The organism is Streptomyces sp. NPDC028907, assembly GCF_055564995.1.
On the sequence record NZ_JBVHVE010000004.1, the window covers coordinates 573899 to 628929 of the forward strand.

The window sequence follows — 55031 nt, forward strand, 5'->3', positions numbered from 1 at the left end:
ACACATAGGTGACGGCCTGCGCCTGGTCGTAGCCGCCGAGATGCGGCTTCTCGTCCCACAGCGCCAGGTAGGTGTAGACGAGGATCACGCCGAAGACCGTGTTGGTGAACACCCCGGCCGCCGTGGCCGCCCGATAGGTCGCGTATCTTCTGAATCCGCCCACAGCGACGGCTAAGTACAACCGCCCCGATCCCACATCCACAGCCCTCCTCGCCCGCGCCGGCACCGAAGCGCAGGAGCCTAGTGCGCGCGAGGCGCGGGCTGCCACGCGATTTCCGGGCGGCGCGGCACGAGAGTCTGCTCACTTTCCGCAGACACGCTCCGGTTTCCGGGAACGGAACGCCCGGTGCGAGAGTCTTCAGCAATGGGGGCGCAGTAGGCGTACGAGGCGTACGGGAACGTACGACGCGAAACAGGAGTCCGTGCACGAGATGAGCGACGAGCCGCAGCCGCAGGCGCAGCAGCCGACCGTGAAGCCCAAGCGGCCGAAGAGGACGGGCTGGCGGCGGATCATCCCGACCTGGCGGATGGTGCTGGGCACCTTCGTCATCGGCATGCTGTTGCTCGCCGGCCTCTTCTTCCTCGGCTACTCCATGGTCAAGATCCCGCCGGCCAACGCCCTCGCCACCAAGCAGGCCAACGTCTATCTGTACGCGGACGGCTCCGTGATCGCCCGTGACGGCGAGGTCAACCGGGAGAACGTGACCCTCGGGCAGATGTCCAAGGACGCCCAGCACGCGATCCTGGCCGCCGAGGACCGCGACTTCTACACCGAGTCCGCGATCGACCCGAAGGCGATGCTGCGCGCCGGCTGGAACACCGTCACCGGCAAGGGCAAGCAGTCGGGCTCGACGATCACCCAGCAGTACGTGAAGAACTACTACCTGCGTCAGGAGCAGACCGTCACCCGCAAGGTGAAGGAGTTCTTCATCGCGATCAAGCTGGACCGGGAGAAGAGCAAGGACGAGATCCTCGAGGGCTACCTCAACACCAGCTTCTTCGGCCGTAACGCCTACGGCATCCAGGCCGCCGCCCAGGCGTACTACGGCATCGACGCGGGGGACCTCGACCCGGCCCGCGCCGCGTATCTGGCCGCGCTGGTCAACGCGCCCAGCGAGTACGACGTCATCGCCCACCCGGAGAACAAGTCCGCGGCGGTGGCCCGCTGGAACTACGTACTGGACGGCATGGTCACCAAGGGCTGGCTCAGCGAGTCCGAGCGGGCGGGCATGAAGTTCCCGATGCCGAAGGAGGCCTCGACCTCCACCAACCTCTCCGGTCAGCGCGGTTACATCGTGCAGATCGTGAAGGACTATCTGACCCAGAACAAGATCGTCGACAAGGACTCGCTGGAGGCCGGCGGCTACCGCATCACCACCACGCTCCAGAAGGACAAGCAGAACGCCTTCGTCGACGCCGTCAACGACCAGCTGATGTCGAAGCTGGACAAGAAGAACAACAAGGTCGACAACTACGTCCGCGCGGGCGGCGCCTCCGTCGACCCGAAGACCGGCAAGGTCGTCGCGATGTACAACGGCATCGACTACGTGAAGCAGTACACCCCGAACGCGACCCGCCGGGACTTCCAGGTCGGCTCCACCTTCAAGCCGTTCGTGTTCACCTCGGCCGTGGAGAACGAGTCGACCACGCAGGACGGCCGTCAGATCACCCCGAACACGATCTACGACGGCACCAACAAGCGCCCCGTGCAGGGCTGGAGCGGCGGGACCTACGACCCCGAGAACGAGGACCAGCACTCCTACGGCGACATCACCGTCCGCTCGGCCACCAACAGCTCCGTCAACGCGGTGTACGCGCAGATGGCCGTGGACGTGGGCCCGGAGAAGGTGAAGGACACCGCGGTCGAGCTCGGCCTGCCCAGCAGCACACCGGAGCTGTACCCGTCCCCGTCCATCGCGCTGGGCGTGGCCACGGCCAGCGTCCTCGACATGGCGGAGGCGTACGCGACGCTCGCCAACCACGGCAAGCGCGACACGTACACCATGATCGAGCGGGTCACCAAGGACGGCGCCGACGTCATCGAGCTGCCGGAGCACAAGGCCCACCAGGTCATCAGCCGCGAGGCCGCCGACACCACGACGTCCGTGCTGCGGAGCGTCGTCGACAGCGGCACCGCCACCGCCGCCCTCGCCGCCGGCCGTCCGGCCGCGGGCAAGACCGGCACGGCGGAGGAGGACACCGCCGCCTGGTTCGCCGGCTACACCCCCGACCTGGCCACCGTCGTCTCCGTCATGGGCCAGGACCCGGTCACGGCGAAGCACAAGTCGCTGTACGGCGCGATGGGCCTCGACCGCATCAACGGCGGTGGCGCGCCCACCGACATCTGGGCGCAGTACACGAAGACGGCGCTGAAGGGTGAGCCGGTCCGCGAGTTCGACCTGGAGCTCCAGGAGGGCGCCGACCAGCCCCAGTACCCGACGACGGACCCGACGCGGGGCGACCAGAGCACCGGCGGTCAGAACGACGGCGGCACCACCGGGGACCCGACGACCGGCGGCCAGGACACCGAGGGCCAGACCGGTGGCGGTGAGACGCCGGGCCAGACGGACGGCGGCACCACCGGCGACACGACGACCGGCGGCACCGACAACGGCGGTACGACCACCGACGGCGGCACCACCGGCGACACGACGACCGGGGGGACCGACACCGGCGGCACGGACACCGGCGGCAGTACGGGCGGCGACACCTCCACCGGAGGCACGGACACCGGCGGCAGTACGGGCGGCGACACCTCCACCGGAGGCACCGACACCGGCGGCGGAGGGACGACGGGAACGACGGCCGGGACGCTGAGCACGGCCCGCAGACAGTGAGCGCGCGCCGGCCGGCTCAGTGACCGCTGGTCGCCTTCAGCCCCACCACGGCGACCAGCAGCAGACAGACGAAGAAGATCCGCGCGGCGGTGACCGGCTCCCCCAGCACCACCATGCCGACCACGGCCGCACCGGCCGCTCCGATGCCCACCCACACGCCGTAGGCGGTACCGATGGGCAGGGACTTCGCGGCGTACGACAGCAGCACCATGCTGGCGACGATGCCGGCGCCGGTGAAGAGGCTGGGGACGAGGCGGGTGAAACCGTCGGTGTACTTCATGCCGACCGACCAGCCGACCTCCAGCAGACCGGCGACGACGAGCAGGACCCAGGCCATGACGAGCACCTCTCACAAAGACGGAAACCTGGCGGTGCGTCGTCTTTGCCTTCACCCGGTACGGCGCGTCTCGTCGGGGTCCTTCAAAGCTAGCAAAGAAACGAAGAAGAGGCTGGTGACGAGAGTCACCAGCCCCTTCCGACCGTCGATTCAGAGGTAGAGCTCAGAGATAGAGCCCCGTCGAGTCCTCGGACCCCTCGAACCGGTCCGCGGCCACGGCGTGCAGGTCGCGCTCGCGCATGAGCACGTACGCGACGCCGCGCACCTCGACCTCGGCGCGGTCCTCCGGGTCGAACAGGACCCGGTCCCCGGTCTCCACGGTCCGTACGTTCTGCCCCACCGCGACGACCTCGGCCCAGGCCAGGCGACGCCCGACGGCCGCGGTGGCGGGAATCAGGATGCCGCCACCGGAACGCCGCTCGCCCTCGCTGGTGTCCTGCCGCACGAGTACACGGTCGTGCAGCATCCGGATGGGCAGCTTGTCGTGGTGGCTGCTGTGCTCGTTTCTGTTGGCGCTCACGCCTTTGAACCTACCTGCCTTTGCCGCCTGTGTACGCCGCCGGGTCCGCCGTCGCTCAGCCCTTGCGGCGCCGGGTGCCGAGGGCCAGCAGGCCCACGAGACCGACGGCGACGAGGGCGACGGGCACGATCCGCTCCATGCGGGGCGCACCCTCCTCGTCGGTGAACTTGGCCCGCACATCGCTCACGGCCCGGTTGACCCCGACGTAGGCCCGTCCGAGAGTGTGGTCGATGTTCGAGACGACCTTGGCCTTGGCGTCGCCGACGATCGTCTTCGGGTGCACACGCACCCCGATCTCGTCGAGCGTCTCGGCCAGGGCTGCGCGACGGGCCTTGATGTCCGCCTCGATCTGCGCCGGGGTTCTGGTGTCCGACGTGTCCGCCACGGTTCGGCCTCCGAAGTGAAGCTGATGCTGTTTCCGGACAGTCTGTCAGCTCCACGCCGGACCGCACTGTCAGGCTCCCCGGTTACGCTGGTTCGATGAGCGAGCGACTCCAGCCGGGGGACGTGGCCCCCGCCTTCACCCTGCCCGACGCCGACGGCAACGAGGTGTCCCTGTCGGACCACAAGGGCCGCAAGGTCATCGTGTACTTCTACCCGGCGGCCCTGACGCCCGGCTGCACCAAGCAGGCCTGCGACTTCACGGACAACCTGGAGCTGCTGGCCGGCGCGGGCTACGACGTCATCGGCGTCTCCCCCGACAAGCCGGAGAAGCTCGCCAAGTTCCGCGACAAGGAGTCGCTGAAGGTCACGCTGCTCGCCGACCCGGAGAAGTCCGTCACCGAGGCCTACGGGGCGTACGGCGAGAAGAAGAACTACGGCAAGACCTACATGGGCGTCATCCGCTCCACGATCGTCGTGGACGAGGAGGGCAAGGTCGAGCGGGCGCTGTACAACGTGCGGGCGACCGGCCACGTGGCGAAGATCATCAAGGATCTGGGCATCTGACCACCCGGCCCGGCCAGTAGCATGGCCGGGCAAGGTCACGCGGCCGTGGTGGAATTGGCAGTCACGCTGGGTTTAGGTCCCAGTGGGGTAACACCCGTGAGGGTTCGAGTCCCTCCGGCCGCACCACTTTCTGTTCACTCGGCGAGCAACTCACGTACGACCGGCACGAGCGCCCTGAACGCCTTGCCCCGGTGACTGATGGCGTTCTTCTCCTCGGCGCTCAGCTCGGCGCAGGTCCGGCTCTCGCCCTCCGGCTGGAGGATCGGGTCGTACCCGAACCCGTTGGTGCCGACGGGCGCGTGCCGCAGGGTGCCCCTGAGCTGTCCCTCGACCACCCTTTCCGTGCCGTCCGGCAAAGCCAGCGCCGCCGCACACGCGAAGTGGGCGCCCCGGTGCGCGTCGTCGATGTCGCCCAGCTGGGCGAGCAGCAGCTCCAGGTTGGCCCGGTCGTCCCCGTGCCGGCCCGCCCAGCGGGCCGAGAAGATACCGGGGGCACCGTTGAGCACGTCGACACACAGCCCCGAGTCATCGGCCACCGCCGGCAGCCCGGTCGCCTGCGCCAGGGCGTGCGCCTTGAGCAGCGCGTTCTCGGCGAAGGTGACGCCGGTTTCCTTGACATCGGGAATCTCCGGATAGGCGTCCGCCCCGACGAGGTCGTGATCGAGACCTGCGTCGGCGAGGATCGCACGGAGTTCGGTGATCTTTCCGGCGTTACGGGTGGCGAGGATGAGACGGGTCATGGCGCCACAGTAGCCAGGCGGCTCAGGTCGCCCCGAATCGGGCGCGGAGCGCGCGAAGAGGGGCACGGGGCTGTATCGATATGCGGCTCCGCCGCGGGGCGCGACCAGCCACACTCAACCCGGACCCACCCACTCGCGGAACCCGGCACCCGAGACGCCCCGGCCCAGCCAGCGCAGCTACGGCGTGCAGACCTTGGTGAGCTCCCCCGCCGCATCCGTCACCGGACTGATGTCCGGCGTCTCGTCACCGTTCTTCACCGCGTCCCGGACATTGGTGACCGCCGTCTGCAGATCGTCCACCGCCTTGTTGACGTCGGTGTCGTCCGTCTTGTCACCGATCTTGTCGAGGTTCTTGTCGATGGAGGTCAACGACTCCTCGAGCTGCGTCGGATCGTTCGCGGCGCTCTCCACGGCCTGCTGGAGTTCGGTGACGCTGTCGGCGATGGCGTCGGCGGTCTGGACGCAGTCCATCGCCTTGCTGACGGCGTCACAGCCGGTGGTCAGCCCGGCCGTCAGTCCGACCGCCGCTATGGCTGCGACGGCTGTGGCGATACGGCTCCGGCGGCGTCGGCTCGTGGCCATGGTTGACGTTCCCTCCCTGCTCCCAGGCCTCGCAGGGCCCCCGTCGGTCATTGGCCGGGCGTACAGCGGTGTGCCGTACGCCCGTACCTCTAGTGACGCCAGGAAGGGCGGCGCGGTTGCCCGGATCTGTGGCTCTTCTTGGTGAGTCCTTTACTTTTCGAGGACGGTATCAAGAGCCTTGCCCTGGAGTTCCGCCAGCTCCCCGCATCCGGAAACGGCAAGGTCCAGAAGGGCGTTGAGCTCCTCGCGGGCGAAGGGCTCGGCCTCGGCGGTGCCCTGGACCTCGACGAAACGGCCGTCGCCGGTGCAGACGACGTTCATGTCGGTGTCGGCCTTCACGTCCTCCTCGTAGCAGAGGTCGAGGAGCGGGACGCCGCCGACGATGCCGACCGAGACGGCGCTGACGGTGCCGGTGAGCGGCTTGCGGCCGGCCTTGATCAGCTTCTTGCCCTGGGCCCAGGAGACGGCGTCCGCGAGCGCGACGTAGGCGCCGGTGATGGCCGCCGTACGCGTGCCGCCGTCGGCCTGGAGGACGTCGCAGTCGAGGACGATCGTGTTCTCGCCGAGCGCCTTGTAGTCGATGACCGCGCGCAGGGAGCGGCCGATGAGGCGGCTGATCTCGTGGGTGCGGCCGCCGATCTTGCCCCGGACGGACTCGCGGTCGCCGCGGGTGTTGGTGGCGCGGGGCAGCATGGCGTACTCCGCGGTGACCCAGCCCTCGCCGCTGCCCTTGCGCCAGCGCGGGACGCCCTCGGTGAAGGAGGCGGTGCACAGGACCTTCGTGTCGCCGAAGGAGACGAGGACGGAGCCCTCCGCGTGCTTGCTCCAGGCGCGTTCGATGGTGACCGGGCGGAGCTGTCCGGGGGTGCGGCCGTCGATTCGGGTGACTGAGGAGGTAGCTGCCATGGCGCTGAGCCTAGCCCCCCACGGGGAAGGGCCCCTCCCATGGTCGGAAGGGGCCCTCAGGGGCTGAAGCCCGGGACGATGCCCGCGCTTCACATCATGTCTTCGATCTCCGCCGCGATCGGGTCGGCGTCGGTGCCGATGACGACCTGGATGGCGGTGCCCATCTTCACGACACCGTGGGCGCCTGCGGCCTTCAGGGCGGTCTCGTCGACCAGCGAGGCGTCGCTCACCTCGGTGCGGAGCCGGGTGATGCAGCCCTCGATCTCCTCGATGTTGTCGATGCCGCCGAGCCCGGCGACGATCTTCTCAGCCTTGCTGGCCATTTCGGTCTCCTCACGCACTGTTGGCCCAACTGTACGAGCGGTTGCGTGGTGCGTACCGAAGGATGACGTCACAGCAACCCAATCGTCGGTAACTGGTCTACACCACCTGACAGGCGGTCGCCAACCCATGAGTGCCGAGACCGAGACCTCCCCCGCCCGGCAGCGGTGGCAGGCCGCGTTCCAGGGGCTGCAGAAGATGGGCCGCAGCCTCCAGCTCCCGATCGCCGTACTGCCGGCCGCGGGCATCCTGAACCGCCTCGGCCAGCCGGATGTGTTCGGGGAGGACGGCCTCGGCTGGGACAACCTCTCGAAGGTGATGGACGGCGCGGGCGGCGGACTGCTCAACAGCTCGCTCGGACTGCCGTTGCTGTTCTGCGTCGGTGTGGCCATCGGCATGGCGAAGAAGGCGGACGGCTCGACGGCACTGGCGGCGGTGACGGGGTTCCTCGTCTACTACAGCGTGCTGCTGGAGTTCCCCGAGGACTGCCCGGACGGGACGAAGGAGGTCACCAACGTCGGCTGTGCCGCGTCAGACGGGACGGTGATCGCGTACGAGTACCAGAACCCGGGCGTCTTCGGTGGCATCGTCATCGGTCTGCTGGCGGCCTTCTTCTGGCAGCGCTACCACCGGACGAAGCTGGTGGACTGGCTCGGCTTCTTCAACGGGCGGCGGCTCGTGCCGATCATCATGGCGTTCGTGGCGATCGTGTTCGCGGTGCTGTGTCTGTGGGTCTGGCCGCCGATCGGTGACGCGCTGGAGAACTTCAGCGACTGGATGCGGGACCTGGGCGCCTGGGGTGCGGGTGTGTTCGGCGTCGCGAACCGCGCGCTGCTGGTGATCGGGCTGCACCAGTTCCTGAACGTGCCCATCTGGTTCCAGTTCGGCAGCTACACCACGCCCGACGGCGAGGTGGTGCACGGCGACATCAACATGTTCCTCCAGGGCGACCCGAACGCCGGCCTGTTCACCTCGGGCTTCTTCCCGATCATGATGTTCGCGCTGCCGGCCGCCGCCCTCGCCATCACCCACTGCGCCAAGCCGCACCGCCGCAAGGAGATCGCCGGCCTGATGACGTCGGTGGCCCTGACGTCGTTCGTCACGGGCATCACGGAGCCGATCGAGTACTCGTTCATGTTCATCGCCCCGCTGCTGTACGCGGTGCACGCCCTGCTGACGGGCGTCTCCATGGCCGTGACCTGGGGGCTGGGGGTCCACGACGGGTTCAGCTTCTCGGCCGGCCTGATCGACTACATCATCAACTGGCAACTGGCCACGAAACCCTGGGCGATCATCCCGATCGGCCTCTGCTTCGCCGTCGTCTATTACGCGATCTTCCGGTTCGCGATCACGAAGTTCGATCTCAAGACTCCGGGCAGAGAGCCGGAGGAAGAGGTCGAGGACGTCACGAAGGGCTGACCAGAGGTCCACGGAATTCAGGCACTGCGCGTAGCACTCCGGTTGCGGATTTCACGGGTTCCTTATATCGCCCCCACCGTGCTACAACAGGTCTACACCACTGAGTGGTGTAGACCAGACGCCGCCGTCTCCTTCCTGTCCCCGGGCGGCGCCATGCCTTCTTCCCCAGCCTATGGCCGGGGGGACCCCCTGGAGGAAGTTGTGACCACGGCCAGCGCCGCTCCGGCGGCCGACAAGAAAAAGGGCGCCGCCGCGATGGCTGTGATGCAGCGCATCGGCCGCAGCCTGATGCTGCCGGTGGCGGTCCTGCCCGCCGCCGCCCTTCTGGTCCGCTTCGGCAACGAGGACATGCTCGGCGACCCCGACTACCCCGCGTTCCTCACGAAGATCGCGGGCTTCATGGCGGCCGGCGGCAACGCGATCCTCGACAACATGGCGCTGCTGTTCGCCGTCGGCATCGCGATCGGCTTCGCGAAGAAGTCGGACGGCTCGACGGCGCTGGCGGCCGTGGTCGGTTACCTGGTCTTCAAGAACGTGCTCGCCACGTTCACCGACCCGAACCTGCCGCAGGTGGCCAAGGCCGTCGACGGCAAGGTCGTGATGGTCGACGCACCGGTGGACGCCAAGGTCCTCGGCGGTGTGGTGATGGGCATCGTCGTGGCCCTCCTCTACCAGCGCCTGTACCGCACCAAGCTCCCGGACTGGGCGGGCTTCTTCGGCGGTCGCCGTCTGGTCCCGATCGCCTCCGCCCTCGCGGGCCTGGTCATCGGCATCGTCTTCGGCTACATCTGGCCGGTCCTCGGCACGGGCCTGCACAACCTCGGTGAGTGGCTGGTCGGTTCGGGCGCCGTCGGCGCCGGCATATTCGGTGTGGCCAACCGCGCCCTGATCCCGATCGGCATGCACCACCTGCTGAACTCGTTCCCGTGGTTCCAGGCGGGCGAGTACGAGGGCAAGAGCGGTGACATCGCCCGCTTCCTGGCCGGTGACCCGAGCGCCGGACAGTTCATGACCGGCTTCTTCCCGATCATGATGTTCGCGCTGCCGGCCGCCTGTCTGGCGATCGTCCACTGCGCCCGCCCGGAGCGCCGCAAGGTCGTCGGCGGCATGATGTTCTCCCTCGCGCTGACGTCCTTCGTCACCGGCGTGACCGAGCCCATCGAGTTCACGTTCATGTTCATCGCGCCGGTCCTGTACGCCATCCACGCGGTCCTCACCGGCGTCTCGATGGCTCTCACCTGGGCGCTGGGCATGAAGGACGGCTTCGGCTTCTCGGCCGGCGTGGTCGACTTCGGCCTGAACCTGGGCATCGCGACCAACCCGTGGGGCCTGGCCCTGGTGGGCTTGTGCTTCGCCGCGCTCTACTACGTGATCTTCCGGTTCGCGATCACCAAGTTCAACCTGCCGACGCCGGGCCGCGAGTCCGACGAGGAGCTCGCCGAGCTCCAGAAGGCGGAGGCGAAGTAGGCCGCCCGGCCCACGACCAGCGGCGAACGACGAAGGCCCCGGAACCGGGAAGGTTCCGGGGCCTTCACGCGCATACGGGCCTGAACCCCGTACGGGCTGGTGCTCCACCGGCCGGCTCCCGGCCGGCTAGATCTCGTACGTCTGCCTGGGCGCCGCCAGCGCCACCGGACCGTCGTACACCTCACGCGCGTCGGCCAGGTTGACCTGGGGGTCGGTCCACGGCGGGATGTGGGTGAGGACCAGGCGGCGGGCATCCGCGCGGGCCGCGGTCTGACCTGCCTCGCGGCCGTTGAGGTGCAGGTCGGGGATGTTCTCCTTGCCGTGCGTGAAAGCCGCCTCGCACAGGAACAGGTCGGCGTCACGGGCGAGTTCGTCCAGGGCCGTGCTGATGCCCGTGTCACCCGAGTAGGTCAGGACCTTCCCGGCGTGCTCGATCCGGATGCCGTACGCCTCCACCGGGTGGGCCACCCGTTCCGTGTGCACCGTGAACGGGCCGATCTCGAAGGTGGACGGCTTGACCGTGTGGAAGTCGAAGACCTCGCTCATGGACGAGGCGGTGGGGGTGTCGGCGTAGGCGGTGGTCAGGCGGTGTTCGGTGCCCTCGGGTCCGTAGACCGGGATCGGGGCGCAGCGGCCGCCGTCGTGCCGGTAGTAGCGCGCGACGAAGTACGCGCACATGTCGATGCAGTGGTCGGCGTGCAGATGGCTGAGGAAGATCGCGTCGAGGTCGTAGAGACCGCAGTGGCGCTGCAGCTCGCCCAGGGCACCGTTGCCCATGTCGAGAAGCAGCCGGAAGCCGTCGGCCTCGACGAGGTAGCTCGAACAGGCCGATTCCGCGGACGGGAACGACCCCGAGCAGCCGACGACGGTGAGCTTCATGAAACAGAAACCTCCGCTGGCTGGAAATCCAGAGAATCCAGAAGATCGGGAATGGGGCGTCGGGGGTCGTGCGGTTTGTCGAGCGTAAGGCGCAAAACCTTGGGTCGCTCCTCCGCCAAGGGCTGTTGTGGGCGAACTCACCTGTGGTGTCACCGGTTCGGCTGCCGACGCTGTCCAGTTGTTCGAGCGCGGTCCTCGGGCGGCGCAGAGACGGTCATCTCCGGTCGCTGTCCCGTATATGCGGACGTAGCGTCGGAAAGACATGTTGCCGAAGTGGACCGAGGGATCCGGACATGACTGTTTTGGTTGTCAACCAGGGTGCTGAGTGGACCCAGGAGCTCTACCAGGCCGCTTTCGACCGAGCGATCCCGGATCGCGCGAATCCACCGGACGGGCTGATCGCGCACTTCGGGGCGCCTGCCGAGGGAGGCGGGTGGCAGGTCATCGACGTGTGGGAGTCGGAGGAACAGTTCCGGCGCTTCCTGGAGGAGTCGGTGATTCCGGCCGCGCAGGCTCTCGGAGCGCCACCGTTCGACAGCCAGGTGGCCGAGCTGTACAACTCGCTGATCCCGTAGGGCGGTACCGTCGTCTTCATGGACACGTCCTGGTGGCTGGCGCTCGCGGCGGTGGTGCTGCTCGCACTCGTCGCCGCGCTCGTGGACGGGCGGGGACGCGGACGGCGTCCCCAGGGGCGGCGGACGCGTCCGCGGGGGCGGTCGGACCGGCGTACGCCGGCTCGTCCGGACGGGCGTGGTCGCACGCGTCCGGAGCCTGCCGAGATCTGGTGGGCGAACGTGCCCTACGAGGACGGGCCGGGCGCCAAGGACCGGCCGTGTCTGGTGCTGGCGGTGCGGGGGCAGCGAGTCACCGTCGCCAAGATCACCAGTAAGTACCGGGATGAGCGCTGCGGTGTGATCCCGTTGCCGCCGGGGTCCGTCGGGGACACCCGGGGACGGGCCAGTTTCCTGGAGACGGGCGAGCTGCGGGACGTGCCGGTGTCGGACTTCCGGCGGCGGGTCGGGGTGATGGACCCGGTCGTGTGGGACCAGGTCCGTCACCTCGCCTAGGCGCTCCGCCGCGGGCAGGACTTCGTCCGCCGGCCCGTCGCGGCTGGTCGTGCCCATGCCTGCGGAGCCGCGTTCGACACAGCCCCGCGCCCCTTTACGGGGCGCTTCTCACGCCCAGAGCTGACCCTGGAGGGTCTCGATGGCCGCCTCCGTCGTGGCGGCCGTGTAGACGCCGGTCGAGAGGTACTTCCAGCCGCCGTCGGCCACGACGAACACGATGTCGGCGGACTCCCCCGCCTTCAGCGCCTTCTTTCCGACACCGATCGCCGCGTGCAGCGCGGCCCCGGTGGAGATGCCCGCGAAGATGCCCTCCTGCTGGAGGAGTTCGCGGGTGCGGGTGACCGCGTCGGCCGAGCCGACCGAGAAGCGGGTGGTCAGGACGGAGGCGTCGTACAGCTCGGGTACGAAGCCCTCGTCGAGGTTGCGCAGGCCGTAGACCAGGTCGTCGTAGCGCGGTTCGGCGGCGACGATCTTGACGTCCGGCTTGTGCTCTCGCAGGTAGCGGCCGACGCCCATCAGGGTGCCGGTGGTGCCGAGGCCGGCGACGAAGTGGGTGACCGAGGGGAGGTCGGCGAGGATCTCCGGGCCGGTGGTGGCGTAGTGGGCGCCGGCGTTGTCCGGGTTGCCGTACTGGTAGAGCATCACCCAGTCGGGGTGCTCGGCCGAGAGCTCCTTGGCGACCCGTACGGCGGTGTTGGAGCCGCCCGCGGCCGGGCTGGAGATGATCTCCGCGCCCCACATGGCGAGCAGGTCCCGGCGCTCCTGCGAGGTGTTCTCGGGCATCACGCACACGATCCGGTAGCCCTTGAGCTTCGCCGCCATCGCCAGGGAGATGCCGGTGTTGCCGGAGGTGGGCTCCAGGATGGTGCAGCCCGGCGTCAGACGGCCGTCCTTCTCCGCCTGCTCGATCATGTGCAGGGCAGGGCGGTCCTTGACCGAGCCGGTGGGGTTGCGGTCCTCCAGCTTGGCCCAGATGCGGACGTCGGCGGACGGCGAGAGCCGCGGCAGGCGCACCAGAGGGGTGTTGCCCACCGCGGCCAGCGGGGAGTCGTAACGCATCCGGATCAGGCCATGCCGCCGGCCACGGCCGGCAGGATCGTGACGTTGTCGCCGTCGGCGAGCTTGGTGTTGATGCCGTCGAGGAAGCGGACGTCCTCGTCGTTCAGGTAGACGTTGACGAAGCGGCGCAGCTGCTCGCCCTCCACGATGCGGGCCCGGATGCCCGCGTGCCGGGTCTCGAGGTCGGTGAACAGCTCGGCGAGGGTGTCCCCGTTGCCCTCCACCGCCTTCTGACCGTCGGTGTAGGTGCGGAGGATGGTGGGGATGCGGACCTCGATGGCCATGGCTCAGGGCTCCTGTCGGGAGTAGTCAGTCGGGGGCGCGCGGCAGCGCAAGTGCAGCAGAGGTGGTGCGTGGTGCAGCGCCGCGGCTCACGGCCGTACGGCGGCAGGGTGTCGCGTCAACAGATGGCGCTGGCGAGCCTGCACAGGTCGACGTGCAGCCGCGCCACGAGCAGCATGCCCGGCGTCTTTTCGCTCACGTCGTGGAAAACCATGGGGTCATCGTATCGATTCCCGGTCCGGCTTTTGGAATGTGATCCCACATCGCGGACGGATGAGGGCCGGAGAGTGAGACCGCGCTGTTCAGGTCGGCCGTCGGGGGCTCAGTACGCCTCGACGATCTTGACCTCCTCCTCCGTCACCTCGCCGTCGACGATCCGGAAGGAGCGGAACTGGAACTCGCCGAGGCCGTCGGTGTCGGCCGTGGAGACGAGGACGTAGTGCGCGCCGGGCTCGTTGGCGTAGGAGATGTCGGTGCGCGAGGGGTGGGCCTCGGTGGCCGTGTGGGAGTGGTAGATGACCACGGGCTCCTCGTCGCGGTCGTCCATCTCGCGGTAGAGCTTGAGCAGGTCGCCGGAGTCGAACTCGTAGAACGTGGGCGACATCGCGGCGTTCAGCATCGGGATGAAGCGCTCGGGACGGTCCGAGCCGGCCGGGCCCGCGACGACGCCGCACGCCTCGTCGGGGTGGTCCTTGCGCGCATGGGCGACGATCTGGTCGACGAGGGCCTGGGTGATGGTCAGCATGCTCGTCAGGATAAGCAACGGGCCGCCCCGTACCGAAGAGTGGTACGAGACGGCCCATATACCGGACGCCTGAGCGGCAGCCACCGGGAGCGCCACGAGTGCTCCCAGAGGCGGGACGTCCTAGGAAAGGCTGCTCGGCAACGCCCTGAAGGGGCGCGGGGCTGTGTCGATTTGCGGCTCCGCCGCGGGGCGCGACCAGCCACGACGAAGCCGCAGACGACCAACGACCTTCCGCGGCACTCACCTCACGGCCTGCTCAGCGAACGTTCAGCCGACCTTCTCAAGCTCCGGCTCCTCGCCGCCGCGAGCGGCAATCTGCGGGTTCCGGCTCTTGAGCACCGCCCAGCCGACACCCAGGGCGACAGCCCACCCGGCCGCGACATACAGACAGACCCGCGCATCCTTGTCGTACGCGATCATGCAGGTCACGCCGATGAGGAAGAGCAGCGCGACCCAGCTGAAGAGCGCACCACCGGGGGCAGGGAAGGACGAGGCCCGCAGCCGACCCGCGTCGACGGCGGCGCGGTAGCGGATGTGGCTGACGAGGATCATCATCCAGGTCCAGATACCGGCAGCCGTGGCGACAGAGGTGACGTAGAGGAACGCCTTCTCCGGCACGACGTAGTTCAGCACCACACCGATACCCATGAGCGCCACCGAGACCGTGATACCGACGGCAGGCGTCTTGCGGGCGTTGAGCTTGCCGAACGCGCTCGGCGCCTCGCTGTTGGCGGCGAGGTCGCGCAGCATGCGGCCGGTCGAGTACATGCCCGAGTTGCAGGACGACAGGGCTGCGGTGAGCACCACGAAGTTCACGATGCCGGCGGCCAGCGGGATGCCGATCTTGCCGAAGGCGTGCACGAAGGGGCTCTCACCGGCGGAGAACTCGGTCCACTTGACGACGGAGAGGATCACCAGCAGCGCGCCGACGTAGAAGACGATGATGCGCCAGGGCAGCGTGTTGATGGCCTTGGGCAGGGTCTTCTCGGGGTTCTCGGACTCGCCCGCGGTGACGCCGACGAGCTCGACGGCGAGGTAGGCGAACATGACGCCCTGGAGCGTCATCAGGCTGGAGCCGATGCCGTTCGGGAAGAAGCCGTCGTGCGACCAGAGGTTGGAGACGGTGGCGGTGTCACCGGCGTCGGAGAAGCCGAGGGTGAGCACGCCGAGGCCGATGACGATCATGCCGATGATGGCCGTGACCTTGATCATCGAGAACCAGAACTCGACCTCGCCGAAGATCTTGACGGAGATCAGGTTGACGCCGAACAGCACCACCAGGAACACCAGGGCGCTGACCCACTGCGGGATCTCGGGGAACCAGAAGTGGATGTAGATCGCGGCGGCCGTGAGCTCGGCCATGCCGGTGACCACCCACATGAGCCAGTACGTCCAGCCGGTGACGAAGCCGAAGAACGGGCCGAGGAACTCGCGGGCGTACTCGGCGAAGGAGCCGGAGACGGGCCGGTACAGGAGCAGTTCGCCCAGGGCCCGCATGATGAAGAAGATGACGACGCCCGCGAGGGCGTACATGAGGATGATGCTGGGGCCGGCCTTCGCGATGTTCGCTCCGGCACCCATGAAGAGTCCGACGCCGATGGCGCCGCCGATCGCGATCATCTGGACCTGACGGCTGCCGAGGCCGCGCTCGTACCCCTCTTCCGGGGCACCCGTGGCCTTCGCGTCCGTGACCTTCGCAGAGGTCATGTGTTGTGCGCCTTTCTCCATGCCGACCCGGGCCCTTCGTCGGCCTCGGATCGGGTCTCGATCCCCCCGGATTGCTGGAGCTGTGCCCGGCCGACGATCCGTCGGCCATGTGGCGCACCCGGCCGAACATTCGGGTGGTGCTCGGCGGGCGTCGTGAAGATTTATCACGGCCGTAACAGTGATCGGCTACAGGACATGTGGCGCATCCCACAGGAAGAACCGGACAAACAAAACCGCCGCCCCCCATAGCGGGTGGCGGCGGTGACGCGATCGTTATCCGGATTTGAGTGTCCTCTGAGCGAACACAGAACGGTCACATATCGCTACAAAAAAGTCGCGACGCTCCGGATTTCCGGACCGGGCCTACGGCATCAGCGTCGCGACCAGCGTCTCCTGGAGTCCGCCCAGCCACAGATACGCCATCACCATCGGCTTGCGCGGGTCCTCGTCCGGCAGCCGGTAGAGCAGGTCGGTGTCGTCCTCGTCGGTGATGTCCAGCCGGGAGCCGATGGCGAGGCGCAGGTCGTTGAGGGCGCCGAGCCACCGCTGGGACTCCTCCGGGGAGAGCTTGAGCACCGCGCCGCCCTCGCCGGCGGAGGCGGAGCTGAGCTCGTCCAGGGAGCGGACCACCGCGAGCGCGTTGTCGCGCTTGCCGGCCCGCAGGTCGTTCTCGGTGTAGCGGCGGAACTCCGCGGAGTACGCCCGCTGCTCCTCGGCCTCCTTGGCCTGCGGTGCGCCCTCCGGGTCGCTGTACGCGTCCGGGAACAGGCGCCTGAGGACCGGGTCGGCGGGCGGCTCGCTCGGGCCCTCGGCGAACAGCTCGGCGAGCGGGTCGTCGGGGGCGTCCCCCGCGGGGCCGGGGCCGATGAGTTCCAGGAGCTGGACGGCCAGCGACCGGATGATGGAGATCTCGACGTCGTCGAGGGCGACGGCCGCGCCGCCGCCGGGGAGCGGTTCGAAGGTTCCTGGCATAGGGACGATTCGCTACTTCCGGTCCTGCGCGGGCGTACGGGTCACTTGCGGTCGTGCTGAAGGGTGGCCCACAGACCGTAGCCGTGCATGGCCTGCACGTCGCGCTCCATCTCCTCGCGGGTACCGCTGGAGACGACCGCCCGGCCCTTGTGGTGGACGTCGAGCATGAGCTTGGTCGCCTTGTCCTTGGTGTAGCCGAAGTAGGACTGGAAGACGTAGGTCACATAGCTCATGAGGTTGACCGGGTCGTTGTGGACGATCGTGACCCAGGGGACGTCCGGCTCGGGGACGGCGAAGACCTCCTCCGCCGACTCGGTGCGTTCGATCTCCAGGGGTGCGGGTGACGTCACAGAGCCCATGCTGCCACCCGAGGGGGGTGGTCGCACAAACGGGCTGCGCAAGGGCGCCTGTTGTGACCTCGACCGTGAGCTCGAACCCACAAATCGTCAGAGTGACGAAATGGGGGTACCATCTGTCGTCATGAACACAGCGGACCTTGGGCTGCCGGTGGACGTTCCCTCGACGGCGCTCTTCACGGATCAGTACGAGCTCACGATGCTTCAGGCCGCCCTGAAGGCCGGCACGGCCGAGCGGCGCAGCGTCTTCGAGGTCTTCACCCGACGGCTGCCCGAGGGGCGGCGCTACGGCGTCGTGGCCGGCACCGGCCGGGTCCTGGACGCCGTCGAGAACTTCCGCTTCGACGCCGGCGTCCTCGGCTTCCTGCGCGAACGGAACATCCTCGACGAGCAGACCCTGCGGTGGCTCGCGGACTACCGCTTCTCCGGCGACGTCTGGGGCTACCCCGAGGGCGAGGTCTACTTCCCGGGCTCGCCGATCATGCGGGTCGAGGGCACCTTCGCCGAGTGCGTGCTGCTGGAGACGGTGATCCTCTCCATCCTCAACCACGACTCCGCCATCGCCGCGGCCGCCTCCCGGATGGCGTCGGCCGCCGGGGAGCGCCCGCTCATCGAGATGGGCGCCCGCCGCACCCACGAGCTGGCCGCGGTGGCGGCGTCCAGGGCCGCCTACCTCGGCGGCTTCACCTCGACCTCCGACCTCGCCGCCGGCTTCCGGTACGACATCCCCACCGTCGGCACCAGCGCCCACGCCTTCACCCTGCTGCACGACCGCGAGCGGGATGCCTTCCGGGCCCAGGTGGACTCCATGGGCCGCGGCACCACGCTGCTGGTGGACACCTACGACGTCGCCGAGGCGGTCCGTACCGCCGTGGAGATCGCCGGGCCCGAGCTGGGCGCCGTGCGGATCGACTCGGGCGACCTGCTGCTGGTCGCGCACCGGGTCCGGCAGCAGCTGGACGAGCTGGGCGCCACCGGCACGAAGATCATCGTGACCTCCGACCTGGACGAGTACGCCATCGCATCGCTGGCGGCGGCCCCGGTGGACGCGTACGGCGTCGGCACCCAGCTGGTGACCGGGTCGGGGCATCCGACCTGCTCGATGGTCTACAAGCTGGTCGCCCGCGCCGATTCCGGCGACGCCACGGCGCCGCTGGTGCCGGTGGCGAAGAAGTCGAGCGGCGGGAAGACGTCCATCGGCGGCCGCAAGTGGGCCGCGCGGCGCCTCGACGAGTACGGCGTCGCGGAGGCCGAGGTCGTCGGCACCGGGCCGGTTCCGGACGGACTCGCCGACCGGCAGCTGCTCGTGCAGCTGATCAAGGGCGGTGACGTGGTGGCCCGTGAACCGCTGGACGTCGTACGGGACCGGCACACGGCCGCTCGCGGCAATCTGCCGCTGTCCGCCACACAGCTCTCGCGCGGGGAACCTGTCATCCCGACCGAGTATGTCAACGGGCGCTCGGGTAGCCGGACGGGGGCGTGAAGCGAGCGCGCCCGGCGTGCGCGCGCCATGCCCCCTCCCGCAGCGCACCCGAAGTCTCTAGGCTCGGAAGTTCACGGCCGGGCCAGCACGCTTTTCCACCGTCCCGACCTCAGCGTCCATAACCGAAGGACACCGACCATGCGCCGCGCCTTGATCGTCGTAGATGTGCAGAACGACTTCTGCGAGGGGGGCAGCCTCGCGGTGGCCGGCGGTGCCGATGTGGCCGCCGCCGTCACCGAGCTGATCGGGCAGGCGGCCGGGTCCGGCTACCAGCACGTCGTCGCCACCCGCGACCACCACATCGCCCCCGGCGGTCACTTCTCCACCAACCCCGACTTCGCCCACTCCTGGCCGGCGCACTGTGTCGCCGGTACCGAGGGTGTCGGCTTCCACCCGAACTTCGCCCCCGCGGTCGCGTCCGGTGCGATCGACGCCGTGTTCGACAAGGGGGCGTACGCGGCGGCGTACAGCGGGTTCGAGGGAGCCGACGAGAACGGGGTGCGGCTGGCGGACTGGCTGCGGGCGCGGGACGTGTCGGAGGTGGACGTGGTGGGGATCGCCACGGACCACTGTGTGCGGGCCACTGCCGTGGATGCGGTGCGGGAAGGGTTCCGTACGCAGGTGCTGCTGGATCTGACCGCCGGGGTGGCCGCCGAGACCACGGAGCGGGCGCTGGAGGACATGCGGGAGGCGGGCGTGGAGCTGTCCGGGAAACCTGTGGTCGCGTAGCGCTCGACGGGGTGCCGCGCTTGGTCGTCTGGCGGGTGCGGCACCATCGTGGCTGGTCGCGCAGTTCCCCGCGCCCCTTGGGTGTTGCAGGCGCCGGACGTGACGCAGCCCCGCGCCTCTTACGGCAGTGGCACAGCCCCGCGCCCCCTTAGGGCGTCGCAGCGGGGCGTCTCAGCAGTGCCCTGATCGGGTGCCACAGCTCCTGCATCAGTTCCGGGCCGGGTACGACACCGTTGTCAGGTGCCGTTCGCCATATCAGGCCGTCGGGGTGGTGCAGGACGGCCGTGATCTCGTCGGGTGACGGCGGGGCGGCGTTGCCGCGCAGGTAGACCGCGCGCATGCCGAGGTTGCGGAGCCTGGTCAGGGCTCGGGCGCGGTTCTGGGCGTGGACGAGGACACGGACGCTGCCCGTGCCGTCGGCGGTGGGTCTGGGCAGGTTCAGGGCCACCACCACGCTGCCGGTCGGCAGCTTGCAGAAACCTCCTGCGGCCATGCTGGTCACACCCCCGTGCCAGTCGGTGTCAATAACGGAAACACAGGGTGCACCTAAACACGATCGGCGGCAACCCGCCAAGAGGGTTGCCGCCGATCATGCTCTGACCTGCGAATATGCCGTTTACTTCACTGCGGGGCCAACCTCGACCGTGATCGTCGAGCCATTGCGCGGCTCCTTGATGATCTTGATCTTGGTGTTGGTGTCAGTGATCTTGACGCCCGCGGTCGGGTTCTCGGCGCTGTAGTACGTGCTGGTGTGGTCGTTGAAGACCGGCACCCCGGCACGCGACGGGATCCGGGTCGCGACGTCCGCGTTGTGCAGCGTCATGCCGTCCGTGCGGTACGTGCTGAACGGCGAGTCGTAGGACTGGATGCGGTTGCGCATCAGCGTGCCGTCGGACCACTTCAGCGGCGTCGGGTGGGAGTCGACCGGGAGGATCAGACCGACACCCTGGTGCTGGCTGGTGTTGTTGTCAGCCTGGGAGGTGTCCCACTTCCAGATCAACAGGCCGTTCTGGTACGCGTAGTGCTCCACCCAGTCCGGACTGGTCGACGAGAAGCCGAAGTTGTACGGGCCCGTCTTCAGGGTCTTGTCGTACGACACGTACTGACGGTTCTCGGCGATGTAGTACTGCTCGTAGTCCTTGGTGAACGAAGCGCCCATGCGCGTGAAGCCGGTCGCCGTCCAGGCGTTGTCCACGCTCTCCACGTCGTCCGAGAAGACCGCGGAGCCGTCGGCGGTGACCGTGATGCGGTCGGCCGTGAAGCCCTTCATCGCCAGTCCGCCGTCGGTCGCGTAGCGGAAGCGGAGGTCGATCTTCTTGCCGGCGTAGGCGTCCAGCGGGTAGACGAGCTTCTGGTGCGCGTCCACCGTGCCGTCGAGCGCGGGCTTGTCGCTGCCGTCACGGCTGATCGGGTTGCCGTTCGCGGTGCCGTCGATCGCAGTCCAGTTGGCGCCGCCGTCGGTCGACACCTCGGTGTAGAGGTAGTCGTAGCCCTTCTCGATGTCCCACCAGCCGTCGAGGGTGAGGCTCGCGGAGGTCTTGCCGGTGAGGTCGACGCCGCGGCTCAGCGTGTTCTTCAGGTTGTTGCCGCTGCCGCTCCACCACTGGGTCGCGCCCTGTGCGGGAGTCACGATCTCGGTGGTGACGGCCTTCTTCGGCAGCCCGACCACGAGGGCCTGACGGTGCCGGGTGTTGTACTCGGCCAGGCCCAGCTTGTGCTCGGACGTCGTCGCGGCCTTGGCCGTGTCGTAGTTGAGCCAGCCCAGCTGGAGCTTGTCCCAGGCGGTCATGTCGCCGGGCAGGTCACCGATCTCCTTCTTGCCGGTGCCCAGCCAGGAACCGGAGGACATCAGCGTCCAGAACCCGGTGGAGTTCTCGCCGCCGGCGGTGTCGTAGTGGTCCGGCAGACCGAGGTCGTGACCGTACTCGTGGGCGAAGACGCCGAGGCCGCCGTTCTCCGGCTGGACGGTGTAGTCGCCGACCCAGATGCCGGTGGAGCCGATCTGCGCGCCGCCCAGCTTGTTGTTCGCGGGGCCGGTGGCACCGGCGTCGGTGCCGAACGCGTACCAGCGGTGGGCCCAGATCGCGTCGGTGCCCTGGGCGCCGCCGCCCGCGGACTCGTCCTCACCGGCGTGCACGATCTGGAAGTGGTCGATGTAGCCGTCGGCCTCGTTGAAGTCGCCGTCGCCGTCGAAGTCGTAGCGGTCCCACTGGTCGAACTGCGTGACGGCCGTCTTGATCTCGGCGTCGGTCTTCCCAGCTGCCTTCTGCTGGGCGACCCACGCGTTCAGACCGTCGCTGACGACGTTCCACACGCTGGCGCAGTTGGTCTCGCCGCAGGCGTTGTTGCCGTAGCGGGCTTCGTTGTAGGGGACCTTCACCCAGTCGGTGACCTCGCCCTCGACCGAGTAGCGGCCCGAGGACTGCCTCTCGTAGTACTTCTTCAGCGACTCGGTCTTCTTGCCGGTGCCGAAGTAGAGGTCCTGGTAGTGCTTCTGGTTGTAGTCCGCCTGCCAGGCCGTCGAGTTGTCCTTCTCGCGGTCGGGCTCGGCTATCTGGTTGTGGGCCGGGCCGGGCGTGCCGCCGAACTCGCTGATCTGGTCGCCGAACTCGACCAGGATCGTGAAGATCTTGTCGGTCTTCTCGCGGCCCAGCTCGACGTACTTGCTGTCGCCCTTCTTGCTCTTGAGCTCGACGACCTGCGAGCCGTCGCGCTTCTTGACCTTGCTCCGGCCGGATATGACCTGGTTCAGGGCCTCCTCGCGCTGGGCCGCCTGCGTCCTGCTCATGGGGCCGTCGAGGTTGTGGTCGGCGTGAGTGTGCTCCGCCGGGTCGTGCCGCTCCACGGACGCCGGCGCGCCTTCGTCGGCCTGAGCCACCGCGAAGGTCGAGAACGTCGCCGCTGCCGTCGTGAGCGCGACGGCGGTTGCCGCCGTTCTGAACGTCCAGGGTCTACTGGTCACTTGCTTCCTCCCCCGCGTCCGGGCGCGCGGAAGGAAGGGTTCCTGGTCCTGGAGGTTCCGCGGGCACCTGATCAACGCGTGTAGTCAAGTGACGACATTTGACTAGAGGTTAAGCAGAAAAAACAGACCTTGACTTGGACAGGTCAATTGCACTATGCGGAGCTGATGTTCATTTAGCGGACAACTACCTTTCGGTGACGGGCGCGTTGCGCTGTCCACCTGTTGGACGAGATGACTCCGTGCGCCCCCCGTGCACCGGCACTGTTGGTTAGGTCACGCTTACGGTTTGTTCCTCTCGGGCATGCACGCGGTTAGAGTCGGATGGCGGAACGCCCGGACGTCGGCGGAAAGCCAGGCCGAGACCCCCGTGCACCCCTGATTCCGAGGACACGATGATCATGCCTCGTCCGACTGCCGCACAGCTCGCTTACGGCTCGTGCACCGTGATCTTCTCGACGCTCGCCATGCTGCTGCTGTCACAGACGAGTTCGGGTGTGGGGATCGCGGTCATCGCCGTCGCGGCGCTTCTGCTCGGGCTGCTGGTCGCCATGACGGTGCCCATGCCGAGGAAGCCCCGCGTGGTGGCGGTCCGCAAGCCCGCTCCCACCGAACGCGAACAGGCGGAGGAACCCGTACTGACGCAGTCCTGACGCTCAGTTGCCGGTGCTGACGACAACCGTCTTCGCCGCCTTGTCGTGCAGGCCCTGTTTGTAGGGCTTGTCGAAGAAGCTCCAGCCGCCGCAGATCACGGTCCAGATGCAGGCGCAGCAGAACGCGAACGGGATCCACAGCACCGCCGCCCGGATCAGCGAGGCCTGCACGGACGGAGTGGCGCCGTTGTCGAGGTTGGCCGTGCGCATGTTGAGCAGCTTCTTGCCGAGCGTCTGCCCGGTCCTGGCGGTCATGACGGTGTCGTAGCCGATGAACAGCACGGCGGCGACCAGCGACTGTACGAAGGACTTGCCGTACTCCACCTGATCGGTGTCCACGTCGTACTCGGTGACGCCGAATCCCCAGGTGAGCAGCCAGACGACGACGCCCACCAGGATCATGTCGATGATGCGGGCCAGCGTGCGCTTGCCGCTGTCGGCGAGCGGCGGCATACCGGCGAGGGGGTCGGCGGGCCCGCCTCCGCCGCCGTACGGGTCACCGCCGTAGGGCCCGCCGCCGTAGGGACCGCCACCATAGGGCGGGGGTTGGCCGCCGTACGGTGGCTGGTCACCGTACGGCGAACCCGAGCCCTCGGACGGCGGGGGCTGCTTCCTGAACGGATCGTCTTCCGGGGGTTGCTGACCGGAGCCGGGAGGCGGTTCGCTGCTCATGGCCCGAGTCGACCGCGAACCGTCCGGCTTCGCATCCGGCACGGGGCCGTCCGGGGTACGGAATCTTCCGGGCCGTTCGCGGTACGCGGTCAGCCCGCGACGAACGTACGCGCCGCCTTGTCGTGCCAGCACTGGTGCCAGGGCCGGTCGAACACGCACCACAGCACGCCGACGACGCCTACGACGAGCAGGCCGGGGATGCTGTAGACGAGCCAGCGCTTCAGGGCCGCGCCGAACTCCGGCGGTTCGTGGGCCTCGATGTCCCGCACCTCCAGGCCGAGCACCTTCTTGCCCAGCGTGCGGCCCCACTTGACGGTGGGCAGGACCTCGTAGGCCACGCCGAACAGGAGCAGGACGGCCAGGATGATGCCGAGGTAGACCGACGTGGTGCCGTCGAGCAGCCACACGGTGACCGTCTCACCGGACAGCTTGGCCGAGTCGATCTTGCCGTTGACGTGGTCGAGCGCCTTGGTGCCGAGCGGTACGGCGGCCACCGCGGTGACGGCGGCCAGGACGACGGTGTCCAGCAGCCGTGCGGCCAGCCGCTTGCCCAGACCCGCGGGGCGGGCCGCGGCCTGACGCATCGCGGCCGCCTGGAACGGGTCCAGGGTCGGGGGCTTCCACGGGGCGACCGGCTGGTCGTCGCCGGGGCCCGCGAGCCGGTGGACCTGCTGTGCCCAGGAGGACTGGCCGCCGCCGACACCCGACGTCATGGGCGCGCCGGAGGCGGCTGCCGCGGGCTGCGGGCCGCCCGACTGCTGGGGGATGCTCGGGGCGGCCGCCTGCTGGGCCTGCTGCGGGCCGGAGAGGGCCGCGGGAGAGGTGCCGGCCGCCTGGGCTGCGGCCGCGGCTCCGGCGGCCGTCTGCGCCTGTCCCTGGGCCACGGCGGCCCGTTCGGCGGCCGCCTTCCCGGCGCCGAAGCCCGGGCCCTGCGGGGCGCCGGCCGCGGAGTCCGTACGTGCGGCGCCCGATCCGGCGGACGCGCCCGTGCTTCCGCCCTGCGCCCCCGTGCGCGGGGACACCGCGCGGATGGCCATGGTGCCGTCGGCGGGGGCGGGGCCCCCGGGGCTGGGGATGCCGGCGCCGGAGGACTGCGCCGCGCCCGGTACGGGCCGACGGATCATGAACGTGTCCCCGGAGGCGACGCCCCCGGAGTCCGCGTCCGGCTCGGCGGGCGGGACGGTGGCCGTTTGGTCGGTGCCGGCGGCCGGCCCGTCCGGCTGGGCCGCCGCGCGCGGGTCCCGCGGTTCCGTCTCCTGCTGGGCGCCCCAGGACACGCGGTGGTCCTGGTCGCCGCCGAAGCCGGCCTGGTGGGCGGGGTCGGCGCCCCACGCGGACGCCGGCTCCGGGCGGCTGCCGTGCTGGGCCTGGCCCGAAGCGGGTTCCCGCGCCGGGTCCTCGTCGAAGAAGTGCGGGCCGGTCTCCTCGACCGAGGCGGCCGGGGCAGCGGCGGGCCCGTCCGGGTTGGCGCCCGGCGGCGGGGCGAGCGGTTCGCCGTCCGTCGGCGCCGGACGGCTGGTGCCCGGCACCCAGGAGGCACCGTTCCAGTACCGGACATATCCAGGAATGGACGGGTCCGGGTAATACCCTTCGCGGGGCCTGTCGTCACCGGGGGCCGGGGTTGGGGCGCTCATGTCCGTCGTCCGGTATCTGCTCGTGGGTCAAATTGGGGCCTCCACATCTATCAGACCGACGCAACAAGCACTGCCCGTCCCGTAGGACCCACTCCTTTCCGGGCAACCTCGTACACGTACTTCACACGAGCGGAACCCGGCCGCCGGACGGCTCGGAGCAGGGCCTGGGCCGGGGCTGGGCCAGGGCTGGGGGGCAGGTGGGGAAAAAGTTCCGGGAACTCGCGTAATGATCCGTGGCCCTGCTCCCTCTCCACTCGTACGGGCCCACTCCCAGGGCTCGAACGAGTCACGAGAGAGGACACGGACGCCATGCATCACACCGTCGTGGAACGCGAGCTGGAGCTGCGGCTCGTTCTGTCGCCCGAGCGGAGCATTCCCGTGCCGGCGCGGCTGAGCTATCACAGTGACGATCCGTACGCCGTGCACGTCGCCTTTCACATCAACTCCGACCACCCGGTCCACTGGACCTTCTCCCGCGATCTGCTCGTGGAGGGGGTGTTCCGGCCGAGTGGGCACGGGGACGTACGCGTGTGGCCGACGAAGGTGGACGGGCGCAGCCTGGTGCTCATGGGGCTGAGCTCGCCCGACGGGGACGCGCTGCTGGAGGCGCCGGCGGCACCGGTGTCGGCCTGGCTGGAGCGGACGTTGCGGCTGGTGCCGCCGGGGGCCGAGGGCGACCAGCTGGGGATCGACGACGCGCTCGACCAGCTGCTCGCCCAGTGAGCCCCGCCGGTCAGAACAGCTTGCCCGGGTTCAGGATGCCCAGCGGGTCGAAGACCTGCTTGATGCCGCGCTGCAACTCGATCCCGACCGGGCCGATCTCCCGCGCCAGCCACTCCTTCTTCAGGACGCCCACGCCGTGCTCGCCGGTGATCGTGCCGCCGAGTTCCAGGCCGAGCGCCATGATCTCGTCGAAGGACTCGCGGGCGCGCCGGGACTCGTCGGCGTCGGTCGCGTCGAAGCAGACGGTGGGGTGCGTGTTGCCGTCGCCGGCGTGGGCGACCACGCCGATGGTGAGCTGGTGCTTCTCGGCGATCCGCTCGACGCCCTCGATCAGGTCGGCGAGCCGCGACCGGGGCACGCACACGTCGTCGATCATCGTCACGCCCCGCACGGCTTCGAGCGCGGTGAGGGACAACCGCCTTGCCTGGAGCAGCAGTTCGGACTCGGCCGCGTCGTCCGCCGGGACCACCTGGGTGGCGCCGGCCGCCTCGCACAGCGCGCCGACGGCCGCGAGGTCGGTGGCGGGGTCCGGGGTGTCGAAGGCGGCCAGGAGGAGGGCCTCGGTCGTCTCCGGCAGTCCCATGTTCGCGATGTCGTTGACCGCCTTGACCGTCGTACGGTCCATCAGTTCCAGCAGCGACGGGACGTGCCCGCCCTCCATGATCCGGCACACCGCGTCACAGGCGGCCGCCGCGGTCGCGAACTCGGCGGCCAGCACCAGCTGCTGCGGCGGCTGCGGCTTCAGCGCCAGGACGGCCCGTACGACGATGCCGAGCGAGCCCTCGGAGCCGACGAACAGACGGGTCATGTCGTATCCGGCGACGCCCTTGGCCGTGCGGCGGCCGGTGGTCATCAGGCGGCCGTCGGCCAACACCACCTCCAGCCCCAGGACGTACTCCGCCGTCACCCCGTACTTCACACAGCACAGGCCGCCGGAGGCCGTGCCGATGTTGCCGCCGATGGTGCACATCTCCCAGCTGGAGGGGTCCGGCGGGTAGTACAGGCCGTGTTCGCCCACCGCGCGGGAGAGCGTGGCGTTGATGACGCCGGGCTCGACGACGGCGATGCGGTCGACCGGGTTGATCTCCAGGATGCGGTCCATCCTGGTCAGGGACAGCACGATGCAGCCGTCGGAGGCGTTGGCGCCGCCCGACAGGCCCGTGCGGGCGCCCTGCGGGACGACCGGGACGCGCAGCTCGGTGGCGGTGCGCATGACGTGCTGGACCTCTTCGACGGTGCGCGGCAGCACGACCACGGCGGGGGCGCCGGCCGGGCAGAAGCTGGCCATGTCGTTGGCGTAGGAGGCCGTGATGTCGGGGTCGGTGAGGACGGCCTCGGCGGGCAGGCCCACGAGCAGCCGCTCGGTGAGGTCACCCCGGGCCTGGTCGGGTGCGGCTTCGATACGGCTCATGATCACAGCGTGACACCCGGGGCCATCGGTGTGAACCCCATGTAGGGCAGCCGGGGTCGGACGGGTGTGGTCGTCGTATTGACTCAAGGTTTCACGCACAGTGATCGCCATGGAGAACAGCGCCCCGAAGAACGCCGGGTCTGTGAACACCGGGTCCGCGAACAGCGGCTTGGAGAACGCCGGGACCGAGAACGACGGGTCCGAGAACGACGCGTCGAAGGAGCGGCAGGGCACGCCGGACCGCCGCCCGCGCAAACGGCTGCGCGTGCTGATCGCCTCCGTCGCGGGGTGTGCCGTGCTCGGCGGGGTGCTGACGCTGCTGCCGTGGGAGCCGGGCGGGACGCGGGCGGCGCCGCCGGCACCGGGGGCGCAGGCACTGGCCGCCGTGACCACGGGGGTGACCGCGGCGCTGCCCGATCTGGCGGTGCTGATCGACGAGCGCGAGACCCACCTGCGGACCCATCCCAAGGACGCCCGGGCGTGGGCGGTGCTGGGGGCGGCGTACGTGGAACAGGGGCGGCGGACCGCGAACCCGGCGAACTACCCGAAGGCCGAGAAGGCGCTGCGGGCGTCGCTGCGGGTGCGGGAGCGCAACGCCGAGGCGATGGACGGCATGGCGGCGCTGGCGAACGCGCGGCGTGACTTCCATGCGGCGCGGACGTGGAGCGAGGCGGCGCTGAAGGTCGACCGGAAGCGGTGGACGACGTATCCGCTGCTGATCGAGGCGCAGACCGGGATGGGTGACTACAAGGCCGCCAAGCGGAGCCTGGACCGGCTGCTGAAGCTGCGCTCGGGACCGGCGGTGCAGGCCCGGGCGGCGGCCCTCTACCGCGACCGGGGCTGGCGGGAGGACGCGGCGGCGGCCCTCTCCGACGCGGCGGCGGCCGCCGAGGTCCCGGCCGAGCGGGCGGCGTATCTCGAACGGGCCGGGCAACTCGCCTGGGAACGCGGTGACCTGGCGGCGGCGCTGCGCCACTTCCAGGAGGCGGTACGCCTCGACCCCGACCAGCGGGCCGCGCTCGCCGGGCAGGGGCGGACGCTGGCGGCACTGGGCCGCTCGACGGAGGCGCTGAACGCGTACCGGGTGGCCCTCGCCAAGCAGCCGTTGCCCGAGTACGCCCTGGAACTGGGCGAGTTGTACGAGTCACTGGGGCTGGGGCAGGCGGCGCGCGTGCAGTACGACCTGCTGCGCGAGCGGGCGGCGCGGGCCGCGGCCGGCGGGGTGGACGAGGAGCTGGTGCTGGGCCTCTTCGAGGCGGACCACGGCGACACGGAGATGGCCGTGCGGCGGCTCAGGGTCGAGTGGCGCCGGCAGCCGGGGATCGCGGTGGCCGACGCGCTGGGGTGGGCGCTGCACCGGGCCGGGGAGGACAAGGAGGCGCTGAAGTTCGCCCGGCGGGCGACCGACCGGCAGAAGGGGGGCGGGGTGCGCAGCGCGCTGTACGCCTATCACCGGGGGATGATCGAGCGGTCGCTGGAGATGGCGGGGCCCGCGCGACGGCACCTGGAGGAGGCGCTGCGGATCAATCCGCACTTCTCGCCGACGCGGGTGCCGCTGGCAGAGGCGGCGTTGGAGGAGCTCGGGGAGCCGTCGGTCCAGGACGTACCGGACATGGACGCCAAGCCGCGGCGGAAGTGACCCGGGGCTTTCGGCCCGGCCATGGGGTCGTGCGGGCGCCCCGTGACGCCCGCACGACTGGAGAGGCCCGAGCGGGCCGACATGGGTTGCGATTTCTACGAACTCACGGGCCGCGCCCAGGCCGCAGATGTTGCCGCGCAGGCCTCAGAGGTTGCCGCGCTTGGCCTGCTCCCGCTCGATCGCCTCGAACAGGGCCTTGAAGTTGCCCTTGCCGAAGCCCATGGAGCCGTGGCGTTCGATGATCTCGAAGAAGACGGTCGGACGGTCCTGGACCGGCTTGGTGAAGATCTGCAGCAGATAGCCGTCCTCGTCGCGGTCGGCGAGGATCTTCAGCTCGCGCAGGGTCTCGACGGGCACGCGGGTGTCGCCGACCCACTCGCCGAGGGTGTCGTAGTACGAGTCCGGGGTGTCGAGGAACTGCACACCGGCCGCGCGCATCGTCCGGACCGTCGCCACGATGTCGTTCGTGTTGAGCGCGATGTGCTGGACGCCCGCGCCGCCGTAGAACTCCAGGTACTCGTCGATCTGGGACTTCTTCTTGGCGATGGCGGGCTCGTTGATCGGGAACTTGACCTTGAGCGTGCCGTCGGCCACGACCTTCGACATCAGCGCGCTGTACTCGGTCGCGATGTCGTCGCCGACGAACTCCTTCATGTTCGTGAAGCCCATGACCTTGTTGTAGAAGCCGACCCATTCGTTCATCCGGCCGAGTTCGACGTTGCCGACGCAGTGGTCGATGGCCTGGAAGGTGCGCTGGGCGGGCGGTTCGACCATCGGCTGCGCGGCGACGTAGCCGGGCAGGTACGGGCCGTCGTAGCCGTTGCGCTCGACGAGCGTGTGACGGGTCTCGCCGTAGGTCGCGATGGCGGCCAGGACGACGGTGCCGTGCTCGTCCTTCAGCTCGTACGGCTCGGTGACGGACGTGGCGCCGTGCTCCAGCGCGTACGCGTACGCCCGGCGCGCGTCCGGGACCTCGATGGCGAGGTCGACGACGCCGTCGCCGTGCTCGGCCACGTGCTGGGCGAGGAAGTGGCCCCAGGTGGTGGCGGGCTTGATGACGGAGGTGAGGACGAAACGGGCGGAGCCGTTCTCCAGCACGTAGCTCGCGGTCTCGCGGCTGCCGTTCTCCGGTCCGGAGTAGGCCACGAGGCGCATGCCGAAGGCGGTCGAGTAGTAGTGCGCCGCCTGCTTGGCGTTGCCCACGGCGAAGACGACCGCGTCCATTCCCTTGACCGGGAAGGGGTCGGCCTGCCGGGCGGTGTCGGGAGTGTGGTGTGTGGTCTGCGTCATAGGCGCAGCCTCACCCCGGTACGGCAAGGTGCGCAATAGATTGGATTCCAGCTGGACAATCTGCTCAGCACCTGACCCGCTTCGGCGGGCTTTCTGTACAGGATGACCAACCCCATCGGGAGGCTGCCGTGGCGATCGATCATCTGGACGGACGGATCATCGTGCTGCTGGCGCGGGAGCCGCGGATCGGGGTGCTGGAGATGTCCCGGCGGCTGGGCGTGGCCCGCGGGACCGTGCAGGCACGACTCGACCGGCTTCAGTCGAACGGAGTCATCCGCGGGTTCGGTCCCGAAGTCGATCCCGCGGCACTCGGGTATCCGGTCACCGCCTTCGCCACGCTGCAGATCCGGCAGGGGCAAGGGGCCGACGTACGGGCGCACTTGGCGACCGTGCCGGAGGTGCTGGAGCTGCACACCACCACCGGGACCGGGGACATGATGTGCCGTCTCGTGGCGCGTTCCAACGCCGATCTCCAGCGGGTGATCGACCGGGTTGTCGGTTTCGATGGGATCGTCCGGGCCTCTACCGCGATCGTGATGGAGAACCCCGTTCCGCTGCGGATCATCCCGCTGGTGGAGCAGGCGGCGGAGGACCGGGAGAACAGCTAGGTCGTGTGGCCCGTGACCCGGTGGGGTGAGTCCGAGTGAGCTTCTGGGAGTACCTGGGCAACCGCCACCAGCAGCTGTTCGCCGACGCCCTGCAGCACGCCAGTGCCGTCTTCCAGTGCATGGTGGTGGCGACCCTGCTCGGGGTGCTGATCGGTGTGGTCACTTATCGCAGCGAGTGGGCCGGCAACTTCGCCACCCTGTCCACCTCGGGCATTCTGACCATCCCGTCGCTCGCCATGATCGGTCTGCTCATTCCGATCGTGGGGCTGGGCGTAGCGCCCACGGTGATCACTCTGACCCTGTACGGCCTGCTGCCGATCGTGCGCAACGCGATCGTCGGGCTGCGCGGTGTCGACCCGAACCTGGTGGACGCGGCCCGGGGAATCGGGATGTCCCGGCTCGCGCGGTTGCTGAGGGTGGAGCTGCCACTGGCGTGGCCGCCGATCCTGACCGGTATCCGGGTCTCGACGCAGATGCTGATGGGCATCGCGGCCATCGCGGCGTACGCGTCGGGCCCCGGGCTCGGCAATGTGATCTTCCGCGGTCTGGCCTCGCTGGGCAGCGCGAACGCGCTCAACCAGGTACTCGCCGGCACGCTGGGGATCATCGTCCTGGCGCTGCTGTTCGACGCCGCGTACGTCCTTGTCGGGCGGCTGACCATTCCCAGGGGGATCCGTGTCTGAGTACGGCAGCACCGCCGACGCCCCCGCCGGTGAGCATCACGGCGCCTCCATCGAGCTGGAGAACCTGACGAAGCGGTATCCGGGCAGCCCGCAGCCGGCCGTGGACAACGTGAACATGGAGATCAAGGCGGGCGAGGTGGTCATCTTCGTCGGCCCTTCCGGGTGCGGAAAGTCGACGACGCTCAAGATGATCAACCGGCTGATCGAACCGACCGGTGGCCGGATCCGCATCGGCGGCGAGGACGTCACCGACATCGACCCGGTGAAGCTGCGCCGCAAGGTCGGCTACGCGATCCAGTCCGCCGGCCTCTTCCCGCACATGACGGTCGCCCAGAACATCGCGCTGGTGCCGAAGATGATCGGCTGGTCCAAGGCACGGATCCGGGACCGGGTCGAGGAGTTGCTCGACCTGGTCGGCCTCGACCCCGGGGAGTTCCACGGCCGCTATCCGCGTCAGCTCTCCGGTGGCCAGCAGCAACGCGTGGGGGTGGCGAGGGCGCTGGCCGCCGATCCGCCCGTGCTGCTGATGGACGAGCCGTTCGGGGCCGTCGACCCGATCACCCGCGATCACCTCCAGGACGAGTTGATCAGGTTGCAGCACGAGCTGCACAAGACGATCGTCTTCGTCACCCACGACTTCGACGAGGCGATCAAGCTCGGTGACCGGATCGCCGTGCTGCGCGAACGGTCCCACATCGCCCAGTTCGACACCCCCGAGGCGATCCTCACCAACCCGACGGACGACTTCGTGTCCGGGTTCGTGGGCGCCGGGGCGGCGCTGAAGCGGCTGAACCTGACCCGGGTGCGGGATGTGGAGATCACCGACTACCCGACGGTGACCGTCGACGACCCGCTCCAGGAGATCTTCAACCGGCTCCGGTCCAGCGGCACCAACGAGATCCTGCTGCTGGACAAGCGCCGGCGGCCGTACAAGTGGCTGCGGCGCGGTGACCTGATGCGGGCCAGGGGCTCGCTGGCGCGGGCCGGGACGCTGGTGCACGACACGGTGACCCGGGACGCCACGCTGCGGGACGCCCTGGAGGCGGTCCTCATCGACAACGCGGGACGGGTCGCGGTGACCGGGCGGCGCGGTGAGTACACGGGCGTCGTCGACATGGAGACGCTGATCAACTCGGTGCACGAACTGCTGGAGGCGGACCGTCTTGAGGCGCTGGAGGCCCAGCACGACCTGGAGGAGACACGGGCCGACCTGACGCACGCCGAGCAGGAGGGCGACGGAGGGGAGAGGAAGGCGTGAGCAGCCCCGAGGCTCCGAGGACGGGGGCAGCGGCGCCGGAGGAGACCGACGCGGCCGACGTGACCGGCGTGACCAACACGCCCTCCTCCGCCTCCGCCTCCTCCCCCACCGCCGGGAAGCCCCCGCGCCGGAAGCTGAGCTGGCAGAAGCTCACCTTCGTGCCGACCCTGCTGGTGGCGATGCTGCTGGCGACCTGGCTGTGGTTCCAGCAGGCCGACCTGGACGCGGTGTCCGAGAACGCGCTGTCGAACGGCCAGGTCTCCAAGGCGCTGTGGCAGCACGTCGAGCTCACGGTGATCTCCACGTTCTTCGTGCTGATCATCGCGATCCCGCTGGGGATCCTGCTCACCCGGCGCGCGTTCCGGAAGGCGACCCCGGTGGCACTGGCGTTCGCCAACATGGGCCAGGCGACCCCGGCGATCGGTCTTCTCGCCCTGCTGGTGATCTGGCTCGGCATCGGCCGGAAGGCCGCCCTGATCGCCCTGATCGGCATGATCGCCTACGCCGTCCTGCCGGTGCTGTCCAACACGATCGCCGGCCTCAAGGCCAACGACCCGACGCTGCTGGAGGCGGCGCGCGGCATCGGCATGTCCCCCACGGGGGTGCTGACCCGGGTGGAACTGCCGCTCGCGGTCCCGCTGATCCTGGCAGGCGTCCGCACGGCCCTGGTCCTGAACGTCGGTACGGCCACCCTGGCCGTCTTCGGCGGGGGCGGCGGCCTGGGCGTGCTGATCACGGCCGGCATCACCAACCAGCGCATGCCGGTGCTGGTGCTGGGCTCCGTCCTCACGGTCGCCCTCGCCCTGCTGGTGGACTGGCTGGCGTCACTGGCGGAAGTGCTGCTGCGGCCACGGGGGTTGGAGACATGAGGCGCGGGACGAGCGTGCTACTGACCGCGGCGCTGCTGGCGGCCTCGGGGTGCGGCCTGACCAGCGGCTCCCCCATGGCCGACGACGTGCGGCCCGGCACGATCGGGCGGGGCGAGCCGCTCAAGGGGGCCGAGCTGACGGTGACGTCCAAGTCGTTCACCGAGCAGCTGATCCTCGGCGCGATCATGGGCATCGCCTTCCAGGCGGCCGGCGCGGAGGTGGTCGACCGCACCGGCATCCAGGGGTCCATCGGCAGCCGGGAGGCGGTGCGGAAGGGGGAGGCCGACGCCGGCTACGAGTACACGGGCACGGCCTGGATCACATACCTGGGCCGCAGCGAGCCGATCCCCGACCCGCACGCGCAGTGGGAGGCGGTACGCAAGGAGGACGCGAGGAACGGGGTGACCTGGCTGGCGCCCTCCGCTCTGAACAACACCTACGCCCTGGCGATGAACCAGGCCAACCACCGCAAGTACCGCACGAACACCCTGTCCGAGGTCGCCGCGCTGTCGAAGTCCGACCCCGGCGCGGTGACCCTGTGCGTCGAGGTCGAGTTCGCCAACCGCGCGGACGGGCTGCCGGGCATGGAGAAGGCGTACGGCATGGACCTGCCGGCGAAGAGCGTCACCCAGATGGACACCGGGATCATCTACACCCAGGTCGCGAAGGGCAGTTGCGTCTACGGCGAGGTCTTCACGACGGACGGCCGCATCAAGTCGATGAACCTCGTGGTCATGGACGACGACAAGAAGTTCTTCCCCAACTACAACGCCGCCCCCATGATCAACACCAAGACCCTCAAGAAATGGCCGGCCATCCCGGCGGTCCTCGACCCGATCAGCAAGAAGCTGAACAACTCCGTGGCTCAGGACCTGAACGCCAAGGTGGACGTGGACGGGGAGGATCCGCATCAGGTGGCGTTGGACTGGATGAAGGAGGAGGGGTTCGTGAAGTAGAGCGGTTCCATCACCTGCGGATGCGGTTGCAGTCCACCCTGCGGCGCGACGGACGCCCCGGAGCACGGCAAGGGCCGCTGCGGCTCGCCACCACGAGGCCGGCGTTGAACCCCTAGCAGCTGGGGACGGATCCCTTCCCCGACTCCAAGGCCCCCAGGGCGTTCACCGCCCCCTTCAACGTGGTCACCGGGATGAGGCGCAGGCCCTTCGGGAGTTCCGCCTTCGCGTCGGAGCACTCCGCCTTCGGGACGAGGAAGACCGTGGCGCCGTCGCGCCTGGCCGCCTGGGTCTTCAGGGAGACTCCGCCGACCGCGCCTACCTTGCCGGCGGCGTCGATCGTGCCGGTGCCGGCGATGGTGCGGCCGCCGGTGAGGTCGCCGCCGGCGCCGTCGCCGTTCAGCTTGTCGATGATGCCGAGGGAGAAGAGGAGGCCGGCGCTGGGGCCGCCCACGTCCGCGAGGGTGAGGGTGACCTTGACGTTCTTGTCGTTCAGGTCCAGGTGGTTCAGCGCGGCCTCGGTCGCGGCGTCCTGGGACTTCTTCATCTGCTCGGTGTTGTACTGCTCGATCTCCCGGGTGCTCCGCCCGCTCGGATAGACCGAGTCACGCGGCATGACCGCCTGCTCCGTGCTGAACCAGGCGTCGAGCACGTCGCCGAACCGCACGTCCGTGTCGGGGGACGTCGCCTCGATGGTCGTCATACGCAGCTCACCGCTCGTGTCCCGGACCGGCGCACCGGAGATCGTGATCACCGGCTCGCCCTTGTTCTCGCCCAGGACGTCCGCCGTCAGGCCGGGCTGCGTCAGCGAGAACGGCAGTGGCGCGAAGGCCGCCGTGGCGAGCAGGGCCGCGACCGGCAGAGCGCAGACGGCGACGGCCCGGGGGCGCGTGAGACGAGAGAACACGGGATCAATCTAACGTGGCGACGGAATCCGGCCGGGTGCAGGTCGGAGCTGCCCAGCATGCCCCGTTCAGATCACATACAGGTCTCGGCGTTCCTCGGTGCAGCGCCGCAGCACCTCCGGCAGCGGCTCCACCCCGATCCCCGGCGACCGCGGGACCGGAAGGTGCCCGTCCACCAGTACGAACGGCTCCGTGACGTCCTCGGCGAAGTAGCGGCTGGACGCCGAGGTGTCGCCGGGGAGCGTGAAGCCGGGCAGGGCCGCCAGAGCCAGGTTGGGGGCGCGGCCGATGCCGGTCTCCAGCATGCCCCCGCACCACACCGGCACCCCGTGCGCCGACGCCACGTCATGGACCCGCCGCGCCTCCAGGTGTCCCCCGACCCGCGCCGGCTTCACGTTCACCACCCGGCACGCGTCCATCGCGATGGCGGACGCGGTGTCACGGGCGTTGTGCAGGGACTCGTCCAGGCAGACGGGGGTCGCGATGCGCTGCTGGAGGCGGGCGTGGGCGTACAGGTCGTTCTCCCCCAGCGGCTCCTCGATCAGCAGCAGCCCGAACTCGTCGAGGCGCCGCAGATGCTCGGCGTCCGCGAGCGTGTACGCCGTGTTCGCGTCGACCTGGAGCGGCAGGTCCGCCCCGAAGCGCGCCCGTACGGCCCGTACGGGTTCGAGGTCCCACCCCGGCTCGATCTTCAGTTTGATCCGCACATAGCCCTCGGCGAGATAGCCCTCGACGGCGTCCAGCAACTCGCCGACCGTCCGGTGGATCCCGACCGACACCCCCGCCGGCACCCGCTCCCGCACCGCCCCGAGGTACGTGGCCAGCGGCATCCCGTACGACCGCAGTTCCGCGTCGAGGACGGCCGTCTCCAGCGCCGCCTTCGCCAGCTCGTGCCCCTTGATCCCGGCCGTCGCGGGCGCGAGGTGGGCCGCGGTGAGCACGGGGAGCGCTGCGACGCGCGGCAGCAGGAAGTCACGCAGCACGATCTCCGCGCCGGCCACGAACTCGGAGCAGTACAGCGGCTCGGGGTCGCCCGCGAACTCCGACCAGCCCTCGGCGGAGTCCGTGACGACGTGCAGCAGGAAGGTGTCCTTCGTCGTCATGGTGCCGAAGGACGTACGGAAGGGGCTGACCAGCGGAATCGCGACGTGGACCAGCTCGACGCGTTCGAGTTTCACGAGGCTGCCTCCCGACGGGTGAGCGTGTACCAGCCGTCCCGGGACATACCCGTCGCGAGGAAGCCGTCGGCGAAGGCCTTCGTGAACACCTCCCGCACGGCCCGCCGCCAGCGCAGCGCCAGTTCGGGATCGGCGGCCCGCAGCGCCACTATGTCGTCCGGCACCCGGCACCAGACGTACCGGTCGGAGAGGTCGCGGCGGGCGAGAGGGCCGCCGTCGGGGGCGGCGTGGGTGGTGGGCGCGGCCTCGCGGTCACCGGGTCCGCCGGCGCCCTCGTCCCGCGCCGGCTCGATCAGGTCCCAGGTCACCGCCAGCCGGTCGGTTTCGTCGCCGTCGTTCACACCGTCGGCCATCGGGCCGTAGAAGTCGACGAGGTACTCGGTGCCCGCGGCGCCCAGCTTGACGAAGTTGAACCGCGCGTTGCGCCCGGCCAACGGATCGAAGGTCCAGCGCATGCTCCGGGCACCCTGCTCCAGGGCCCACTCCCGCTGAGCGAACTTGAGATGGCTCCCGAGCCCCCGGTCGGCGGCCGTGAGCATGGAGTACGTCTCTTTGGACGCGGGCGGCCCGAACACCGCGACGGACGCCCCGACCAGCTTCGTCCCGTCGTACGCGGCATGAACCGCCCCACCCGCGTGGGCGATGCTGTGCAGCGTCTCGGGCAGCAGGGGCGGTGCGCTGCGGGGCGTCCGCCATACGTCACTGAAGTAGTCGGCAACAGCGGCGAACCCGGCGGGCTCGTGGACGGTGCGGATGCTCAGCGAGGTCATGACACGAGTGTCGGAGGTGGTTCAGGGCCCTGCCTAGTGCACGTACGCGTCAGCGCAACGCCTCCGCCACCTCCCGTGCCGCGTCCACGACCCGCGGCCCCACCCGCTCCGGCACCGCGTCGGTCAGCATCACCACTCCCACGCTGCCCTCGACGCCCGTGACCCCGATCAGCGGCGCGGCCGCCCCGCTCGCTCCCGCCTCCAACTCCCCGTGGGTCAGGGTGTATCCGGGGTCGTCCAGCGGCTGCTGCCGGGCGGCGAGGATGGCCCGGCCCGCGGCACCGCGGTCCAGGGGGTGCCGGAAACCGGCCCGATAGGCCACGTGATAGTCCGTCCACGTCGGTTCGACCACGGCGACGGCCAGCGCCTCCGTGCCGTCCACCAGCGTCAGATGGGCCGTCGCCCCTATGTCCTCGGCGAGCGAGCGCAGCGCGGGCAGCGCGGCCTCCCGTACGAGCGGGTGCACCTGGCGGCCCAGGCGCAGCACGCCGAGCCCGACCCGGGCGCGGCCGCCCAGATCACGGCGTACGAGTGCGTGCTGTTCCAGCGTGGCGAGCAGCCGGTACACAACGGTCCGGTTCACGCCCAGTTTGTTGGATAGCTCGGTGACGGTCAGCCCGTGGTCCGTGTCGGCCAGCAGCTTGAGGACGCGCAGTCCCCGGTCGAGCGTCTGAGAGGTCTCCGCGGTCACGACGCCCACTCCTTAGTGGTGAGGTCGGCAGCCCCCTCGCGGCGGATGCGTCACCGAGTCCCGTCAGTGACGCGCTTCAGAGGCCGCCGATCGGCCGGCGGCTCGGAGTGTCCGAACCGCGTCGCTTCACGGCTGCGCTCCGCGGCGGCGCTGCCACGGGGCGTGTGCGTAGCGGGACATTAGCGAAGCCGGTTCGCTGAGCGGAAGGCTCCGTCCAGAATCCGGTCAGCGGCCGGTACGGACCACGCCGGGTTTGCCCTGATGCGCACGGTGCGTGCAGCGCTTTTCAGGGGCGCGGGGCTGTATCCACTTTGCTGCCGCGCCGCGTGGGCGCGAGCAGCCCCCACCGGCCCGCAGTCGGCATACGACCTGCCGAACCGCTCACTTCATCCGCGTAGCCCACTCCTGCACCTTGGCAATGCGCTGCCGCAACTGCCCCGCCGTCGCCTCCGCGCTCGGCGGCCCGCCGCACACACGCCGCAGCTCGGTGTGGATCACCCCGTGCGGCTTCCCGCTCTGATGGACGTACGCGCTGACCATCGTGTTGAGCTGCTTGCGGAGCTCCATCATCTCCTTGTGGGAGACGACGGGCCGCCGCTCGGCGGGCAGCTCCAGCAGGTCGGCCTCGGCGTCCGGCTTCTTGCGGCTGTGGGCGATCTGCCGGGCCTGCCGCTTCTGGAGGAGCAGCTGGACCTGATCGGGCTCCAGCAGCCCGGGGATCCCGAGGTAGTCCTGCTCCTCCTCGCTCCCCGGGTGGGCCTGCATGCCGAACTCGGCACCGTCGTAGAGGACCCGGTCGAAGACGGCCTCGGACTCCAGCGCCTCGAACGAGAACTGCTCCTGCTCGCCGGTGTCCTCGTCCTGCTCCTTGTTCGCCTCCTCCATCTCCTTCTCGGATTCGGCGTACGGGTCCTCCTCGCCCTCCTTCTTCGGCTTGTCGAGGGCGTGGTCGCGCTCGACCTCCATCTCGTTGGCGAAGGTGAGGAGGTCGGGGACGGTCGGGAGGAAGACGGAGGCGGTCTCACCGCGCCGGCGTGAACGCACGAAACGTCCGACGGCCTGCGCGAAGAAGAGCGGCGTGGAGATGGTGGTGGCGTAGACGCCGACGGCGAGCCGCGGGACGTCGACGCCCTCCGACACCATCCGCACCGCGACCATCCACCGGTCGTTGTTGCCGCTGAAGTCGTCGATCCGCTTGGACGCGCCGGCGTCGTCGGAGAGGACGAGGGTCGCCTTGCTGCCGGTGATCTCGCGGATCAGCTTGGCGTAGGCGCGCGCGGAGTCCTGGTCGGAGGCGATGACGAGGGCACCGGCGTCCGGGATGCCCTTCCTGACCTCGGTCAGCCGCTGGTCGGCGGCGCGCAGCACGCTCGGCATCCACTCACCGCGCGGATCGAGGGCGGTACGCCAGGCCTGGCTGATCGCGTCCTTGGTCATCGGCTCGCCGAGCCGGGCGGCGATCTCGTCGCCCGCCTTCGTCCGCCAGCGCATGTTGCCGCTGTAGGAGAGGAAGATGACGGGCCGCACGACGTGGTCGGCGAGCGCGTTGCCGTAGCCGTAGGTGTAGTCGGCGGCGGACCGCCGGATCCCGTCGTTCCCCTCCTCGTACGTGACGAAGGGGATGGGGTTGGTGTCGGACCGGAACGGCGTACCGGTGAGCGCGAGCCGGCGCGTGGCGGGCTCGAAGGCCTCCAGGCAGGCCTCGCCCCACGACTTGCTGTCGCCCGCGTGATGGATCTCGTCGAGGATCACGAGCGTCTTGCGCTGCTCGACCCGGTTGCGGTGCAGCATGGGCCGCACACCGACACCGGCGTATGTCACGGCGACGCCCTGGTAGTCCTTGCCGAGCGGCCCCGCGCTGTACTCGGGGTCGAGCTTGATGCCTATCCGCGCGGCCGCCTCGGCCCACTGCTTCTTCAGATGCTCGGTCGGCGCGACCACGGTCACCTGCTGCACGACATGGTGGTGCAGCAGCCAGGACGCCAGCGTCAGGGCGAAGGTCGTCTTCCCGGCGCCGGGCGTGGCGACCGCGAGGAAGTCACGCGGCTGCTCCTGGATGTACTTCTCCATCGCCCCCTGCTGCCAGGCACGCAGCTTGCTGGCGGTGCCCCAGGGGGCGCGGCCGGGGAAGGCGGGGGACAGGTGGTGCGAGGAGGAGGCGGCGGTGGTAGTCACGGTCTCCGAAAGGGGTAGGGCGGCTCGGCTGGGTATGACAACCGGGCCACCCTACCGGCGGGGTGGTGGGGGCACGGCGCCGACTGGGCAGGGTCGCCCCTGGGTGGGATCGAGGTCACACTCAGCGCGCGAAGCGCGGCAACTGGGCTGCGGTCTTGGGCACGTCCAGCGCGCCCTGACAGACGTCCAGCACGAACCGTTCGGCGTCGTCCACGTCGAAGTTCGAGTCCAGAGGGTGTCCGTTCATGTGCAGGAGGACCCAGGTCGCGTACCAGGCGATGCGCTTGTTCCCGTCGACGAGTGCACGGTTGCGGGCGAGGGACTCCATCAGCGCGGCCGCTTTCTGCCATACGTCCGGGTAGGCGTCCTGCCCGAACACGCTCGACTGTGGACGCGCCAGTGCGGAATCCAGCAGTCCGTAGTCGCGCACCTCGTCCGCCCCGAGTCGCTGCGCCAGATTCAGCAGCTCGGGCAGAGTGAGGTGGTGCATCAGGCGAGCCTCCGGTTCAGTTCGGCGCTGGCCTTCAGCACGTGCTCGGCAGCCTCGTCGAACAGCCGTGAGTGCTCGTTCACGGCCGCGATCACGGCGTCGTGCGCGAAGGCCTGCATGCTTCGCCCTTCCGCCGCCGCGCGCTCACGCAGCGCGTCGAGCTCTTCGTCCGAAAAACGCAGGTTCAGTCCAGCCATGCCTCGACGGTACTATGCGGTACCACTCGGTGTCACCGGATCTCCTCACGCAGCCGCGTAGTCACCCAAGCTCCCACCAACGCCACCCCCGCCATCGGCAGGAACACCGCGGCGAACGCCCCCGGATGCGCACCGGACGCCCCCGTGACCGCATGGCTCACCGTGCCGCCCCCCAGCGCCGCGAACGCGGCGCCGCCCGCGGCCAGCAGGATCACGTTGGAGAGCGCGTCGGAGATCTGCAGCGCCGCCGAGTTCGTGCCCGCCTCCTCGGGCGCGGAGAGCTGAAGCAGCAGCACGCTGGTCGAGGAGATCACCAGCCCCATCCCGAAGCACCCGAACGCCCACGCCACGGCGAGTGTCCAGGCCGGCACGGAGTCGATCAGCACGCTCGGCGCGGCGGCGACGGACGCCGCGACCAGCACCATTCCCAGCGTCATCAGACGTTCCCGGTACGGCTCCGCCCGCGGCCGCGACTGCACCCACGACCCCAGCGCCCACGTCCCGCCGCCCGCCGCGAGCGAGAATCCGGCCAGCGTCGGCGACAGCCCCCGCTGGGTGACCAGCATCAACGGCACGAAGGACTCGGCCGCGATGAACGACCCCGCGGCGACCCCGCGCAGCAGCACCACCGACGGCAGCCCGCGCGCCGCCCGGTACGTGCCGCGCGGGAGCAGCCCGAGTACGGCCGGCACCAGGAGCGCGACGCCTGCGACGGCGGGGACGAGGGAGAGCCACCGCAGGTCCTGGGCGGCGTACTGCAACAGCCCGGCGCCGAGGGAGATACCGAGGGCGAGCCGGATCCGCCGCCGGTCGAAGGAGGCGCTGCCCGCCGAACCGTCGACCGGCCCCGCCGCCCGCCGCCGTATCTGCGGCAGCGCGAGCGCGAGCGGGAACACCACGAGCACGGGGATCCCGACGAACACCCAGCGCCAGCCCAGATGCTCGGTCACGGCCCCGGACGCCAGCGGTCCCACGATCGACGGCACGACCCAGCTCGCCGCGAACGCCGCCATGATCGCCGGCCGCAGCCGCTCGGGGTAGGCCCGCCCGACGACGACATACAGGGCGACGATCACCAGCCCGCCGCCCAGCCCCTGTACGGCCCGACCGAGGATGAACAGCCACATGGCCCCCGCCGTCCCGGACAGCAGCAGCCCGGCCCCGAAGGAAGCGATCCCGGCCGTCAGCGCCCCGAGCGGCCCCCGCCGGTCCGACCACTGCCCCGCGAGCACCATCCCGAAGAGACTGGTGGTGAAGTACCCCGAGAACGCGAAGGCGTACAACGACACCCCGTCCAGCTCCCGCGCCGCCACCGGCATCGCCGTCCCGACCGCGGTCGCCTCGAAGGCGATGAGCAGCACGACGGAGACGATCCCGACGCTGAGGGCCCGATAGGCCCTGCTCAGCACGGTCTCCTCGGCTTCGGGGACCAGGGGGACGTCGGCTGTCTTCGTGACATCGGCGTCACGCGGTTCAAGGGCGGTCATGGCCGCCAGCGTAAGGGCCGCAACCGACTTTGACCCCTGTCGGAAGACGGGCTCCGCCCTGCGACCTTGGTCGTACGACCGAGGCTCCCATGAACGCGGTGCGCCACCACCGAAGTTACGTGGGTTCGCGTCCCGCCATGGCCTCCGCACACCTGCCGACGCCCGGCAGCGACCTCGAGATCACCGCTCCCCACTGCGGATGCGCCCCACGAACGCGGGGTGTTGAATGGATATCAGCGTCCGCCGCGTCCACCGCGCGCCCTCGCGATTCGCGATTCGGGATCGGCAATCGACGCCGAAACTTCGTCATGCCGTTCGAGGTCAGCCATGAGCAGGACATTCCGGATGCGCATCTGCGCGGCAGTGATCACGCCGATATTGCTCGTCAGCGGAGGTTACGCATACGGCGCGCCCGCGCAATACGGCGACCCGATGCAGGAGGACATAGACGCGGCGGTGCAGGGCGTGGACGAGTTCTGGAAGAAGCATTGGTCGGATTACTTCACCGGAAGCTACACCCCGCCCCAGGTGTTGGGCCTGTACGACGGCACGGCGGTGGACGCGCCCACCTGCGACGGCGTCCCGCTGGAGGCGGGCAATGCGCTCTACTGCCCGTCGGAGGACTTCCTCGCGTGGGACGTCGGTCTGATGAAAGAGGGTTACGCGACCGGCGACAGTTACGTGTATTTCGTCGTCGCCCATGAGTGGGGACACGCGATACAGAGCCGGCTCGACGTCACACTGCAGGAAGTCTCCACGGAACTACAGGCCGACTGTCTCGCCGGAGCGGAACTCCAGGGCGCCCAGGACGACGAATCGATCGTCTTCGAGGAAGGGGATGCCGCCGAACTGGAGCAGGCGATACACAGTGTTTCCGATCAGCTTCCCTGGACCAAACCAGAAGACCACGGGGACGCCGACCAGCGGACCAAGGCCTTCGTCCGCGGCCTGGACGGCGGCGTCAACGCCTGTCTCCCCCTGACGGCCTAGGAAGGCGTCGCGGTCGGCCGATGCCCGTCACCACGCCCCGCCCACCGACTCGAAGACCCCGCTCGCCTCGTCCTGGAACACCTCCGTCCAGTAGTGCCGGCCGTCGTCGGCCCGGGTGCCGGTGGGGTCGACCGCCGACAGGACCTGGAGCATCGTGATGGCCAGCTGGTCGTAGGTGTCGGGGGTCGTCAGCTCGCGGCCGGACTCCTCGTCGATCGCCTGCTCGCGGTGGAGCAGCCAGAGCGTGAAGGCGAGGGTCGAGACGTCGGTGTTCAGCGGGAACAGTCTCGCCTCGGGCTCGCTCCAGTTCAGCACCGCGCCCGTCCCGCCGTCGATGACCAGGCTGTTGTCCTCGACGAGATGGCCGAGGCGTATCAAGCGGCCGGCCCCGGCGGGGAGTTCGTCGGCCCACTCCTCGTCGGCGTAGTACTCGGCCAGTGTCTGCAGCGGCACGTCCGTGTCCAGCGAGAACAGGAAGCCGTTCTCCGGGAGGCCCACCTCGCGCAGGAAGCGACGGGTCGGCTCGTGTGCGAGCGTGGCGGGGAAGTCGACCTCCTCGAAGCGCACCACCTTGCCCTGCCCGAACTCCTGGTCCAGCAGGCGCGAGGGCAGGTCCAGGGCCAGCCCCGACGCCCCGGCCCGGCCCGCCACCAGCGCCAGGGGACGGATCAGCGCGGCCATCTTCCAGAACGGCGCCGGATCGCCGTCCGTGCCCTCCTCGAACACGGCCAGCAGGTGCTGCGAGGCCTCCGCGACCGCCTTCGGGCCGTACCGGCCCACGTAGGACGCGAACTGGCCGCGCAGGCCCGCCAGTTCGTCCGTCGCCTCGGCGAACCGGACCAGTGTCCGCAGCGACGGCGCGAGCGCACGGCGGTCCATCAGGTCGGGGCGGTCGTACAGGAGGTACGTCGTCGAGATCTCGCCCGTCGCCCCGTCCAGCAGGACCGACTCCGTCTCCAGCCCGCCGGGGCCGAGCAGTCCGCCTATCACCAGCTGGTCCCGCAGCTCCGCCGTCAGCCGGTCGCCCGGATCACCCGTCGTCTGCGCCACGGTCCGCAGGACCTCGCGGCCCGTGCGGCCTTCCCGGTCCTCCCGGCAGAGCTCCGCGAAGCTCAACACGCCGCTGTCGCAGGGCAGTCCGGGGCCCGTCAGCCAGCGCCGCGTCTCCGCGTGCGTGACGTACGGCCCCAGCTCGGCCTCGGTCAGGATGATCGCCGTATCACCGGCGTGTGTCGTGATCGTCGTGCTCATGGCTCCCCCGCATGCGCTTGCTCACCGCCCCAGGGCAGGACACGGCCGACCGACCGGCCCGCCGGACCCAGCCGCCGTCCCCACTGCCCAGAACACTACGCGCCACCACTGACAACGCCCCCGGATCAGCCCGACCGCCGACAACACCCCCGGCCCGGCACACCCACTGACAGCGCTTCACATCAGTAGACGCTCAGCGCACCCTCGCACGTTCCCGTTGCGCCAGAATCGCCTCGAAGGTCTCCGCCACGGTCAGCTCCGAGGAATCCACCCGCAACCCGATCCGCGGTGTTCCGTCCCACAGCGCCCCGTCCAACTCCTCGGCCGTCCAGGCCCGTAGCCCGACTTTCCCGCCCCGCCTCCCGCGCCGTCAGGCCCTCGCCCAGCACCACGTCCCGCACGACAGCCGTGAACCCGGCCTCCGCGTAAGCGCCCGCCGTCGCCGCCGACAGCCGGTGGCGCAGCCGGAGTTGGGCCTCGCCCTCGCCGGGGTCGCCGGCCTCGTACTCCACGCGCCCGGCAAAGGCGTGGGGGACCCCCATCGCCAGCGCCTGTGCCACCGTCGACTTCCCGGCCGCCATCACACCGGTGATCAGGACGACCCGTCCGTGCCGGCCGTCACTGCGCCCGGGGCGTGCCGGTCACTGCCCGGTCACCACCGCCGCCTGCGGACGGATCGGCAGCCGGTTCACCGGGCGGCCCGTCGCCGCGCGTACGGCGGAGGCGATGGCGGCCGGGGAGGTGACCACCGGTACCGCGCTCACCGCCTTCGCGCCGAAGGGGGCGACCACGTCGCGTTCCTCGACGAGCTTCACGATGCGGATGTCGGGGGCGTCCAGGGCGGTCGGCAGGGAGTAGCCCGTCAGGTCGGGGTGGCGGATCAGGCCGCGGGCCGAGCGCAGGTTCTCGGTGAGCGCGATGCCCACGCCCTGCGTCACGCCCGCCTCCAGCCGCGCCTCCAGCTGGGCCGGGTTCAGGACCCGGCCGACATCCTGGGCGAGCGCCAGCTCGACCACGCGGACCGAGCCCAGCTCGATGTCGACGTCGACCACCGCGCGGATCGCGCAGAAGGCCATCCCCACGAAGGCATCGCCCTGGCCGGTCTCGTTCAGCGGTTCGGTCGGGTGCGGGCGGCACTGGGCCGTGGCCCACAGTTCCTTGCCGTCCAGCGCCTCGGTGACGGTGGTCGACAGGACGCCGTCGTACGACGTGATCTTGCCGTCGGTGATCTGGAGCAGCTCGGTGGACATGCCGAACTTGTGCGCCAGGGGCTGGAGCAGTTGCGTACGGACCATCTTGGCCGCCCGCTCCACCGCGCCGCCGGACACCCAGGTGTGACGGCCGCGGCAGCCTGCGCCCGCCGGGGGCTGGTCGGTGTCGACGGGCGCCACGTGCACCTCGTCGATGCCCAGGGTGTCCTGGACGATCTGCCGGGCCAGCGTCGCGAAGCCCTGGCCGGTCTCGACGGCGGCGCACAGCACCGTGGCCACCCCGTCGTGGACCTTCACCGTGGCCGTGGAGACCTCGTCCGCGCCCTCGGCGCCGAGCATGTGCACCATGCCCAGGCCGTAGCCCACGCCGCGCCGCACGGCACCCGGTTCGCCCGCGCCCTCGGGGCCGCCGGGCAGCAGCCACTCGTCCTCGGGGGTGTCCTTGGGGAGGGCGGGCAGCGGGTAGTCCCGTACGGCCTGGAGCAGTTCCGCGACCGGGGCCGGGCAGGTCACCGTCTGGCCGGTCGGGAGCACGTCGCCGGTCGCCATGGCGTTGCGCAGGCGCAGCTCCGCCGGGTCCACGCCGAGCTTCTTGGCCAGCTTGTCCATCTGCGCCTCGTAGGCGGCGCACACCTGCATGGCGCCCTCGCCGCGTACGTGGCCGGAGGGCGGGTTGTTGGTGCGTACGGCCCAGCCCTCGATGAAGGCGTTCGGGACGACGTAGGGCCCGCAGGCGAAGCCGACGGCGGCGGCCAGGGCCTCGGAGGAGGTGTCGGCGTAGGCGCCCGCGTCCAGCAGGATCTGTGCCTCGACCTTCACCAACCTGCCCTCGGCGTCCGCGTGGTGGCGGTACCGCAGCAGCGTCGGGTGGCGGTGCACATGACCCAGGAAGGACTCCTCGCGCGTGGCCGTCAGCTTCACCGGGCAGCCGGTCTTCAGCGCCAGCAGGCCGAGCGGCAGCTGGAAGCCCTGGTCCTCGCGGTCGGCGGTGGCGCCGGGGACTCCGGTGACGACGACCTTGACGCGCTCGGGTTCCAGGCCGTAGCAGGCGGCGGCCCGGTCGCGGTCGGTGTGCGGGTCGGTGGAGGCCAGGTAGAGCTCCACGCCGCCGTCGGGGCGCGGCACCGCGAGGCCCGCCTCGGCGCCGATGGGGGCCGGGTCCTGGCGGCCGATGCGGTACAGGCCCTCGACCACGATGTCGCCGGCCGCGTCGGGGTCGCCGTGGCGCAGCGGGATATGGCGGATCAGGTTGCCGTCGGGGTGCAGCGGCTCGGCCTCGAAGGCCTGCTCGGGGTCGGTGATCGGGTCGAGTACCTCGTACTCGACGATGACGGCGGCGGCGGCCAGCCGCGCGGTGTCCGGGTGGTCGGCGGCGACCGCGGCGATGGGCTCGCCGTGGTGGCGGACGACCTCGGAGGCGAAGACCGGGCGGTCCGCCGTGCCGCGGCCGTGCAGCGGGCTGCCCGGCACGTCCTCGTGCGTGACGACGGCCCGGACGCCGGGCATCTCGCGCGCGTGGGAGGTGTCGATGGACGTGATGCGCGCGTGCGGGTGCGGTGAGCGCAGTACTGCCGCCCACAGCAGGCCCTCGGCCCACAGGTCGGCCGCGTACGGGAACGTGCCCTCGGTCTTGGCGCGGGCGTCGGCGGCCGGCAGGGAGGCGCCGAGGCCGTGCGGGATCGGCTCGGGGGCGGGTGCTGCCTCCGCGGCTGTGGTCGCGGTGGCGGCTTCGTTGCTCACGCCGGGCCTCCGTCCTGTCCGTACGCCTGGTCATGCGGTCCCCCGGAGCCGCGTGCCTCGAACGCCGACGGGTTGACCCCGCCGGCTCCGGGGCCCGCCTGGTGGGGAATACGTGGCTCGTCGCCGTCCTGTTCGCCGTCGCCGGCCGCCGTGTGGGTCTCGCGTTCGGCGACGACCTCCTTGACGGCCTCGACCACGCCCCGGTACCCGGAGCAACGGCAGAGGTTGCCGCAGAGTGCCTGGCGGGTCTCCATCTCGGTCGGCGCCGGGTTGCCCTCCAGCAGGTCGTGCACGGTCATCGCCATGCCCGGCACGCAGAAGCCGCACTGCACGGCGCCGCACCGCGCGAGCGCCCGCTGCACGTCGGAGGGCTGCCCGTCCTCGGCCAGGCCCTCGACGGTACGGACCTCGCTGCCGGCGGCGGTCACGGCGGGCACCAGGCAGGACGCCACGAGCCGTCCGTCGACCTGGACGTTGCAGGCCCCGCACTCGCCCTGCGAGCAGCCGTCCTTGGCGCCGGCGAGGCCGAGCCGTTCGCGCAGCACGTAGAGCAGCGACTCGCCGATCCAGGCGTCCGAGACGGGACGGTCGACGCCGTTGACGCGCAGGACGTAGGAGGCGAGGGGGTGTTCCTCGCCGGTGGACGGCGGTACGTCGGCGGAGGCGGCGGTCGGGGCCGGTTCCTCGGCGGGGTCGCCGTCCTCGGCCGGGGCGGCCCCGGCGGACGCCTCTGCCGGGTGCTCTGCGGCCTCCGGGGTGCCCTGGGCTTCCGTGGCTACCTCACCAGTCCCGGGAGCGGCCTGTGCGGCCTGTGCGGGCTCTGAGGGGCTCTCGCCCGAGTCCTCGGCGGGCGGCTCCGGCGTGAACTCGGGCGCGCTCCGGGCCGGCTGCTCGTGCGGGTGCGGGACGGGCTGCTGACCGGAGTACGCGTCGGGGTGTCCCGGCTGCCCGTGCACGTGCCCGGCCGCGGGGTCGGCTGCCACCGCTTCCTCGGCCGTCGCCGCGGGCTCGGCCTGCTGGCCCCACGGCTGTCCGGTCGGCTGCGTCGCCCACGGTGCGGGCGCGCCGCCCGGCAGTGTGGCCGGAGGGGTTCCGCCCCACTGCTCGACGAGCGACGACGTGGTGAACTCGCCCGACTCATCCGGAAGGTCGCCGTCGGCGACGGGGATGGACCACTGCCCGGTGACGTCGTGACCGGGCGCGGCGGCCTCGTGACCCGCCGGGCCGGCCTGGCCCTGCGCGGTCTCCGAGAAGTCCCACTGCTGGGTCGCCCCGGGGTTGTACGCGAACTGGCCGGTGGCGGTGCCCTGCGGCACGGCGTTCGGGTCGGGCCACTGGTTGCCGTCGGCGGGAGTGCCCGCGGCCGGCCAGCCGCCCGGGGCCGCGGGGTCGGTGCCCCCGGCCGTTCCCGGTGCGGCCGTTATCTGCGGGGGCACATAGCCGTGGCCGCGCGCGGCGAGCGGGGTGTCCGAGGAGGCCAGGAGGGCGTCGATGCCCCCTTCGGGAAGTTTGACGAAGGCGGTGGCGCCGTCGTCGTAGTCGCCCTGGGGCAGCGGGTCCCAGCGACCGCCGCCCCGGGGCGTGCCCTCTCCGTGCTGGTCGTCGGTCACGACAGCGCCCTCCCCAGTGCTCGTCGGGCCAGCGCGGCGACGGTGCGCCGCAGGTGCAGTACGGCGGGCGGATGCTGCGGTACGGAGCCGTCCTCGGCCGGGGCCGGGTCCGGGATGCAGGCCGCGGCGACGTACTCCCCGAAGGCGTTCAGGGCTTCGGGGACGATCGCGCGGTTGTTGTCCCAGTCGATCAGCTGGGCGACCCAGTGCTCGGCGTCCAGCGGCCTGAGCGGCATCGGCGCTATGGCTCCGACCGCGCACCTGATGCCGCGCCGGGCCGGGTCGAGCACGACGGCGACGGATGCCATGGCGCGCCCCGGGCCGGTGCGGCCGGTGGCCTTGAGGAAGACCTGCGGGGCGTGCAGCAACGGCACGCGCACGTAGCCGATGAGTTCGCCGGCCCGCAGCATGTCCATGCCGGCCAGCAGGTGCGACACCGGGATCTCCCGGCGGGCTCCGCCCGGGCCCGCGATGATCAGGGTCGCTTCGAGGGCGGCGAGGACCGGCAGCGCGTCACCGGTCGGGGACGCCGAGGCGATGTTGCCGCCCAGGGTGCCCGCGTTGCGGATCTGCGGCGGGCCCGCGGCGCGTGCGGCGGCGGCGAGCGCCGGGATCAGGGCGGCGAAGTCGGGGCGGCCCATACGCGCGTGCGTGAGGCCTGCTCCGAGCAGGGCGTGACCGTCCTGGTACTGCCAGCCGCGGATCTCGCTGATCTTGCCGAGGCCGACCAGCGCTGCGGGCCTGAGCTGCCCGGAGTTGACGGCGGCCATGAGGTCGGTGCCGCCCGCGACCGGCACGGCGGCGGGCACGGCGGCCAGTGCCGCCACGGCCTCGTCCAGCGTCGTGGGCAGCGTGACGGCCTGCGCCGCCTGCGGTGCACTCGTGGTCAAACCGGCTGCCCCTTCCCGCTGCCCCACCTGGTCCCACCTGTGCTGCCGTACGGTACGTGCTGACAGGGCGGACGTGGCAACTCTGGCACATCTTCGCAGGGCCCGAGGACAGGGGTCCGCTAGGAGGCATTCGCCCACCTCATCGGGGAGATGGTCCGTTTTCGTACGGCATCACCGGTGTTTACCGATTGACACTCTTCGGTGACCCCTTGCCGGTTTTTTTCAATTACCTGTTCGGGGGTGGGCCGTCGATCGGGCGGCCGAGCACGCCGGGCCGCCGCTGCCACGGCCGCGGTCCCGTCGGTGGCCGGTAGGCGACCCCCAGGGCGTCAAGTCGCCGGTAGTGGGTGGCCATCCGGTGCTCGAACTCGGCGAAGTCCCGTTCCGCGGGGGCGGGCAGTCGGCTCCAGGCGACCTCGGCGAAAGCGGCGAGACGCGGGAACGCCTGGTAGTCCACGCGCCCCTGGTCCTCCATCACCTCGGTCCACAGGTTGGCCTGCGTACCGAGCACGTGCCGGGCCTCGTCGGACGTCAACTCCGGTGGCACCGGCTCGAACCGATAGACGTCCTCCAAAGTGCGCACGTACCCGATCGGCACCGGCTCGTCCGCGCCCGCGTCCTGACGGTGGTCCAGGTACACCTGCTGTTCGGGGCACATGACGACGTCGTGACCCGCGCGGGCCGCCGCGATGCCGCCCGCGTAGCCGCGCCAGGACGACACGGCCGCCCCGTCCGCGAGACCGCCCTCCAGGATCTCGTCCCAGCCGATCAGCCTGCGCCCGCGCGCGGTCAGCCACTTGTCGAAGTGGCCGATGAACCAGGCCTGGAGTTCGTCCTCGTCCTTCAGCCCGAGTTCCCGGATGCGTTCCTGCGCGGTCAGCGACTGCCGCCACTGGTCCTTGAGGCATTCGTCACCCCCGACATGCACGAACTCCGAGGGGAACAGCTCCAGGACTTCCTCGAAGACCCCCTCGTAGAAGCGCAGGGTGTTGTCAGTGGGAGCGAGTACGTTCGGATTGATCCCCCAGGTGTCCCAGACGGAGAGGGCGGTGCCCCCCTCATTGGATGCGGTGATGACGTCGGTGTTGCCGAGTTCCGGATACGCGGCGACGGCGGCCTGCGAGTGGCCGGGCACGTCGATTTCGGGGACGACGGTGATATGCCGCTCGGCGGCGTAGGCGACGATCTCGCGGATGTCGTCCTGGGTGTAGTAGCCACCGTGTGGCTTCTCCTCCCAGAGCGGGGAGGCCCGATGGCCGAATTTGGTGCGCGTCCGCCAGGAGCCGACCTCCGTCAGCCGGGGATACTTCTTGATCTCGACGCGCCAGCCCTGGTCGTCCGTCAGATGGAAGTGGAAGACGTTGAGTTTGTGGGCCGCCATCAGGTCCAGGTAGCGCAGCACGCCGTCCTTGGGCATGAAGTGCCGGGCCACGTCGAGCATGAGGCCACGCCAGCGGAACCGGGGGGCGTCCCGGATCTCCGTCAGCGGCAGCCGCCACGTACGGCCGCGGAAGGGGGCGCGCCGGAAGGCGTCGGGGCCGAGGAGCTGGCGCAACGTCTGGGCGCCCCAGAAGACACCGGCGGGCGAGCCGCCCTGGATGTGGACACCATGGGGGGCGACGACGAGGCGGTATTCCTCGGCCTCCAGGCCGGGCCGGACGGACAGATGAAGGACGTCGTACTCGTCCCCCTTCCTGGGAAGCAGCGCCAGCCCGGTCGCCGCGCCGAGCGTCGCGCGCAGTCGGCGCGCGACGTCCTCGGTGCCCGGCCCGGCCTCGATCCCGAAGCCGTCACCGAGTTCGTAGAAACCCTCGGCCCGCTCCATCTGGCGAGGTGCCGGAATGAGATCCATGAATGATCAGACCTTTCAGTCCTTGACCGCTCCGCCCAGCCCCGACACCAGCCGGCGCTGCACGAGCACGAAGAAGACCAGTACCGGAATCGTCATCACCGTGGACGCCGCCATCACGCCGCCCCAGTCAGGCTCGTCCGGCTTGTAGAAGACGAGCAGGGCCATCGGCAGGGTTGACTGCGAGGTGTCGCTGATGATGAAGGACTTGGCGAACAGGAAGTCGTTCCAGGCGGAGATGAAGGAGAAAACGCTTGTGGCCACCAGCCCCGGGAAGACCAGCGGGAAAAGGATCTGCCACAGGAATCGCGAGCGGCTCGCCCCGTCGATGTACGCGGCCTCCTCCAGCGCCTGAGGAACGGCCTTCACAAACCCCCGCAGCATCCAGATCGCGAACGGCAGCGAGAAGGCGATGTGCGGCAGGATCAGCGAGCCCAGCGTGTTCAGCTGGCCGAAGTCCCGCATGAGGAAGAACAGGGGGATCGCCAGGGCCTCCACCGGCACCATCTGAGCCACCAGAAACATGATCAGCAGGGTGGTCCGGAAGCGGAAGCGGAATCGGGTCACCGCGGTCGCGGCGAGAAACGCGATCAGCGCCGAGACGATCACGACACTGGACGCGACGACAAGGCTGTTGAGGAAGTACCGACCGAATTCGTTCTGCTCGAAGACCCGTCGGAAGGAATCCAGGGAGGGCGCCGACGTCCACGGCCGAGGCTCGCTCGACTCGATCTCCCCGGCCGGTTTGAAGGCGCTGAGCACCATCCAGTACAGCGGAAACGCCACCACCACGGCGATCAGCAGCGCGGACACCTCGGCGAGCAGCCGCCAGGGCCGCCGTACGAGACTCACGGAACTCACGGATCTCACAGCTCCTCCCCCTGTCTGCGCAGCAACCGCAGATACACCAGCGTCACCGCCAGCAGGATCACCAGCATCACCACGCCGATCGCCGAACCCAGGCTGTACTGCGAGGACGCGAACGCCTTCTGATAGGCGTACACGTTCAGCACGAGGTTCTGCCCCGCGATGCCGCCACCGTTCGTCATCACGTAGATCTGGGTGAAGACCTTGAAGTCCCAGATGACCGACTGAATGGTGACGACCACCAGGATCGGTCGCAGCATCGGCGCCAGCACCGACCGCCAGATCCGCCACTGCGAGGCCCCGTCCAGCGAGGCGGCCTCCAGCACCTCGGCCGGGACGGCACGAATCCCGGCGTACACGGTCACCATCACGAAGGGGAAGGAGCACCAGACCACTTCGAGCAGCACCAGGAAGAAGGCGCTGACACGCCCGTACGTCCACGAGTACTCCCCGAGCCCCAGCATCCGGTTCACGGGCCCGAAGTCCGGGTCGAACAGGAACAGCCACACCGTGGACCCGGTGATGGCCGGCGTCGCCCACGCCCCGAGCGCGGCCAGCATCAACGCCAGCCGCGGCACGGCACGCACACGCGTGAGCAACACGGCGAGCGCACACCCCACGGCGAGCGTCGAGACGACACACGCCGCCGCGAAGACGACGGTGGCAAGCAGCACCTGCCAGAACTGCGAGTCCGAGAACAGCTCCGCGTAGTTCCCGAACCCCTGGAAGGTGGTCGGCTCCCCACCACTGACCTGAGCCTGCGTGTACTCGAAGAACGAGATCAGCCCAAGCTGATAGACGGGATAGACCAGCAGCCCACCGAGCACGACGAGGGCGGGGGCGAGATAAAGCCAGGGCGCCTTCTGACCCACGGCACGACGACCCCCTCGGGGGCGCGGGGAACTGCGCGACAAGCCCCCACCGCCCCGCACCCGCCGACGCTCCAGAACCCCCGAGCTACCGGGCGCTGTCATCCGACGGACCCAAACGCCTCATCCATCTTCTTCGCCGCGTCCCCCGAAGCCCCGGCAACATCCTTCTTACCGCTGATGACCTCCTGGAACATCGTCGGCAGCACAAGAGAGGAGTCGATCTCCGACCACGCGGGAGACGCGGGCACGAACTTCGTCCCGGACGCCAGCGTCTCGACGAACGGCTTCACGTACGGCTTCTCCGCCGCCGCCTTCTCCCGCACGTCCCCGAACGTCGGCAGGAACCCCATCGCCTCGAACATCGACGCCTGCGTCTCCTTGGAGGCGAGCTGCTCCATCAGCTCAACCGCCAGCGTCCGATGCGACGTGCTCTTCAGCACACCGATGTTGTTGCCCCCGGCGAACGCGGGCGCGACGGACCCCACCTTCACCCCCGGCAACGGCACGACCGCGTACTTGCCCTTGACCTTCCCGGCCTCCACCGCGGTGTGGCTGAAGTCGCCGCCGATCGCCATGCCCGCCTTGCCGGCCGCGAACGCGGTGATCGTGTCGTTGCCGCCCATGCCCGCGCACTTGGCGGCGGGACAGTTGTCGTCGCCGAAGAGGGACGTGTACGCCTTGATGCCCTTCCGGGCGGCGGCGCTGTCGATCGCGGAGGTGTAGGAGTCGCCCTCGCCGGTGGCGAGTTCGCCGCCGTTGGCCCAGACGAAGGGCATCGCGCCGTACGTGTAGGCGCCGCCGACGACCAGGCCGTACAGCCCGGGCTTCGCGGCGCGGATCTCGCGGGCCGTGGCCGCCAACTCGGCCATGGTCTTCGGCACTTCCAGGCCAAGTTCCTCGAAGACGTCCGTGCGGTAGTACAGGGCGCGGACGCCGACGTAGAACGGGGCGCCGTAGACCTTGCCGGCCACGGTGACGGACTGCCTGGCGGTGGGGTCGGTGTCCTCCGCCTCGGTCCAGTCGCCGAACTCCTTCGTGACGTCGAGGAGTCCGCCGTCCTTCACATAGCCGGCGGTGTCGGTGTTGCCGTACTCCATGATGTCGGGCGCGGAGGCCGGGTCGTTGAAGGCGGCCTTGACGCGCTGGGCGC

Annotated in this window: 55 protein-coding genes, 1 tRNA gene, 1 pseudogene and 1 riboswitch (2 of these 58 running past the window's edge); of the genes and pseudogenes, 18 read left to right on the top strand and 39 right to left on the bottom strand. The window is 70.0% G+C overall.

Going from position 1 to position 55031, the window contains the following annotated elements:
• On the bottom strand, positions 1-196 hold the start of the coding sequence (locus ACZ4UU_RS15195) for an ABC transporter permease (protein ID WP_468040232.1). Its footprint begins 605 nt before the window's first position; 196 of the gene's 801 nt are visible here — the first part of the coding sequence; it begins with the start codon at positions 194-196; the stop codon falls past the left edge of the window.
• A gap of 235 nt (positions 197-431) precedes the next feature.
• Between ACZ4UU_RS15195 and ACZ4UU_RS15200 the strand changes: the two genes are divergently transcribed.
• Entirely contained in the window at positions 432-2837 is a 2406-nt protein-coding gene (locus ACZ4UU_RS15200) for a transglycosylase domain-containing protein (protein ID WP_468039983.1), read from the top strand.
• A 16-nt stretch (positions 2838-2853) separates the two neighbouring features.
• Here the strand turns inward: ACZ4UU_RS15200 and sugE are convergent, their stop codons facing one another.
• The 3 genes from sugE to ACZ4UU_RS15215 all read right to left on the bottom strand — a co-directional run bounded on the left by sugE (position 2854) and on the right by ACZ4UU_RS15215 (position 4079).
• A complete protein-coding gene (sugE, locus tag ACZ4UU_RS15205) occupies positions 2854-3174 on the bottom strand; it encodes a quaternary ammonium compound efflux SMR transporter SugE (protein ID WP_468039985.1) in 321 nt (106 codons plus the stop codon).
• Between the two features lie 33 nt (positions 3175-3207).
• A riboswitch (guanidine-III (ykkC-III) riboswitch) is annotated at positions 3208-3268 on the bottom strand.
• Positions 3269-3337: 69 nt separating this feature from the next.
• Positions 3338-3694, bottom strand: a complete 357-nt coding sequence (locus tag ACZ4UU_RS15210; protein WP_468039987.1) for a GroES family chaperonin — start codon at positions 3692-3694, stop codon at positions 3338-3340.
• 55 nt (positions 3695-3749) lie between these two features.
• Positions 3750-4079 carry a DUF3618 domain-containing protein gene (locus tag ACZ4UU_RS15215; protein ID WP_468039988.1) on the bottom strand — a complete coding sequence of 110 codons (330 nt, stop codon included), beginning with the start codon at positions 4077-4079 and terminating at the stop codon, positions 3750-3752.
• A 95-nt stretch (positions 4080-4174) separates the two neighbouring features.
• Between ACZ4UU_RS15215 and bcp the strand changes: the two genes are divergently transcribed.
• Both bcp and ACZ4UU_RS15225 read left to right on the top strand, forming a co-directional pair.
• Positions 4175-4642 (top strand): thioredoxin-dependent thiol peroxidase, encoded by a 468-nt coding sequence (bcp, locus tag ACZ4UU_RS15220; RefSeq protein WP_468039990.1) that lies wholly within the window; start codon positions 4175-4177, stop codon positions 4640-4642.
• A gap of 39 nt (positions 4643-4681) precedes the next feature.
• Positions 4682-4768: transfer RNA gene (locus tag ACZ4UU_RS15225), tRNA-Leu, on the top strand.
• An 8-nt stretch (positions 4769-4776) separates the two neighbouring features.
• Here the strand turns inward: ACZ4UU_RS15225 and rdgB are convergent.
• From rdgB to ACZ4UU_RS15245, 4 genes are all read right to left on the bottom strand, one after another.
• Entirely contained in the window at positions 4777-5382 is a 606-nt protein-coding gene (gene rdgB / locus ACZ4UU_RS15230) for an RdgB/HAM1 family non-canonical purine NTP pyrophosphatase (protein ID WP_468039991.1), read from the bottom strand.
• A gap of 177 nt (positions 5383-5559) precedes the next feature.
• Entirely contained in the window at positions 5560-5964 is a 405-nt protein-coding gene (locus ACZ4UU_RS15235; RefSeq protein WP_468039993.1) for a hypothetical protein, read from the bottom strand.
• Positions 5965-6114: 150 nt separating this feature from the next.
• Positions 6115-6870: a ribonuclease PH gene (gene rph / locus ACZ4UU_RS15240; RefSeq protein ID WP_468039994.1), complete on the bottom strand. Its 756-nt coding sequence runs from the start codon at positions 6868-6870 to the stop codon at positions 6115-6117.
• 89 nt (positions 6871-6959) lie between these two features.
• Entirely contained in the window at positions 6960-7193 is a 234-nt protein-coding gene (locus tag ACZ4UU_RS15245; RefSeq protein WP_030943649.1) for a PTS sugar transporter subunit IIB, read from the bottom strand.
• A gap of 127 nt (positions 7194-7320) precedes the next feature.
• Here ACZ4UU_RS15245 and ACZ4UU_RS15250 point away from each other — a divergent pair, with 127 nt between their 5' ends.
• Positions 7321-8610, top strand: a complete 1290-nt coding sequence (locus ACZ4UU_RS15250) for a PTS transporter subunit EIIC (protein ID WP_468039996.1) — start codon at positions 7321-7323, stop codon at positions 8608-8610.
• A 201-nt stretch (positions 8611-8811) separates the two neighbouring features.
• Positions 8812-10077, top strand: a complete 1266-nt coding sequence (locus ACZ4UU_RS15255; protein WP_468039997.1) for a PTS transporter subunit EIIC — start codon at positions 8812-8814, stop codon at positions 10075-10077.
• A gap of 126 nt (positions 10078-10203) precedes the next feature.
• On the opposite strand, the gene ACZ4UU_RS15260 is transcribed toward ACZ4UU_RS15255, so the two are convergent.
• The gene (locus tag ACZ4UU_RS15260) at positions 10204-10956 is read right to left on the bottom strand and encodes an MBL fold metallo-hydrolase (RefSeq protein WP_468039999.1); all 753 of its coding nucleotides are present in this window, start codon (positions 10954-10956) and stop codon (positions 10204-10206) included.
• A gap of 293 nt (positions 10957-11249) precedes the next feature.
• On the opposite strand from ACZ4UU_RS15260, the gene ACZ4UU_RS15265 reads away from it, so the two are divergent.
• Positions 11250-11531, top strand: coding sequence for a hypothetical protein (locus ACZ4UU_RS15265; protein WP_468040000.1), 282 nt, complete (start codon positions 11250-11252; stop codon positions 11529-11531).
• Positions 11532-11549: 18 nt separating this feature from the next.
• Entirely contained in the window at positions 11550-12023 is a 474-nt protein-coding gene (locus ACZ4UU_RS15270) for a type II toxin-antitoxin system PemK/MazF family toxin (RefSeq protein WP_468040002.1), read from the top strand.
• 108 nt (positions 12024-12131) lie between these two features.
• Here ACZ4UU_RS15270 and ACZ4UU_RS15275 read toward each other — a convergent pair whose 3' ends face one another.
• The 7 genes from ACZ4UU_RS15275 to clpS form a co-directional block, all read right to left on the bottom strand.
• Positions 12132-13082, bottom strand: coding sequence for a PLP-dependent cysteine synthase family protein (locus tag ACZ4UU_RS15275; RefSeq protein WP_468040004.1), 951 nt, complete (start codon positions 13080-13082; stop codon positions 12132-12134).
• 5 nt (positions 13083-13087) lie between these two features.
• Positions 13088-13366, bottom strand: coding sequence for a MoaD/ThiS family protein (locus tag ACZ4UU_RS15280; RefSeq protein ID WP_468040006.1), 279 nt, complete (start codon positions 13364-13366; stop codon positions 13088-13090).
• Positions 13367-13482: 116 nt separating this feature from the next.
• Positions 13483-13578 carry a putative leader peptide gene (locus ACZ4UU_RS15285; protein WP_316959376.1) on the bottom strand — a complete coding sequence of 32 codons (96 nt, stop codon included), beginning with the start codon at positions 13576-13578 and terminating at the stop codon, positions 13483-13485.
• A gap of 108 nt (positions 13579-13686) precedes the next feature.
• Positions 13687-14109, bottom strand: a complete 423-nt coding sequence (locus ACZ4UU_RS15290) for a M67 family metallopeptidase (protein ID WP_468040008.1) — start codon at positions 14107-14109, stop codon at positions 13687-13689.
• 267 nt (positions 14110-14376) lie between these two features.
• Positions 14377-15816, bottom strand: a complete 1440-nt coding sequence (locus tag ACZ4UU_RS15295) for an amino acid permease (protein WP_468040010.1) — start codon at positions 15814-15816, stop codon at positions 14377-14379.
• Between the two features lie 363 nt (positions 15817-16179).
• Positions 16180-16788, bottom strand: a complete 609-nt coding sequence (locus tag ACZ4UU_RS15300; RefSeq protein WP_468040011.1) for a DUF2017 domain-containing protein — start codon at positions 16786-16788, stop codon at positions 16180-16182.
• Between the two features lie 41 nt (positions 16789-16829).
• Positions 16830-17147: an ATP-dependent Clp protease adapter ClpS gene (gene clpS, locus ACZ4UU_RS15305; RefSeq protein WP_030053518.1), complete on the bottom strand. Its 318-nt coding sequence runs from the start codon at positions 17145-17147 to the stop codon at positions 16830-16832.
• A 121-nt stretch (positions 17148-17268) separates the two neighbouring features.
• Between clpS and ACZ4UU_RS15310 the strand changes: the two genes are divergently transcribed.
• Positions 17269-18627, top strand: coding sequence for a nicotinate phosphoribosyltransferase (locus ACZ4UU_RS15310; RefSeq protein ID WP_468040013.1), 1359 nt, complete (start codon positions 17269-17271; stop codon positions 18625-18627).
• Positions 18628-18765: 138 nt separating this feature from the next.
• Positions 18766-19356, top strand: a complete 591-nt coding sequence (locus tag ACZ4UU_RS15315; protein ID WP_468040015.1) for an isochorismatase family protein — start codon at positions 18766-18768, stop codon at positions 19354-19356.
• Between the two features lie 148 nt (positions 19357-19504).
• Here ACZ4UU_RS15315 and ACZ4UU_RS15320 read toward each other — a convergent pair whose 3' ends face one another.
• Entirely contained in the window at positions 19505-19849 is a 345-nt protein-coding gene (locus ACZ4UU_RS15320) for a hypothetical protein (protein WP_383454978.1), read from the bottom strand.
• A 123-nt stretch (positions 19850-19972) separates the two neighbouring features.
• On the bottom strand, positions 19973-22318 hold the full coding sequence (locus ACZ4UU_RS15325; RefSeq protein ID WP_468040017.1) for an immune inhibitor A domain-containing protein: 2346 nt from the start codon (positions 22316-22318) through the stop codon (positions 19973-19975).
• A gap of 398 nt (positions 22319-22716) precedes the next feature.
• On the opposite strand from ACZ4UU_RS15325, the gene ACZ4UU_RS15330 reads away from it, so the two are divergent.
• Complete coding sequence (locus ACZ4UU_RS15330; protein ID WP_468040019.1) at positions 22717-22968, top strand: hypothetical protein; 252 nt, start codon at positions 22717-22719, stop codon at positions 22966-22968.
• A 3-nt stretch (positions 22969-22971) separates the two neighbouring features.
• Here ACZ4UU_RS15330 and ACZ4UU_RS15335 read toward each other — a convergent pair whose 3' ends face one another.
• Positions 22972-23640, bottom strand: coding sequence for an RDD family protein (locus ACZ4UU_RS15335; RefSeq protein WP_468040020.1), 669 nt, complete (start codon positions 23638-23640; stop codon positions 22972-22974).
• 89 nt (positions 23641-23729) lie between these two features.
• Positions 23730-25274, bottom strand: a complete 1545-nt coding sequence (locus ACZ4UU_RS15340; RefSeq protein WP_468040022.1) for an RDD family protein — start codon at positions 25272-25274, stop codon at positions 23730-23732.
• A 309-nt stretch (positions 25275-25583) separates the two neighbouring features.
• Between ACZ4UU_RS15340 and ACZ4UU_RS15345 the strand changes: the two genes are divergently transcribed.
• Complete coding sequence (locus tag ACZ4UU_RS15345; RefSeq protein ID WP_468040023.1) at positions 25584-25997, top strand: SsgA family sporulation/cell division regulator; 414 nt, start codon at positions 25584-25586, stop codon at positions 25995-25997.
• Between the two features lie 10 nt (positions 25998-26007).
• Here the strand turns inward: ACZ4UU_RS15345 and ACZ4UU_RS15350 are convergent, their stop codons facing one another.
• On the bottom strand, positions 26008-27414 hold the full coding sequence (locus ACZ4UU_RS15350; RefSeq protein ID WP_468040024.1) for an FAD-binding oxidoreductase: 1407 nt from the start codon (positions 27412-27414) through the stop codon (positions 26008-26010).
• A 103-nt stretch (positions 27415-27517) separates the two neighbouring features.
• Between ACZ4UU_RS15350 and ACZ4UU_RS15355 the strand changes: the two genes are divergently transcribed.
• Positions 27518-29047: a tetratricopeptide repeat protein gene (locus ACZ4UU_RS15355; RefSeq protein WP_468040026.1), complete on the top strand. Its 1530-nt coding sequence runs from the start codon at positions 27518-27520 to the stop codon at positions 29045-29047.
• 144 nt (positions 29048-29191) lie between these two features.
• Here ACZ4UU_RS15355 and hppD read toward each other — a convergent pair whose 3' ends face one another.
• Positions 29192-30337: a 4-hydroxyphenylpyruvate dioxygenase gene (hppD, locus tag ACZ4UU_RS15360; protein WP_468040027.1), complete on the bottom strand. Its 1146-nt coding sequence runs from the start codon at positions 30335-30337 to the stop codon at positions 29192-29194.
• A gap of 128 nt (positions 30338-30465) precedes the next feature.
• On the opposite strand from hppD, the gene ACZ4UU_RS15365 reads away from it, so the two are divergent.
• Genes ACZ4UU_RS15365 through ACZ4UU_RS15385 form a run of 5 tightly spaced genes read left to right on the top strand, consistent with a single transcriptional unit; the run spans position 30466 to position 34711 of the window.
• A complete protein-coding gene (locus ACZ4UU_RS15365) occupies positions 30466-30945 on the top strand; it encodes an Lrp/AsnC family transcriptional regulator (RefSeq protein ID WP_468040029.1) in 480 nt (159 codons plus the stop codon).
• 35 nt (positions 30946-30980) lie between these two features.
• Positions 30981-31628 carry an ABC transporter permease gene (locus ACZ4UU_RS15370; protein WP_468040030.1) on the top strand — a complete coding sequence of 216 codons (648 nt, stop codon included), beginning with the start codon at positions 30981-30983 and terminating at the stop codon, positions 31626-31628.
• Positions 31621-32886 carry a betaine/proline/choline family ABC transporter ATP-binding protein gene (locus ACZ4UU_RS15375; protein WP_468040032.1) on the top strand — a complete coding sequence of 422 codons (1266 nt, stop codon included), beginning with the start codon at positions 31621-31623 and terminating at the stop codon, positions 32884-32886. The genes ACZ4UU_RS15370 and ACZ4UU_RS15375 overlap by 8 nt, the downstream gene beginning before the upstream one ends.
• A gap of 59 nt (positions 32887-32945) precedes the next feature.
• Positions 32946-33755, top strand: coding sequence for an ABC transporter permease (locus ACZ4UU_RS15380; protein WP_468040234.1), 810 nt, complete (start codon positions 32946-32948; stop codon positions 33753-33755).
• Positions 33752-34711: a glycine betaine ABC transporter substrate-binding protein gene (locus ACZ4UU_RS15385; RefSeq protein WP_468040033.1), complete on the top strand. Its 960-nt coding sequence runs from the start codon at positions 33752-33754 to the stop codon at positions 34709-34711. The genes ACZ4UU_RS15380 and ACZ4UU_RS15385 overlap by 4 nt, the downstream gene beginning before the upstream one ends.
• Positions 34712-34823: 112 nt before the next feature.
• On the opposite strand, the gene ACZ4UU_RS15390 is transcribed toward ACZ4UU_RS15385, so the two are convergent.
• From ACZ4UU_RS15390 to ACZ4UU_RS15425, 8 genes are all read right to left on the bottom strand, one after another.
• Positions 34824-35615 (bottom strand): S16 family serine protease, encoded by a 792-nt coding sequence (locus ACZ4UU_RS15390; protein ID WP_468040034.1) that lies wholly within the window; start codon positions 35613-35615, stop codon positions 34824-34826.
• Between the two features lie 66 nt (positions 35616-35681).
• Complete coding sequence (gene menC, locus ACZ4UU_RS15395) at positions 35682-36791, bottom strand: o-succinylbenzoate synthase (protein ID WP_468040035.1); 1110 nt, start codon at positions 36789-36791, stop codon at positions 35682-35684.
• The gene (locus ACZ4UU_RS15400; protein WP_468040037.1) at positions 36788-37561 is read right to left on the bottom strand and encodes a chorismate synthase; all 774 of its coding nucleotides are present in this window, start codon (positions 37559-37561) and stop codon (positions 36788-36790) included. Before ACZ4UU_RS15400 ends, menC begins: the two co-directional genes overlap by 4 nt.
• A 49-nt stretch (positions 37562-37610) precedes the next feature.
• Positions 37611-38252 (bottom strand): IclR family transcriptional regulator, encoded by a 642-nt coding sequence (locus tag ACZ4UU_RS15405; RefSeq protein ID WP_468040039.1) that lies wholly within the window; start codon positions 38250-38252, stop codon positions 37611-37613.
• Positions 38253-38633: 381 nt separating this feature from the next.
• Positions 38634-40427 carry a DEAD/DEAH box helicase gene (locus tag ACZ4UU_RS15410; protein ID WP_468040040.1) on the bottom strand — a complete coding sequence of 598 codons (1794 nt, stop codon included), beginning with the start codon at positions 40425-40427 and terminating at the stop codon, positions 38634-38636.
• 121 nt (positions 40428-40548) lie between these two features.
• Positions 40549-40917 carry a type II toxin-antitoxin system death-on-curing family toxin gene (locus ACZ4UU_RS15415; protein WP_468040042.1) on the bottom strand — a complete coding sequence of 123 codons (369 nt, stop codon included), beginning with the start codon at positions 40915-40917 and terminating at the stop codon, positions 40549-40551.
• Complete coding sequence (locus ACZ4UU_RS15420; RefSeq protein ID WP_468040043.1) at positions 40917-41114, bottom strand: hypothetical protein; 198 nt, start codon at positions 41112-41114, stop codon at positions 40917-40919. Before ACZ4UU_RS15420 ends, ACZ4UU_RS15415 begins: the two co-directional genes overlap by 1 nt.
• Before the next feature lie 32 nt (positions 41115-41146).
• Positions 41147-42601, bottom strand: a complete 1455-nt coding sequence (locus ACZ4UU_RS15425) for an MFS transporter (RefSeq protein ID WP_468040045.1) — start codon at positions 42599-42601, stop codon at positions 41147-41149.
• A 327-nt stretch (positions 42602-42928) separates the two neighbouring features.
• Between ACZ4UU_RS15425 and ACZ4UU_RS15430 the strand changes: the two genes are divergently transcribed.
• Positions 42929-43591 carry a neutral zinc metallopeptidase gene (locus ACZ4UU_RS15430; protein WP_468040047.1) on the top strand — a complete coding sequence of 221 codons (663 nt, stop codon included), beginning with the start codon at positions 42929-42931 and terminating at the stop codon, positions 43589-43591.
• 27 nt (positions 43592-43618) lie between these two features.
• Here the strand turns inward: ACZ4UU_RS15430 and ACZ4UU_RS15435 are convergent, their stop codons facing one another.
• The 9 genes and pseudogenes from ACZ4UU_RS15435 to ACZ4UU_RS15475 form a co-directional block, all read right to left on the bottom strand.
• Positions 43619-44842 carry an SUKH-4 family immunity protein gene (locus ACZ4UU_RS15435; RefSeq protein ID WP_468040048.1) on the bottom strand — a complete coding sequence of 408 codons (1224 nt, stop codon included), beginning with the start codon at positions 44840-44842 and terminating at the stop codon, positions 43619-43621.
• A 193-nt stretch (positions 44843-45035) separates the two neighbouring features.
• Positions 45036-45423, bottom strand: a pseudogene (locus ACZ4UU_RS15440) (phosphotransferase).
• A 60-nt stretch (positions 45424-45483) separates the two neighbouring features.
• Complete coding sequence (locus tag ACZ4UU_RS15445) at positions 45484-47793, bottom strand: xanthine dehydrogenase family protein molybdopterin-binding subunit (protein WP_468040050.1); 2310 nt, start codon at positions 47791-47793, stop codon at positions 45484-45486.
• Positions 47790-49403 carry a (2Fe-2S)-binding protein gene (locus ACZ4UU_RS15450; RefSeq protein WP_468040052.1) on the bottom strand — a complete coding sequence of 538 codons (1614 nt, stop codon included), beginning with the start codon at positions 49401-49403 and terminating at the stop codon, positions 47790-47792. Before ACZ4UU_RS15450 ends, ACZ4UU_RS15445 begins: the two co-directional genes overlap by 4 nt.
• Positions 49400-50293 carry an FAD binding domain-containing protein gene (locus ACZ4UU_RS15455; protein WP_062720978.1) on the bottom strand — a complete coding sequence of 298 codons (894 nt, stop codon included), beginning with the start codon at positions 50291-50293 and terminating at the stop codon, positions 49400-49402. Before ACZ4UU_RS15455 ends, ACZ4UU_RS15450 begins: the two co-directional genes overlap by 4 nt.
• 226 nt (positions 50294-50519) lie before the next feature.
• Positions 50520-52145: a beta-N-acetylhexosaminidase gene (locus ACZ4UU_RS15460; RefSeq protein WP_468040054.1), complete on the bottom strand. Its 1626-nt coding sequence runs from the start codon at positions 52143-52145 to the stop codon at positions 50520-50522.
• Between the two features lie 15 nt (positions 52146-52160).
• Positions 52161-52994 carry a carbohydrate ABC transporter permease gene (locus ACZ4UU_RS15465; protein WP_468040236.1) on the bottom strand — a complete coding sequence of 278 codons (834 nt, stop codon included), beginning with the start codon at positions 52992-52994 and terminating at the stop codon, positions 52161-52163.
• Positions 52995-53008: 14 nt separating this feature from the next.
• The gene (locus tag ACZ4UU_RS15470) at positions 53009-53983 is read right to left on the bottom strand and encodes a carbohydrate ABC transporter permease (protein ID WP_468040055.1); all 975 of its coding nucleotides are present in this window, start codon (positions 53981-53983) and stop codon (positions 53009-53011) included.
• Positions 53980-55031, bottom strand: partial view of an extracellular solute-binding protein gene (locus tag ACZ4UU_RS15475; protein ID WP_468040057.1) — the 3' portion only. The gene runs 241 nt beyond the window's last position; 1052 of the gene's 1293 nt are visible here — the last part of the coding sequence; its start codon lies off the right edge, out of view; it ends in the stop codon at positions 53980-53982. Before ACZ4UU_RS15475 ends, ACZ4UU_RS15470 begins: the two co-directional genes overlap by 4 nt.

What these genes read in the sequence shown, in the direction of transcription:
- ACZ4UU_RS15200 (WP_468039983.1), top strand. Translation starts at nt 432, where the DNA reads ATGAGCGACGAGCCGCAGCCGCAGGCGCAGCAGCCGACCGTGAAGCCC.
- sugE (WP_468039985.1), bottom strand. Translation starts at nt 3,174, where the DNA reads ATGGCCTGGGTCCTGCTCGTCGTCGCCGGTCTGCTGGAGGTCGGCTGG.
- bcp (WP_468039990.1), top strand. Translation starts at nt 4,175, where the DNA reads ATGAGCGAGCGACTCCAGCCGGGGGACGTGGCCCCCGCCTTCACCCTG.
- rdgB (WP_468039991.1), bottom strand. Translation starts at nt 5,382, where the DNA reads ATGACCCGTCTCATCCTCGCCACCCGTAACGCCGGAAAGATCACCGAA.
- ACZ4UU_RS15235 (WP_468039993.1), bottom strand. Translation starts at nt 5,964, where the DNA reads ATGGCCACGAGCCGACGCCGCCGGAGCCGTATCGCCACAGCCGTCGCA.
- rph (WP_468039994.1), bottom strand. Translation starts at nt 6,870, where the DNA reads ATGGCAGCTACCTCCTCAGTCACCCGAATCGACGGCCGCACCCCCGGA.
- ACZ4UU_RS15245 (WP_030943649.1), bottom strand. Translation starts at nt 7,193, where the DNA reads ATGGCCAGCAAGGCTGAGAAGATCGTCGCCGGGCTCGGCGGCATCGAC.
- ACZ4UU_RS15250 (WP_468039996.1), top strand. Translation starts at nt 7,321, where the DNA reads ATGAGTGCCGAGACCGAGACCTCCCCCGCCCGGCAGCGGTGGCAGGCC.
- ACZ4UU_RS15260 (WP_468039999.1), bottom strand. Translation starts at nt 10,956, where the DNA reads ATGAAGCTCACCGTCGTCGGCTGCTCGGGGTCGTTCCCGTCCGCGGAA.
- ACZ4UU_RS15265 (WP_468040000.1), top strand. Translation starts at nt 11,250, where the DNA reads ATGACTGTTTTGGTTGTCAACCAGGGTGCTGAGTGGACCCAGGAGCTC.
- ACZ4UU_RS15270 (WP_468040002.1), top strand. Translation starts at nt 11,550, where the DNA reads ATGGACACGTCCTGGTGGCTGGCGCTCGCGGCGGTGGTGCTGCTCGCA.
- ACZ4UU_RS15275 (WP_468040004.1), bottom strand. Translation starts at nt 13,082, where the DNA reads ATGCGTTACGACTCCCCGCTGGCCGCGGTGGGCAACACCCCTCTGGTG.
- ACZ4UU_RS15280 (WP_468040006.1), bottom strand. Translation starts at nt 13,366, where the DNA reads ATGGCCATCGAGGTCCGCATCCCCACCATCCTCCGCACCTACACCGAC.
- ACZ4UU_RS15285 (WP_316959376.1), bottom strand. Translation starts at nt 13,578, where the DNA reads ATGGTTTTCCACGACGTGAGCGAAAAGACGCCGGGCATGCTGCTCGTG.
- ACZ4UU_RS15290 (WP_468040008.1), bottom strand. Translation starts at nt 14,109, where the DNA reads ATGCTGACCATCACCCAGGCCCTCGTCGACCAGATCGTCGCCCATGCG.
- ACZ4UU_RS15295 (WP_468040010.1), bottom strand. Translation starts at nt 15,816, where the DNA reads ATGACCTCTGCGAAGGTCACGGACGCGAAGGCCACGGGTGCCCCGGAA.
- ACZ4UU_RS15300 (WP_468040011.1), bottom strand. Translation starts at nt 16,788, where the DNA reads ATGCCAGGAACCTTCGAACCGCTCCCCGGCGGCGGCGCGGCCGTCGCC.
- clpS (WP_030053518.1), bottom strand. Translation starts at nt 17,147, where the DNA reads ATGGGCTCTGTGACGTCACCCGCACCCCTGGAGATCGAACGCACCGAG.
- ACZ4UU_RS15310 (WP_468040013.1), top strand. Translation starts at nt 17,269, where the DNA reads ATGAACACAGCGGACCTTGGGCTGCCGGTGGACGTTCCCTCGACGGCG.
- ACZ4UU_RS15315 (WP_468040015.1), top strand. Translation starts at nt 18,766, where the DNA reads ATGCGCCGCGCCTTGATCGTCGTAGATGTGCAGAACGACTTCTGCGAG.
- ACZ4UU_RS15320 (WP_383454978.1), bottom strand. Translation starts at nt 19,849, where the DNA reads ATGGCCGCAGGAGGTTTCTGCAAGCTGCCGACCGGCAGCGTGGTGGTG.
- ACZ4UU_RS15330 (WP_468040019.1), top strand. Translation starts at nt 22,717, where the DNA reads ATGCCTCGTCCGACTGCCGCACAGCTCGCTTACGGCTCGTGCACCGTG.
- ACZ4UU_RS15335 (WP_468040020.1), bottom strand. Translation starts at nt 23,640, where the DNA reads ATGAGCAGCGAACCGCCTCCCGGCTCCGGTCAGCAACCCCCGGAAGAC.
- ACZ4UU_RS15340 (WP_468040022.1), bottom strand. Translation starts at nt 25,274, where the DNA reads ATGAGCGCCCCAACCCCGGCCCCCGGTGACGACAGGCCCCGCGAAGGG.
- ACZ4UU_RS15345 (WP_468040023.1), top strand. Translation starts at nt 25,584, where the DNA reads ATGCATCACACCGTCGTGGAACGCGAGCTGGAGCTGCGGCTCGTTCTG.
- ACZ4UU_RS15355 (WP_468040026.1), top strand. Translation starts at nt 27,518, where the DNA reads ATGGAGAACAGCGCCCCGAAGAACGCCGGGTCTGTGAACACCGGGTCC.
- hppD (WP_468040027.1), bottom strand. Translation starts at nt 30,337, where the DNA reads ATGACGCAGACCACACACCACACTCCCGACACCGCCCGGCAGGCCGAC.
- ACZ4UU_RS15385 (WP_468040033.1), top strand. Translation starts at nt 33,752, where the DNA reads ATGAGGCGCGGGACGAGCGTGCTACTGACCGCGGCGCTGCTGGCGGCC.
- ACZ4UU_RS15400 (WP_468040037.1), bottom strand. Translation starts at nt 37,561, where the DNA reads ATGACCTCGCTGAGCATCCGCACCGTCCACGAGCCCGCCGGGTTCGCC.
- ACZ4UU_RS15415 (WP_468040042.1), bottom strand. Translation starts at nt 40,917, where the DNA reads ATGCACCACCTCACTCTGCCCGAGCTGCTGAATCTGGCGCAGCGACTC.
- ACZ4UU_RS15420 (WP_468040043.1), bottom strand. Translation starts at nt 41,114, where the DNA reads ATGGCTGGACTGAACCTGCGTTTTTCGGACGAAGAGCTCGACGCGCTG.
- ACZ4UU_RS15425 (WP_468040045.1), bottom strand. Translation starts at nt 42,601, where the DNA reads ATGACCGCCCTTGAACCGCGTGACGCCGATGTCACGAAGACAGCCGAC.
- ACZ4UU_RS15430 (WP_468040047.1), top strand. Translation starts at nt 42,929, where the DNA reads ATGAGCAGGACATTCCGGATGCGCATCTGCGCGGCAGTGATCACGCCG.
- ACZ4UU_RS15435 (WP_468040048.1), bottom strand. Translation starts at nt 44,842, where the DNA reads ATGAGCACGACGATCACGACACACGCCGGTGATACGGCGATCATCCTG.
- ACZ4UU_RS15460 (WP_468040054.1), bottom strand. Translation starts at nt 52,145, where the DNA reads ATGGATCTCATTCCGGCACCTCGCCAGATGGAGCGGGCCGAGGGTTTC.
- ACZ4UU_RS15470 (WP_468040055.1), bottom strand. Translation starts at nt 53,983, where the DNA reads ATGACAGCGCCCGGTAGCTCGGGGGTTCTGGAGCGTCGGCGGGTGCGG.